The sequence below is a fragment of the Pseudomonas sp. S2_A05 genome, from assembly GCF_054668485.1.
In genome coordinates this window covers 4,239,830-4,296,994 of the sequence record NZ_CP162775.1, presented here as the reverse complement: position 1 = coordinate 4,296,994, position 57,165 = coordinate 4,239,830, and the positions used below count along the sequence as shown (strand labels likewise).

Below are 57,165 nucleotides of genomic sequence, written 5' to 3'. Positions count from 1 at the left end.
CAGGGTGCCGGGCTGCACCCGCTCGAACAGTTTGAGCGGCGAGCAGTGGAAGAACGTGTCGGTGTCGATCAACAGCGCCGTTTCATGCTCTTCAAGTACCGAGCGCAAAGCGACATGTTTGATGCGGAAATGATAACCGTGGGGCTCGCTCCATTTCTGGCGCGTTTCGGCGTCCAGCGGGCGAACGCGTACGGGGAGATGTGCATAGGGTTGCGGATTGTCGCTGAAGACCTGGATATCGATCGGGGCATCCGGTGTCTCGCGCAACCACGCCAGAGCACTGGCGATGCTGAAAACAGCTTCCTGATGGTAAGTCTCGGCACCGAAAACCAGATAGACCAGTTGAGGGCGTGTTTTTGTTTGCGCGCAGATCATCGACGACAATATTCCATTTGTGCTTTTCAGTGAAAAGGCCCGGTGAGGGCCTTTTTTATCGCATGGAAAACCTTCAGCGCGGCAGCTTGAGGTTGTTCCAGATGGCCAGGCTAGGTTCGGCCTGGTTCATCGAGTAGAAGTGCAGCCCCGGTGCGCCGCCCTGCAACAGGCGTTCGCACATTTCGCTGACGACTTGTTCGCCAAAGCTTTGAATGCTTCGCGTGTCATCGCCGTAGGCTTCCAGCTGCTTGCGGATCCAGCGCGGGATTTCCGCACCGCAGGCATCGGAGAAGCGCGCGAGTTTGCTGTAGTTGGTGATCGGCATGATCCCCGGCACGATCGGCAGATCCACGCCCAGCGCCTGCAAACGGTCGACGAAGTAGAAGTAGCTGTCGGCGTTGAAGAAGTACTGGGTGATCGCGCTGTCGGCACCGGCCTTTGCCTTGCGCACGAAGTTGGCGAGATCGTCTTCGTAGTTGCGTGCTTGCGGATGCATCTCCGGGTAAGCCGCGACTTCGATATGGAAATGATCGGCGGTTTCTTCACGAATGAATTCCACCAGTTCATTGGCGTGACGCAGCTCACCGCTGGTCATGCCCATGCCGGACGGCAGGTCGCCACGCAGGGCAACGATGCGCTTGATGCCGGCAGCCTTGTATTCGTTCAGCAGGCCGCGCAGGTCGTCCTTGCTGTCACCGACGCACGACAGGTGCGGTGCGGCGGGTACTTTGACTTCGCTTTCCAGCTGCAACACGGTGTTGAGCGTGCGATCACGGGTCGAACCGCCAGCGCCGTAGGTGCAGGAAAAGAAATCAGGATTGTAGGTGGCCAACTGACGGGCAGTGGCGAGCAGCTTTTCTTGCCCGGCATCGGTCTTGGTCGGGAAAAACTCGAAGCTGTAGCGACGGTCTTGGGACATGGTCATACCCTTGGAAACAAGTACCTTCGAGGCGCTGCAATCCGGTGTGGTAGCGAGCCTGCTCGCGGAAGAGCTGGGTCAGACAACACGGATGTTGAATGATAAGCCGCCTTCGCGAGCAAGCTCGCTCCCACAGGGAGAGCGAGCATTCAGCGCCTGTTAGTAACGGTAGGCGTGCGGCTTGAACGGGCCTTCGACGGTGACGCCGATGTAGTCAGCCTGTTGCTTGGTCAGTTGGGTGACCACGCCGCCGAAGCCGCGAACCATTTCCAGGGCTACTTCTTCGTCGAGTTTCTTCGGCAGCACTTCAACGGTCAGACGCTCGGCTTTCTGCGCTGGCGACAGGTCGGCGTACTTCTGGCCGAACAGGAAGATCTGTGCCAGTACCTGGTTGGCGAACGAACCGTCCATGATGCGGCTCGGGTGACCGGTGGCGTTGCCCAGGTTCACCAGACGGCCTTCGGCCAGCAGGATCAGGTAGTCGTCGTTCTGTGGATCGAAGCTGCCGGCACCGGTGCGGTGAACCTTGTGCACCTGTGGCTTCACTTCTTCCCATGCCCAGTTCTTGCGCATGAACGCGGTGTCGATTTCGTTGTCGAAGTGACCGATGTTGCAGACCACGGCGCGCTTCTTCAGCGCTTTGAGCATGTTCGCGTCGCAAACATTGACGTTACCGGTGGTGGTCACGATCAGGTCGATCTTGCCCAGCAGCGCTTTGTCGATGCTCGCTTCGGAACCGTCGTTGATACCGTCGATGAACGGCGACACCAGTTCGAAACCGTCCATGCACGCTTGCATGGCGCAGATCGGGTCAACTTCGGAGACTTTAACGATCATGCCTTCCTGACGCAGGGACTGGGCCGAGCCCTTGCCCACGTCACCGTAACCGATGACCAGCGCTTGCTTGCCGGACAGCAGGTGGTCGGTGCCGCGCTTGATCGCATCGTTCAGGCTGTGACGGCAGCCGTACTTGTTGTCGTTCTTGGACTTGGTCACCGAGTCGTTGACGTTGATCGCCGGGATCTTCAGCTCGCCCTTGGCCAGCATGTCCAGCAGACGGTGTACGCCAGTGGTGGTTTCTTCGGTCACGCCGTGAACGCGATCGAGCACTTGCGGGTATTTCTTGTGCAGCAGCTCGGTCAGGTCGCCGCCGTCGTCGAGGATCATGTTGGCGTCCCATGGCTGGCCATCCTTGAGGATGGTCTGCTCCAGGCACCACTCGTACTCTTCTTCAGTCTCGCCTTTCCAGGCGAACACCGGGATACCGGCGGCAGCGATAGCGGCAGCGGCCTGATCCTGAGTGGAGAAAATGTTGCAGGACGACCAGCGCACTTCGGCACCCAGGGCAACCAGGGTTTCGATCAGCACGGCAGTCTGAATGGTCATGTGGATGCAGCCGAGGATTTTCGCGCCCTTGAGCGGCTGTTCGGCAGCGTATTTGCGGCGCAGACCCATCAGGGCAGGCATTTCCGATTCGGCGATGATGGTTTCGCGACGGCCCCAGGCAGCCAGGGACATGTCGGCAACTTTGTAATCGGTAAAATCGGCAGGCGTGTTGACAGCGCTCATGAAGAGCCTCCATTCGTAATGTATGCGAATGGGCGCCGTTGTGCGTTTAGTGTCCGGCGTGAGCCGGTCAACGCCCCATCCGAGCCTGACAGGTCGAACCTGCTGCAGCGCCCCTCGGACAGGTGGCGGGAAAACGGTAGCCAATGAACGTTACCGTTTTTTGAAACGGGGGCGATTATAGCCGCCCGGGCTGATCTTCCAAAGGGTTTCTGTCGGCCAGATGAAGATCGCCAATGGCGACCATAGTCGCAGCTGCCCGGAGCCTGACTGATCAGTCTGCCAAGATGGGCGCATCTTTCGGCAAGCGCTCAGGAGTGAACATGAATTTCCACACCCGCAAATGGGTTAAACCCGAAGACCTCAACCCCAACGGCACCCTGTTCGGCGGCAGCCTGCTGCGCTGGATCGACGAAGAAGCGGCGATCTACGCCATTGTGCAACTGGGCAACCAGCGTGTGGTGACCAAGTACATCTCGGAAATCAACTTCGTCAGCGCCTCGCGCCAGGGCGACATCATCGAACTGGGCATCACCGCCACCGAATTCGGCCGCACCTCGATCACCCTGACCTGCGAAGTGCGCAACAAGATCACCCGCAAGAGCATCCTGACCGTCGAGAAGATGGTGTTCGTCAACCTCGGCGAAGACGGCCTGCCGGCGCCGCACGGGCGGACCGAGATCAAATACGTGAAAGACCAGTTCAAGGATGACGAAGCCGTTCAATAAGATCGGCGGCGCATTCTTCGCGAGCAGGCTCGCTCCCACAGGTACAGCGTGATCCTTGTGGGAGCGAGCCTGCTCGCGAAAGCGGTTGCCAATTCAGCGGAGATTCGCCTGCCCACTGAACAGCCATGAAGCGCAACGGTCGTAGCTACATCCCCCCCACCGGTTGCCACGCCATGACCACCCCCACCAGCGAAAAGACCCCCGACCTCTCGGCCAAGGAGCAGCACGAAGTCGAGAAGAGCCAGCCGCCGCGCGCGGCCGTTCTGCATGAAATCATCCGCACCCAGGGCGACCAGGAACTGGAGCGCAGCATTGCCGCGCTGTGGTGGTCTGCGCTGGCGGCAGGATTGACCATGGGCCTGTCCCTGATGGGCATGGGCCTGCTCAATTCGCGCCTGCCCGACGGCGACGAATTCAAGGTAATCGCCAGTTTCGGCTACTGCGCCGGTTTCCTCGCGGTGATCCTTGCCCGCCAGCAGCTGTTCACCGAAAACACCCTGACCGCCGTGCTGCCGGTGATGACCAAGCCGACGCTGAAGAATTTTCTGCGACTGATCCGTCTGTGGACAGTGGTACTGGTCGGCAACCTCTGCGGGACGATTCTGGTCGCCTACGTGATGCTGGAACTGCCGATTTTCGACAGCAAGACCGACGTCGCCTTCCTCGAGATCGGCCGCAAGGTCATGGAGCACAGCGCCAGTCAGATGTTCGCCAAGGGCATCGTCTCCGGCTGGATGATCGCCACCATGGTCTGGATGATCCCCTCCATGGAGAGCGCGAAGATGTGGATCATCATCCTCATCACCTACTTCATGGCGCTGGGCGACTTCACCCATATCGTCGTCGGATCGGCGGAAGTGTCCTATCTGGTGTTTGCCGGCGAGTTGCCGTGGAGTGATTTCTGGGCGGTGTTCGCCGCGCCGACGCTGGCGGGAAATATCATCGGCGGCAGCTTTATCTTCGCGCTGATCAGCCATGCGCAGATTCGCAGCGAAAGCGGTGCGCCGAAGGAACCTGCGGATCAGGCTGTTAAGCCCGATCCGCAGTCGATCAAGAAATGATCAATGGTGAGCTGGCTCAGCCACGCTCGCCGGCTCGTTGCGCGTCGCGTGCTTGACCAGTTTGCCGATGGTCAGGCCCTGCAGCAGGATCGACGACAGCACGACGATGTAGGTGATGCTCAGCAGCAGATCGCGCTCCGGGCCCAGCGGCAGCGCCAGCGCCAGTGCCACCGAAACACCGCCGCGCAAACCGCCCCAAGTGAGGATGCGGATGGTGCCGGCCGGCACTGAGCGCCAGCGCCGCAGCAGCAGGATCGCCGGCGCCACGGTAAGCAGGCGCGACAACAGAATCGCCACCGCCAGCAGACCTGCGGCGGCCATGTGCAGCCAGTTGAACGGCAGCAGCAACAACTCCATGCCGATCAGCGCAAACAGCAGCGCGTTGAGCATGTCATCGAGCAATTCCCAGAAGCCGTCCAGATAACGGCGGGTCATGTCGTTCATCGCCAGATTGCGCCCGAGGTTGCCGATGATCAGACCGGCCACCACCATCGCAATCGGCGCCGAGACGTGCAACTCGGTGGACATCGCCGAGCCACCGATCACCAGGGCCAGGGTCAGCATCACGGTGATCTGATGCTGCTCGACGCTTTTGATCATCCGATAGACCAGATAACCGATCAGTCCGCCGAACAACACACCACCGATCGCCTCATGGACGAAGAGCATGGCCGTGGCGCTGACGGTCGGGGTTTCGCCCAGTTGCGCGATGCCCAGCAGCACGGTGAAGACCACCACCGCCGTGCCGTCGTTGAACAGTGATTCGCCGACGATGGTGGTTTTCAGTGGCTTCGAAGCGTTGGCGGTACGCAACACGCCGAGTACCGCAATCGGGTCGGTCGGTGAGATCAGCGCGCCGAACAACAGGCAGTAGAGGAAACTCACGTGCCAGCCGAACAGGGCAAAAATGTAGAAGGCCAGGCTGCCGATCACCACGGTGGCGATCAACACGCCGAAGGTCGCCAGCAGGCCGATCGGCCAGCGGTAGCTACGCAAATCATTGAGGTTGACGTGCAGGGCGCCGGCGAACAGCAGGAACGAGAGCATCCAGTTCATCAGCAGATCGCCGAAATCGATCTGGCCGATCAGTTGCTGCACGCGATCTTCGAGGCCGGGAAAGCCGAGGACGCTGAGGCCTTGCAGGAGCAATGAGAACAGCAGGGCGGTAACCATCACGCCGATGGTCGGCGGCAGGCCGATAAAGCGGAAATTGACGAAGGTCAGGAGAGTGGTGAGGCAGATGAAAGCGGCGACAAGTTCAAGCATCCGGGGTCCTTTGGATGAAGGGTGAATGGAGCGCGACCGGAGGTTGGACGCAGGGGTTTGATGGGGCGGGGTTGGCTGAGGGCACATTCGAATGGCGCGTCATGCTCAACAACAACCCCCTCACCCCAGCCCTCTCCCGAGGGAGAGGGGAGCTGACCGAGGTGTCTGGCGAGGTACATCGACCTGGACGATCGGGTCGATTATGGATTCAGCAATGCACGTTCAAGTCGGCGTGGGTATCGAGCATCCCCCGATCAGTCCCCTCTCCCTTCGGGAGAGGGCTAGGGTGAGGGCTCTATCTGACACACCACGATCAGCCAGTCACATTGACCGCACTCGCCTGCCGACGTTGCAGGTAAATGAACAACAGCGCCGTCAGCACCGTCAGCACGCCGACCAGCGCCCCGGTCCACGGCAGATCCGCCAGATCCGCGCCGCTGGCCACCACCAGCCCGCCAATCCAGGCACCTGCTGCGTTGCCCAGATTGAACGCGCTCTGGTTCAGCGTCGAACCGAGGTTCGGCGCTTCATGCGCCTGATCGATGATCAGCAGCTGCAGAATCGGGCACAGCGCAAAGGCGAAAATCCCCCATAGCACCAGGGTGATCGCCGCCGGAATCACCGCACGGCTGGTCTGGCTGAACGCCGCCAGAATCACCACAACTGCCAGTGCCACGCCGACCAGTGACGGCAGCAAGCGGCTATCGGCCAGACGCCCGCCGAGCATGCTGCCCGCTGTCAGGCCGACGCCGAACAACAGCAGCATCACCGTCACGCCGTGGGGGCTGACGCCAGTGATGTCTTGCAGGATCGGTGCGATATACGTGAACACGCTGAACAGGCTGGTCGAGGCCAGCACGCTCATGCCCAGCGCCAACAAGACGTTGGCCTTGCCCAGCACTTTGAATTCGCTGGCGAGATTGGCCTTGTCCATCGCGATGTGTTTGGGCAACCACAACCATTGCGCCAACGCCGCCACAATGCCAATCACCGACACCGCCCAGAAGGTCGAGCGCCAGCCAGCGTATTGGCCCAGCGCTGTGCCGAGTGGCACGCCGAGCACGTTGGCCAGGGTCAGGCCGGTGAACATCATGGCAATGGCTTGCGCGCGTTTGTTCGGCGCAACCAGGCCGGCCGCAACCACCGAGCCAATGCCGAAAAACGCGCCATGACACAGCGCCGTGACCACGCGCGCCGCCATCAGCGTCGCGTAGTTCGGCGCGAGCGCGCAGAGCACGTTGCCGAGGATGAACATCAGCGTCATGCCCAGCAGTGTCGCTTTGCGCGGCATATTGGCGGTGCCGATCGCCAGGATCGGTGCGCCGAACACCACGCCCAGGGCGTAACCGGTGATCAGCAGCCCGGCATGAGGAATGCTCACCGCCAGATCGCGGGCAACGTCGGGCAGCAGGCCCATGATGACGAATTCGGTGGTGCCGATGCCGAATGCGGCAACGGCGAGTGCAAGTAAAGCGAGGGGCATGCGCAAGGTCTCTGTCGGTAGTCTTGACGCTTTGATCAGGCATACGCGTGCCAGCGACCGTTTTCGAGGAAAGCGGAGCAGGCAGCTTTTATTGGAGTTTTTTGGTGTGCAGCTGAGTACGGCGTGGTGGGTTGCAGTATAAACAGCTGCTGACACATGGCGAATCAATAATCTGACTAATCGACGGCTCACTGGAATTGCCGTGTTATATCCAGCTGAAAGAACCTTTCGGCCGGGCGCTGCTCTTAGCCTGTGGGCAGGTGCTGATCGGCATGCTGGTGATGAAGTTCTGACCGCTCGCCAATTTCTCCAATCGAAAAAAGGACGACGTTATGACAGTGGCTCTGTGGTGTGTGTTGATCGCGATTTTCCTGCCGTACGTGTGCACGATCGTGGCGAAGGCCACCGGCGGTTTCCGCCTCAAGGACAATTACGATCCACGGAACTTTCTCGACAGCGTCGATGGCGTCGCCCGTCGCGCCCACGCCGCGCAACTGAACAGCTTTGAAGTAACGCCCGCGTTTGCCGCTGCGGTGATCGTTGCGCATCTGGTCGGCACTGCGGAGCTGGTGACGGTCAATGTGCTGGCCGTGCTGTTTATCACCAGCCGCCTGCTGTACATCATTTGCTATCTGGCTGACTGGGCTGCACTGCGTTCGGTGGTGTGGTTTATCGGGATGGGGCTGATTGCTTCGTTTTTCTTTGTGTCCATCTGAAAGCAGGCTCAAAAGATCGCAGCCTGCGGCAGCTCCTACAGAGGAATGCATACTCCTGTAGGAGCTGCCGAAGGCTGCGATCTTTTGCCTTTAGGGTTTGTCAGCCACCTGCGGCACTTGCGGCAACTCTTTTCCTTTAGGCCAGAGCATCCAGATCTGCCCCTGCTGTTTCATGTCCCCGGCCAGTTGCCCGGCCGCATCACCCGTGCCCCAGAACAGATCCGCGCGCACCTCGCCGGCAATCGCGCCGCCGGTGTCCTGCGCCGCGACCGGGCGCACCAGTGGGGTGCCATCCGGTTTGGTGGTCGACAGCCATAACAGACTGCCCAACGGAATCACCTTGCGATCCACCGCCGCGCTGTAGCCGGCGGTCAGCGGCACGTTCAGCGAGCCGCGTGGGCCTTCGTTGCTGTCCGGGTTGCGGGTGAAGAACACGTAGCTCGGGTTGCTGGCCAGCAGTTCCGGAATGCGCATCGGGTTGGCCTTGGCCCAGTTGCTGATCGCGGTCATGGTCACGTCTTCTTTCTTCAGCTCGCCTTGCTCGACCAGCCAGCGACCGATCGGCCGGTACGGGTGGCCGTTCTGATCGGCGTAGGCGATGCGCAACTGTTTGCCGTCCTCGGTCTGGATCCGGCCCGAGCCCCGGATCTGCAGAAATTGCAGATTCATCGGATCAGTCAGATACGCGACCACTGGCGCTTTCACGCCTTTGGATTCAATGGTCGCCGCGTCGTCGTAAGGCTTGAGCACGCGACCTTCGAGGCGGCCGCGCAGGCGCTTGCCTTTCAATTCCGGGTAGATGCTGTCGAGCGAGACGATGATCATGTCTTCCGGCACGCCGTACACCGGCACGTTCGCCGTTGCGGTGGGCGTCAGGCTGCCGGGGTACACCGGTTCGTAGTAGCCAGTGATCAGACCGTTGGGGTTGTCGTTCTCGGCGCGCAGGCCGTAGACATCGAGATTCTGCTTGAGGAATGCACGAATCTCGGCGGCGCTTTGCGGCACATTCACCGCCGCAGCGCAGGTCGGCCCCCAGACTGCGTCGGCTTTGAGTCGGGTGCACGCGCTGCGCCGGGAACCGAAACCGGCGACCAGATCGCTGTCGGAGACAGCGGGCAAGGCTTCCCAGGTCGCGCTGGAATAGGTGGCCAGCGCATGGGTTTTTGGTTTGGCGCTGTCGCCGCCTGTGCAACCGGCGAGGATGGCGAGCAGTGGAAGGGTGACGATAAGCGGGTGACGCCAGGCCGTGAAGCGGCTGTTCATGGAGTGATTCCTGTGCCGATTGGCCGAGAGCTCCATGCGCTCGACCAACCCGTATTTTTAATAGGGCTATTGGTGTTTGGCGGTGAGCCGAGGATACTGGCCGCCGATTTCCGCGACCTGAAGCCATCATGACTCTGAAACCAATTGCTGTTGTATTGCTGGCCTGTCTGACCTTGTCCGCCTGTGGCGGCGTCGACCCGAATTCGCCGCTGGGCCAGCGCAAGGCCATCTTCAAGCAGATGCTCAAGACCAGCGAAGACCTCGGCGGCATGTTGCGCGGGCGCATTGCCTTCGACGGACCGAAATTTGCCGAGGGCGCGGTCAGACTTGATGCGTTGGCCCATGAACCGTGGAAGCATTTTCCGCAGGTGCGCGAGGAAGATCACACCAGCGCCAAGGACGATGTCTGGCAGAAACAGGCGCGTTTTCAGCAACTGGCCCGCGCCCTCGAAGCGGCAACCGGTGAACTGGTGGTCGCCAGTCAGGTTCAGCCGTACAAGGCCAGCAATCTCGGACCGGCAGTGCAGAAAGTCGAGGATGCCTGCAGTGCTTGCCATAAAGAGTTTCGCGATCATTGATTCCTGAGGCTGCTGAGTACCTTGTGGCGAGGGGATTTATCCCCGATGGGCTGCGAAGCAGCCCCAAAACCATATAACCGAGTTTTTTCAGTCGGACCCGATCAGTCGAATTTGCGACGGCTTCGCCGCCGGACGGGGATAAATCCCCTCACCACAGGGCTTGGGTTACTTATCGATCTCGTCCAGCGCTTCCTGCAGTTCCTTGCGCGACTCGGCGAGCTTTTCCTTGCGCTTGTTGATCTTCTCCGGATCGCCCTTCTTCATGGCCTTGTCGAGGTCCGCCTGACGCTGGCTGACTTCATGCTTGGCCTCAAGCACCTTGTTCTCACGCTCTTTCTTCAGCCCGGCGTCGGTGCAATGTTCGTTCACTTCACGCAGTGCGGTTTCCAGGCCTGCCTGCTGCTCCATGTTGCCGCGCGACTTGGCCTGTTCGATCTGATTGATGATGCCCTGCTTCTTGGCAGCGCAACCGGTCAGGCCCGGGCCGTCTTCTTCGGCCATGACCGGGGCGGCCATGACGCCGCAAAGAGTAAGCAGGGCGAGCGGTGCGAGAAATTTCATAAAAGCTCCATGTGCAAAGGCAATCGGGGTGGGAGGGCACTGCGCTGTTGGAGCGTCTGGCCGGCCGTTGGGTTCCCGCCGGGCGGGGATTGCAGGTTCAGAAGCCGTCGATTCCGGCGGCTTTCAGGGTGTCACTCAAAGCCAGTACCTGCGGGTCGCGAAAGAATGCGCTCAGTTGCGCCGCGCGTCCCGGGCCGATACCGGCTTCTGCCTGCCATTGTTCAGTGTCGCGTTGTGCCAGGGCCTGCCACGAATCGTCCAGTTGTGCCTGTCCGGTCGGCGGCATGCCCAGCGCTTTCAACCATCGAGCGAACGGCTGTTGCTGCGCGCCCTGAAAACTGTCGATCAGCCGTGCGCTGCTGCGCTCGCCGAGGCCGGCAATGTTAGCAAGCTCTGACGCATCGAGGGTCAGCCAATCCAGCAGGTGTTTCAGACGGCCTGTTTCCAAAAGTTTCTCCCAAGTGCCGCGACCGACATGCTGCATGGCCAGGCCCTGCTTGCCACTGAGCCAGGTCAGACGCGCGAGAAACTGGCTTTCACACCCCGGCGTCGGTTGCCAGCAGCTCAGGGCGTGGTAGTCGCCAGCATCGGGGATGTTGATGTCCGCCCGTTCGCTCCTGCGCAGCACGACACTGTCGAGGCGCGGAATGGTCAGCCCGGCCAGACTGATTGCCACCTGATCGCCGGGACGGATGTCGAGGGTTTGCCAGCGCTTGAGTGAGCTGACACTGACCCGTTTGATTTCGCGGTCATCGAGTCTGACCGGCAGCAGTTCCAGCACCGGCGTGATCCGCCCGGTGCGGCCGATCTTGAAATTGACCTTGCGCACTTCGGCCAATGCCTGGGCGAAAGGGTATTTCCAGGCGATCGCCCAATACGGCGCGCGAGCCTGCCAGCGTTCGGCGGGTGGCCGTTGGCTCTGGCGCAGCACCACGCCGTCGCTGGCAAAGGGCAGTGGCGAGCGATACCAGTGCTCGCGCCATTTTTGCGCGTCTTCGAATCGGGTGACGGGCTGGGTATAGGGCTCGGTTGTGGCGAACCCCAATGTCTGAAGTTCGGACAATCTTTCCGGCAGCCGCACAGGACCTTGCGGCCAGTCCCAGACAAACAGGCCGATCCCGGCGGCCTGTTCAACATCGAGTGTTTTACGTCCCATCAGCCCGGCGACGGTGGCGCGGGCATTGACGCTGCCGGACTGTGATTGAACATGCGCGCTCAGGCGCCAATAGAGTTCGCCCTGTACCAGCAGATCCCGTGGCTGCCTCAACCGTTGCGGAATGGCTGCAATCCTGCGCGCGGAGGCGGTCCAGTCCTGGCCGTTGACCCCGTCACCGCGACTGATGGCCTGCTGCAATATCCCCTGGCGGTAGATCAGCGTGACAGCCACGCCGTCGACCTTGGGCTGCACCCAGACGTTCTGGCGATCACGCAACCAGTGGGCGACGTCTTCGGCTTTGTGCAGCTTGTCCAGACCGGTGTGGGCGATGGGGTGGGTGACCGGGCCGGACGCGGTGTGCAACGGCTGCGGGGATGAGGGTTGGTTGAAACAGGCTTGCCATTCTTTCAGCCGCAGTCGGGACTGGTCATAGAGTTCGTCGCTGATCAATGAACGGCCTTCGCGGTGATAGGCGTCGTCCCATTGGTCGATCCGGTTTTGCAGGGTGGTGATTTCGCGTTGGGCTTGGGAACGATCCCAGTTCGGACAGTTGGCTTGGCTGACAAGGGTGATGAGTGCCAGCAGGAAGGCCAGCAACAGGCGCAGTGTGAAGAGCATCGTTGAGCGTCCTTGCTCGGGGGTAATATTTGAAGGGTAGGTGAGGATTCGAAATGCGTTACCGGGGGTGTTTTTCGAGGTGTTTCCGGATTCTGAATTGACGTTGCATGAGCGGGCGCCTTCGCGAGCAGGCTCGCTCCCGCAGGGATCTCAAAAATCTGTCAGGCATGAAAAAGCCCCGCACGGCGCGAACCGTGCGGGGCTTTCTTGCAGCCAGGGTATTACAGGCCAGCGGCGGAACGCAGGGCGTCGGCGCGGTCGGTTTTTTCCCAGGTGAACGTGGTGAAGCTGTCTTCGCCAACGGTCTTGGTCTGCGGCGCGCGACCGAAGTGGCCGTAGGCTGCGGTTTCCTGGTACATCGGGTGCAGCAGGTCGAGCATGGTGGTGATCGCGTATGGACGCAGGTCGAACACTTCACGCACCAGTTTGATGATCTTGTCATCGCTGATCTTGCCGGTGCCGAAGGTGTTCAACGAGATCGACGTAGGCTGGGCCACACCGATCGCGTAGGACACCTGAATCTCGCAACGCTCGGCAAGGCCGGCCGCAACGATGTTCTTGGCCACGTAACGGCCTGCGTAGGCAGCCGAACGGTCAACCTTCGATGGATCCTTGCCGGAGAACGCGCCGCCGCCGTGACGGGCCATGCCGCCGTAGCTGTCGACGATGATCTTGCGACCGGTCAGACCGCAGTCACCTACCGGGCCGCCAATGATGAACTGGCCGGTCGGGTTGATGTGGAACTGGGTGTCCTTGCTCAGCAGTTCGGCAGGCAGTACGTGCTTGACGATCAGCTCCATTACGCCTTCGCGCAGGTCTTTGTACGACACTTCCGGGTTGTGCTGGGTCGACAGAACCACAGCGTCGATGCCGACAACCTTGCCGCCTTCGTAACGGCAGGTCACTTGCGACTTGGCATCCGGACGCAGCCAAGGCAGCAGGCCCGACTTGCGTGCTTCAGCCTGACGCTGCACCAGCTGGTGCGAGAAGGTGATCGGCGCTGGCATCAAAACGTCGGTTTCGTTGCTGGCGTAGCCGAACATCAGGCCCTGGTCGCCGGCGCCCTGATCTTCAGGCTTGGCGCGGTCAACACCCTGGTTGATGTCAGGGGACTGCTTGCCGATGATGTTCATCACGCCGCAGGTCGCGCCGTCGAAGCCGACTTCGGAGCTGGTGTAGCCGATGTCGCAAATCACGTCACGAACGATCTGCTCCAGGTCGACCCAGGCGCTGGTGGTCACTTCACCGGCAACGATGGCTACGCCGGTCTTGACCAGGGTTTCCACAGCCACGCGAGCGTGTTTGTCCTGGGCAATAATGGCGTCCAGCACCGCATCGGAAATCTGGTCGGCGATTTTGTCCGGATGTCCTTCAGACACGGACTCGGAGGTGAAGAGGGAGTATTCGCTCATCTCGATGTTTTCCTGAATTTACCGATGGTGAGTGTCGCCAGCCGGTCGCTGAAAGTGGCGAACCTGGATCTGGAAACCATTACGTAAGCCTACATAGAGGCTTTCCCCGGGAACGAGTCCCGCAGCGGTGGCCCAACGGGCCAGATCGTCCTGTTCAAACCCCAACCAGAGATCACCGCAGGCCTCCCTGGCCCAACTCTGGTTGTGGCTACATAACTCTGTCACGAGCAGGCTACCGCCCGGTTGCAGCAAATCGGCCATGTGCCTGAGCGCATCGGCCGGAGCGGCGAAATGGTGCAGGACCATGTTCAGCACCACGCAATGGGCCTTGAGGCTTGTGCCGTTCAATGCATCGGCCAATTGCAGGCTGACGTTAGCCAACTGTTCACGTTCACACACCTGACGCGCCAGTTCGAGCATCGCCGGGCTGTTGTCCAGCGCGGTTACGGTGCCGAAACGACGGGCCAGTTCCGGCAGAAAAGCACCATCGCCGGGGCCGACTTCAATGGCCGTGGCTGCACCATCGAAGTTCAGTTTGTCGAGCAGGGCCAGCACGCTGTCACGGTACTGCGGCAGGCCTGCGATCAAATCTTGCTGGGCACGGAATTTCTCCGCGACCCGGGCGAAAAAGTCCCGGCTGGCGGCGGCACGCTGACCATGAACCTGCTCGATGCGTGCTTGCACTTCATCAGGCAGATCCAGATTGTCGACTTCTTCCAGCAATGCCGCGTGCAGCTTGCCGCCGAGCAATTCGCTGTGGGGCAGGGCACGACGATAGAAAATCGCGTTGCCCTCACGGCGTGTCGCCACCAGGTCGGCTTGCGCCAGCACCTTGAGGTGATGGCTCATGCCCGACTGGCCGATGCCGAAAATCTGCGCCAGCTCCAGCACGCCAAACGAATCGTTGGCCAGCGCGCGCAATACATTCAGCCGCAGCGGATCGCCGCCGGCCTTGCACAGGGCCGCCAGCTCGTCGCAATCGTCATGGCGAATGGAAGGCACGCGTAAGTTCATAGGGCTGGCAGTCTAGAGACGGGGGCAAGGCACCGCAAGGTCAATATCAAAAAGTTTTGATATTGCTCGATAAATGGCACTTCTCGGCGGACGGCAGTCTCTACAAACGAATAGCGGAAAGGTTTCACCAAGCGAAACCTGTGCTATCGATTGGAAAAACGCCTGCCGATGACTATCTGTCATTGCCCCGAGGCGCATGGGTGAGGGAAAATGCCCTCCTTTTTCCGTTTCAGTCTATTCACACCCAGGAGATCAGCGATGCCTAGCCGTCGTGAGCGTGCCAACGCCATTCGTGCCCTCAGCATGGATGCCGTGCAAAAAGCCAACAGCGGCCATCCCGGTGCCCCTATGGGTATGGCAGATATTGCCGAAGTGCTGTGGCGCGACTACCTCAAGCACAACCCGAGCAACCCGTCGTTCGCCGACCGTGACCGCTTCGTGCTGTCCAACGGCCACGGCTCGATGTTGATCTACTCGCTGCTGCACCTGACCGGCTACGACCTGTCGATCGACGACCTCAAGCAGTTCCGTCAACTGCACAGCCGCACTCCAGGCCACCCGGAATTCGGTTACACCCCGGGCGTCGAAACCACCACCGGCCCGCTGGGTCAGGGTCTGGCCAACGCCGTCGGTTTCGCTCTGGCTGAAAAAGTCATGGGCGCGCAGTTCAACCGTCCCGGCCACAACATCGTTGATCACCACACCTACGTGTTCCTCGGTGATGGCTGCATGATGGAAGGCATTTCCCACGAGGTCGCCTCCCTGGCCGGCACGCTGGGCCTGGGCAAGCTGATTGCCTTCTACGATGACAACGGCATTTCCATCGACGGTGAAGTCGAAGGCTGGTTCACCGATGACACGCCGAAGCGTTTCGAAGCCTACAACTGGCAGGTGATCCGCAACGTCGACGGCCATGATCCGGAAGAGATCAAGACCGCCATCGAAACCGCACGCAAGAGCGCTCAACCGACGCTGATCTGCTGCAAGACCACCATCGGTTTCGGTTCGCCGAACAAGCAGGGCAAGGAAGATTGCCACGGCGCCCCACTGGGTGACGCGGAAATCGCCCTGACCCGTCAGGCGCTGAACTGGAACTACGGCCCGTTCGAAATCCCGGCCGACATCTATGCCGAGTGGGATGCCAAAGAAGCTGGCCGCGCGGTCGAAGCCGAGTGGGATCAGCGTTTCGCCGCTTACTCCGCTGCATTCCCGACTGAAGCCAACGAGCTGATTCGTCGTCTGAGCGGCGAACTGCCGGCCGACTTCTCGGAAAAAGCCTCGGCTTACATCGCCGAAGTCGCCGCCAAGGGCGAAACCATCGCCAGCCGCAAAGCCAGCCAGAACACCCTCAACGCTTTCGGCCCGCTGCTGCCGGAAATGCTCGGCGGTTCGGCTGACCTCGCCGGCTCCAACCTGACCCTGTGGAAAGGCTGCAAAGGCGTCAGCGCTGAAGACGCCAGCGGCAACTACATGTACTACGGCGTGCGCGAGTTCGGCATGACCGCGATCATGAACGGCGTCGCCCTGCACGGCGGTCTGGTGCCTTACGGCGCGACCTTCCTGATGTTCATGGAATACGCACGCAACGCGGTACGTATGTCGGCTTTGATGAAGAAGCGCGTGATTCACGTGTACACCCACGACTCTATCGGTCTGGGCGAAGACGGCCCGACGCACCAGCCGATCGAGCAATTGACCAGCCTGCGCAGCACGCCGAACCTCGACACCTGGCGTCCAGCCGATGCCGTGGAATCGGCAGTGGCCTGGAAAAACGCGCTGGAGCGCAAGGACGGCCCGTCGGCGCTGATCTTCTCGCGGCAGAACCTGCAGCACCAGGAACGCGACGCTGGCCAGATTGCCAACATCAGCCGTGGTGGTTATGTGCTCAAGGACTGCGCAGGCGAGCCTGAGCTGATCCTGATCGCCACCGGTTCGGAAGTCGGTCTGGCCGTGCAAGCCTTCGACAAACTGACCGAGCAGGGCCGCAAGGTTCGCGTGGTCTCGATGCCTTGCACCAGTGCGTTCGATGCTCAGGATGCGGAGTACAAGCAGTCGGTTCTGCCGTTGCAGGTCAGCGCGCGTATCGCCATCGAAGCGGCCCACGCCGATTTCTGGTTCAAGTACGTGGGTCTGGAAGGTCGTGTGATCGGCATGACCACCTACGGTGAGTCGGCGCCGGCTTCGGCATTGTTCGAAGAGTTCGGTTTTACCCTGGAAAACATCCTCGGTCAGGCTGAAGAGCTGCTGGAAGACTAAGCAGTACGAATGCGGTGGCCCTGGCCGCCGCGTTCCCCTGTAGGAGCTGCCGAAGGCTGCGATCTTTTGATCTTGATCTTAAAAACAAGATCAAAAGATCGCAGCCTCGTTTCACTCGTCAGCTCCTACATGGGGTTGTGTTGTTAGCGAATCTATCGAGAACCCCATGCCTCAACCGCGTCCCTACAAAGTTGCACTCAACGGCTACGGCCGCATTGGTCGTTGCGTCTTGCGGGCGTTGTTCGAGCGCGGCGCTAAGGCCGGGTTTGAAATTGTCGCGATCAACGATCTGGCCGACATGGCCAGCATCGAATACCTGACACGCTTCGACTCCACCCACGGCCGCTTTCCCGGCGAAGTGCGGGTTGAAGGCGATTGTCTGCATATCAATGGCGACTGCGTGAAGGTCCTGCGCAGTGCCACCCCTGAAGGCATCGATTGGGCGTCGCTGGGCGTCGATCTGGTGCTTGAGTGCTCCGGCGCTTACCACACCCGTGCCGATGGCCAGCGTTTTCTCGACGCCGGCGCACCGCGTGTGCTGTTCTCGCAGCCGATGGCCAGCGAAGCGGATGTCGACGCCACCATCGTCTACGGCGTCAATCAGGACTGCCTGACCGGCGACGAACTGCTGGTGTCCAATGCCTCCTGCACGACAAATTGCGGCGTGCCGCTGCTGCGCCTGCTCGATCAGGCGATCGGCCTCGATTACGTGTCGATCACCACGATTCACTCGGCGATGAACGATCAGCCAGTGATCGACGCCTATCACCACGAAGACCTGCGCCGCACGCGTTCGGCGTTCCAGTCGGTGATCCCGGTGTCCACTGGTCTGGCGCGCGGTATCGAGCGCCTGCTGCCGGAACTTGCCGGGCGAATTCAGGCCAAAGCCGTGCGCGTGCCGACAGTCAACGTGTCCTGCCTCGACATCACGATGCAGACCGCCACGGCGACTGACGCCAATGAGGTCAACCGGATCCTGCGCGAAGCCGCCACCAGCGGCCCGCTCAAAGGCCTTCTGGCCTATACCGAGTTGCCGCACGCCAGCTGTGATTTCAACCATGACCCACATTCGGCCATCGTCGATGCCAGCCAGACCCGAGTTTCCGGCCCCAAACTGGTGAACATCCTGGCCTGGTTCGACAACGAGTGGGGTTTTGCCAACCGAATGCTGGACGTTGCAGATCACTATCTGCAAACAGCAACTTCAAAAAAACCGTAGGAAGTGCGACCCATGACCGTGTTGAAGATGTCCGACCTCGATCTGCAAGGTAAGCGCGTATTGATCCGCGAAGACCTCAACGTCCCCGTCAAGGACGGTGTTGTCACTAGCGACGCGCGCATCCTGGCTTCGCTGCCGACCATCAAGCTGGCCCTGGAAAAAGGCGCGGCGGTGATGGTCTGCTCGCACCTGGGCCGTCCGACCGAAGGCGAGTTCTCCGCCGAAAACAGCCTGAAACCTGTCGCCGACTACCTGAGCAAAGCGCTGGGCCGCGAAGTGCCGCTGGTGGCTGACTACCTCGGTGGCGTGGAGGTCAAGGCTGGCGACATCGTGCTGTTCGAAAACGTACGCTTCAACAAGGGCGAGAAGAAGAACGCCGACGACCTGGCCCAGCAATACGCAGCCCTGTGCGATGTGTTCGTGATGGATGCTTTCGGTACTGCTCACCGCGCCGAGGGTTCGACCCATGGTGTAGCCAAGTTCGCCAAAGTCGCTGCCGCCGGCCCGTTGCTGGCCGCTGAGCTGGATGCACTGGGCAAAGCCCTCGGCGCGCCGGCCAAGCCAATGGCAGCCATCGTTGCCGGCTCCAAGGTGTCGACCAAACTCGACGTGCTGAACAGCCTGAGCCAGATCTGCGATCAACTGATCGTCGGCGGCGGCATCGCCAACACCTTCCTCGCGGCGGCTGGTCACCCGGTCGGCAAGTCGCTGTACGAACCGGACCTGCTCGACACCGCCCGTGAAATCGCTGCCAAAGTCAGCGTACCGTTGCCGGTTGACGTTGTGGTCGCCAAGGAATTTGCCGAAAGCGCTGAAGCGACCGTCAAGCTGATCGCTGACGTGGCGGCTGACGACATGATTCTCGACATCGGTCCGCAAACTGCAGCCAATTTCGCCGAGCTGCTGAAATCGTCGAAAACCATTCTGTGGAACGGCCCGGTTGGCGTGTTCGAGTTCGATCAGTTCGGCAACGGCACCAAAGTGCTGGCCCAGGCTATCGCCGAAAGCTCGGCATTCTCCATCGCGGGCGGTGGCGACACCCTGGCGGCGATCGATAAATATGGCGTGGCTGAGCAGATCTCCTACATTTCCACCGGTGGTGGCGCGTTCCTCGAATTCGTCGAGGGCAAGGTGCTGCCTGCCGTTGAAGTCCTGGAAAGCCGGGCCAAGGCCTGAGGCCGCCCGTTTGGCCAGGCAAAGGAGTGTTCACATGGTCAAGTCGTTAGCGCTGTTGTTGCTGACCGGTACGCTGGCGGCCTGCGGGAGCACCCCGAAGGCTGACGCGACGCCAGCACCGAGCGAGCCGCAGAAGGGCTGTTATCAGGCCGACTGGCAGGCCGAAACCAACCCGGTGCTGAACAAGCGCTCGGGGCCGGACGGCCTGGACAAATACGAGACGCAAACCCCGGTCAAGGAACATGGTTGTCCTTGACGGGTCTGACTCTTTAACTCAGGGCTGGCGGCATGCGTCGTCAGCCGAGGAACACGGATGAAAGGCTTGATCGCCGTTGCGGCGTTGGCATTGTTGGGTGGTTGCGCGCAGTTGAACCTGTTTCAGTCGTCGGCCCCGGCAGACAACTGGACGACCTGGACCTGCGACAGTCAGGCCAAGGTGTTTTGGCGTTACGCCGATGCCGGCCAGAAGGAAGTCGACGTTCGCCTCGGCGGCGGTGATCAGGTCTATCGCCTGAAAGAAGAGCCGGGCGCCTCGGGCACGCTGTACAGCGACGGCATGCTGGCGTTTCACGTCAAGGGTGACGAAGGCCTGGTGTACTGGGTCGCCACCAATGACCTGATTGGCCGTGGTTGCAAGGCGCAGTAATTGACACACCACAGTTCTACTGTGGGAGCGAGCCTGCTCGCGAAAGCGGCCTGGCAGGCACTGCATCAGCGACTGCAAGATTGCTTTCGCGAGCAGGCTCGCTCCCACAGGGGATCTGTGTAGTTCTTGGAATTTGCTTTACCGAATCACCAGGTCGGGCCTCAACCCCCGATCTGCATTAACTTGAATAGCCGCCGCCGCTCCGGCAGGCTGGCACGATCAACGACCCTCAACCGGGAGAGACACACACAATGGCACTTATCAGCATGCGCCAGATGCTGGACCACGCAGCCGAGTTCGGCTACGGCGTTCCAGCCTTCAACGTCAACAACCTTGAGCAGATGCGCGCCATCATGGAAGCCGCTGACAAGACTGACTCCCCGGTGATCGTCCAGGCTTCGGCCGGCGCCCGCAAATACGCCGGCGCACCGTTCCTGCGTCACTTGATCCTGGCCGCGATCGAAGAATTTCCGCACATCCCGGTGTGCATGCACCAGGACCACGGCACCAGCCCTGACGTCTGCCAGCGTTCGATTCAACTGGGCTTCAGCTCGGTAATGATGGACGGCTCGCTGGGCGAAGACGGCAAGACCCCGACCGACTACGACTACAACGTCCGCGTTACCCAACAAACCGTGGCCATGGCTCACGCCTGCGGCGTTTCGGTAGAGGGCGAGCTGGGTTGCCTGGGTTCGCTGGAAACCGGCATGGCCGGTGAAGAAGACGGCATCGGCGCTGAAGGCGTTCTGGATCACAGCCAGATGCTGACCGACCCGGAAGAAGCCGCTGACTTCGTCAAGCGCACCCAGGTCGACGCCCTGGCCATCGCCATCGGCACCAGCCACGGCGCCTACAAGTTCACCAAGCCACCCACCGGCGACGTGCTGGCGATCGACCGCATCAAGGAAATCCACAAGCGCATCCCGAATACCCACCTGGTGATGCACGGTTCGTCTTCGGTTCCGCAAGAGTGGCTGGCGATCATCAACCAGTACGGCGGCGACATCAAAGAAACCTACGGCGTCCCGGTTGAAGAGATCGTCGAAGGCATCAAGCACGGCGTGCGCAAGGTCAACATCGACACCGACCTGCGCCTGGCCTCCACTGGCGCCATGCGTCGCCTGATGGCCACCAACCCGAGCGAATTCGACCCACGTAAATTCTTCGGCGCAACCGTGACTGCAATGCGCGATGTATGTATCGCTCGTTATGAAGCGTTCGGTACTGCCGGTAATGCCTCGAAGATCAAACCGATCTCGCTGGAAGCGATGTACCAGCGTTATCTGAAGGGTGAGTTGAACGCCAAGGTCAACTGAGCCTGAGGGTTGAGCTGATTAAAAAGAAACCCGCCGAGAGGCGGGTTTTTTGTGGGCAACTATTACGCCTGACGAAGTGATTTAAAGTAAGAGCAATTTATAATGCTTCGAAGATTCAGCAGATCTCGCTGGAGGCGATCTATCCGCGTCATCGGAAGGATGAGATAAACGTTGAGGTTAACTGATTTATCCAGTTTTATCGGTAATAAAAAAGTCAGCTTCTTGTGAATTTGATTCCGTATGTCTGGCCGACATTCGGCCCACCTGATTCAACTTTAACTGTACCTTCCAAGTAGCTGTCGGTCCCGTCAGACGATTTCATCTTGATCGAGAGAGAGCTTGGGCCATGGTTAAGCTCATCTCTTTTCGTGGCATCTGATTTCGCTTGAAGATTAAAAGACCTGGTGGGTTTTGTATAGGTGCCAGTGACGATGAAATCTAGTCCGCAATAGTCCATGTAGCCTTTGCTTATATTGCCGTTTTGCTGGCCTAGATCGTCAAATTTAAGTGTGGCGGCATGTTGCTCACTAGCGTTGAATACGAAGCCATTGTAAGTTTTCATGATGTTCACCTTCTGCATTCGAGTATTAAAGTCAAATAGGATGTCTCCTATTGCGTTCATGAGATTAGGCAAGAAAGGCTTGCAGGTAACCTGATATAAATGACAGTTATTTATAATATTTAGCTATGGATGATGCGTGCGGACTTAATTTTTTGATCTGTGGGATGAGCCAGTGAAATAGTCTGCGGGGTTACTGGAGGAGTTCGATGTATCGGCGTGTCCCCTTTATCGGTCCCTTTGTCGATGAAGGTCATAGATGCTATTTAACATTATTCAATAGGTCTGGTGCATGCTGAGCCGTTGGACACCATAGAAAACGTAAAAGCAAAAATTCAAGATAAAGAGGGTATTTCACCCGATCAGCAACGCCTGATTTTTGCTGGCAAACAGCTCGACGATGGTCGAGCATTGTCTGACTACAAGAAAAAAGGAGCAGTTTTTGACTTGGTCCTTAGATGGTAGAACGGTAATCACGGCTTCCGCTGTATTGTTTTTTGTGACCGCCGAGCTGTAGATCCGGTTATTGAACGTCCGGTGATGCGGAAAGGATTTTGAAGATCAATCCGATCTCGCTGAGGTGCGATCTTTCGATTTGTCTTTTCAGCATCCAAAACAATCAAAAGATCGTAGCCCGCAGTGGCTCTTACAGGAGGACGTAAGCTACTTGTCGTGATCAATATCCAGTTTGGTAAACGTCACCTGTCCACCCTCACTGGTATAGCCGGTGTTGTCCTGCACATACACGCCGGCCTTGAAGTACAGCGGCTTGTCGCGCCAGGTCGCGCTGATCTGGGAGTCCCACTGATAGCCCGCCGCACTCACGCCCAGGGCACCGCCGGGGCTCAAGTGGATGAGGTAGTTGAATTCGCGATCAAGCTTGACGCCGGTGGCGAGGGTGATGACGCGGCTTTCGGCGTCGTCCGGGCGCATGCGCACTTTGATCACCAGATTGCCGGTCTGGGTTTTTTCCTTGTACTGGTATTCGAGCTTGACCATCGGCCGCTGGCTTTCGTACGCGTGAATCTGGCCGATGACGATCTTGCCCGAGCTCGGCACCTTGTTCACTGCGAGGGTGGCGCGCAGCAGGTTGTCGGCGTCCGGGTAGTACCAGTTGCGCAGGGTGCCGTTGCTGTAGGTTTCGCGCAGTTCGGTACGCGGGTAGATGGCGTTTTCGGTTTTCGAGCCAGTCACCGGGGACCAGAAGAACAGGGTGCCGGTATCGGAATGGAAGTACTGATCCTTGAAGCCATCCACCAGTTTCGAGGTTTCAACGGTGTACGGCGGGCTGCCAACAGGAACGCTGAGGTTCCAGGTTGCGAGGTCGATCATGACGGTTCTTCCAATCAATTCATCCGGAACGTCGGTGCCAGAAGCTCTAGCCCGCGCGTTTTCGGGCGTCTTTATAAGCGTAGCGGCAATTTTTGTTAATGCCCGTCCGGCGATTACTTGACGTCAAAGTCCTGTCGAAATGCCATCCCGCCCGGTTTTCGGGGGCTGTAGCGGTGACCGTTAGTCGGCTGGGTTGAGCATTGTTTAAATGATGGCGGGATGACAGCTTCTGCTTTCACTGATCCGCGTCTAGAGTGAAGGCTCAGTACGTCTATGGTTTTGCCGGCAACCGGTCCCGATAAGAGAAGCAGCATGGAATGCGCGCAACCCCAGCCAGGTGAAGGCAGCTCGGTCCTTTTGATCGTCGATGATTACCCCGAAAATCTGATCAGCATGCGCGCGTTGCTGCAGCGTCAGGATTGGCACGTGATGACCGCCGCCTCGGGTTTCGAGGCGCTGAACCTTTTGCTCGAACACGACATCGACCTGGTCCTGCTCGATGTGCAGATGCCCGGCATGGACGGTTTCGAGGTCGCGCGCTTGATGCGCGGCAGCCAGCGTACGCGGCTGACACCGATCATTTTCCTCACCGCCAACGAGCAATCCCAGGATGCCGTGATCAAGGGCTATGCCAGTGGCGCGGTGGATTACCTGTTCAAGCCGTTCGATCCGCAAATTCTCAAGCCCAAAGTCCAGGCGCTACTCGAGCACCAGCGCAATCGCCGTGCCCTGCAACGCCTGAGTCATGACCTGGAAGTGGCGCGCGCTTTCAATGCCTCGGTGCTGGACAACGCCGCCGAAGGCATTCTGGTGTTGAGCGAGGACGGCGTGATCCGCTTCGCCAACCCGGCGATTTCGCGACTGCTCAATGCGCCGGTGAAGGATCTGGAAGGCAAGGAGTTTCTCGATTTCCTGCAGAAGCCACATATTCCCCTGTGGGCCGATTCCGAGTTCTACGCCGGCTACCAACGCGGGGAAACCCTGCGCCTGCATGATGCGTTGTTGCGCACCGCGCCTGGGCAGCAAGTGCCGGTGGCCTTGTCCTGCGCACCGCTGCCCTCGGAACAGCATGCGATGGTGGTGACGGTGCTGGACATGTCGGTGGTGCGTCACTTGCACCAGCAACTGGAATTCCAGGCGGTAACCGATCCGCTGACCGGGCTGCTCAACCGGCGCGGGTTCTACCAGACCGTCGAAAACCTGCTGTTGCGCGGCGAGCGCAGCGACAGCAGCTGGGTGCTGCTCTACCTCGATCTCGATGGCTTCAAGCGGGTCAATGATTCTCTCGGTCACGATGCCGGCGACCGCGTGTTGCGCTGGGTTTCCGAGCAATTGAAAGCGTGCCTGCGGCCGTTCGATATTCTCGCGCGCATGGGCGGCGATGAATTCACCGCGCTGCTGGATCTGGAATTCCCCGAGCAAGCGGCGAAGATTGCCGAAAAACTCATCGAACGGGTATCGGTGTGTCAGCAGATCGAAGGTCTGGATATCGTTCTTGGCGCCAGTATCGGCATCGCCACCTATCCTGACTGCGGGCGCAATCTGGACGGCTTGCTGCGCGCCTCGGACATCGCTATGTACGAGGCCAAGCGCGCCGGGCGTCAGCAATATCGTTTCTATGACCCTGAAATGAACGGCCGCGCACGCTCGCGTCTGATGCTGGAAGACAGCGTGCGTGAGGCCATCGAGAATCGCGATTTCAATCTGGTCTATCAACCGCAGGTGGCGATCGGCAGCGGACAGATCCGTGGGTTCGAGGCGTTGCTGCGCTGGCAGCATCCGAGCGTCGGCGATGTGCCGCCGGGGTTGTTTCTGCCTTTGCTGGAAGAGGCGCGCTTGATCAGTCGCCTCGGCAGCTGGATCTATCACCGTGGCGCCGGTCAGCGTAAAGCCTGGGAAACCTTGTTCGCTGAAGATCTGGTGCTCGGCGTGAGCCTGAGCAATACCCAGTTCGGCCTGCCGAATCTGGTCACTGAATTGCGTCAAGTCATGGAACGCCATGCGCTGCAACCGCGGCAACTGGAAGTCGAAGTCACCGAAGAAGCGTTGATGCAAGACCCGGACGAAACCCGCAAGCAACTGCGGCTGCTGCGTCATCTCGGGGTGCGCGTGGCGCTGGATGATTTTGGTTCGGGGCCGTGTTCGCTGGCGCATCTGCGCGATCTGGAGCTGGACACGCTGAAGCTCGACCGCCACTTGATCGCGCGCCTGCCGGACTCGCCTCGTGATGCGGCGCTGGTGCGCATGGTCATCGACCTGTGCAAGCAATACGGTCTGCTGGTGATCGCCGAAGGAGTGGAAACCCTCGAGCAATATCAGTGGCTGCAAGCCCATGGCTGCGAATACGTGCAGGGCTTCCTCGTCGCGCGGCCGTTGATCGCCGAAGACGCGGTCAGCTTCGTCGAACCGTTTGACTGGAGCGCGCTGCCCGGTTGAATTCGCTACACTGGCGGACCTTTTTCGAACCGCGTCGCTTGTCCATGACTGTGTTGAAGTACCTCCAGGCCTACCCCGCGCAATTGCAGGATCAGGTGCGCCAACTGATAGCCGAAGGGCGTCTGGGTGAATACCTGAATCAGCGCTATTCAGGGCGACACGACGTGCAGAGCGACAAGGCCTTGTACAGCTACGCGCTGGATCTCAAGCAGCAGTACATGCGCAATGCGCCGGCCATCGACAAAGTGCTGTTCGACAACCGCCTCGACCTGACCCACCGCGCGCTCGGTCTGCACACCACGGTGTCACGGGTGCAGGGCGGCAAGCTCAAGGCCAACAAGGAAATCCGCATCGCCGCGCTGTTCAAGGACGCCGCGCCGGATTTTCTGAAGATGATCGTGGTGCACGAGCTGGCGCACTTCAAGGAATCGGATCACAACAAGGCGTTCTATAAACTGTGCGAGCACATGCTGCCGGGGTATCACCAGATCGAGTTCGATCTGCGTGTGTACCTGACGTGGCGGGATATGCAGGCTTGACCAATCAGGAAGGTGTGGATGGACGTCAGCAAGACCAAAAGCAGTTTCTATCGCCGTTTGTACGTGGCTTATCTCATCGATAGCGGCCTGGCGCCGAGTGTGCCGACGCTGACCGAAGTCACTGGCATGCCGCGACGCACGGCGCAGGACACGATTGCCGCGCTGGCCGATCTGGACATCATCTGCGAGTTCGAACAGGAAGAGGGCGCACGCAATCATGCCGGGCGCTATCGGATTCGTGAGTGGGGAGCGATTGATCGCGGATGGATCGAGCGCAATTTGCGGCAGATAAAAGCGGTGCTGGAATACCCCTGAATCCAGCCGCGCCTGAACTGACGCAATCGCTGGCAGCTCCCACAGGGATCTCCAGCGAACACGGTTTTCGTGAACGAGCGATGAACCTGTGGGAGCTGGCTTGCCAGCGATGAGGCCCTCAAGAACGACGCATGCCGATATGTGGAATGTCATCCTCAAGATATTCCTCACCCACCACGACAAACCCGTACCTGCCGTAATACCCCTGCAGATGCGCCTGCGCCGACAAATAGATCGGCACCTGCGGCCAGTGCTTTTCGGCCTGCTTCAGCGCCTGTTCCATCATCGCGTGGCCCAGCCCTTTGCCACGGCCGGCGGGCGCGGTCACCACGCGGCCAATCACCACGTCGCCGCCCTGTGATTCCGGGTCCAGCAGGCGCAGATAAGCCATCAACTGATCATCCTCCCAGCCCATCAGGTGATGGGTATCGCCCTCCAGATCCTGGCCGTCGAGATCCGGGTAGGCGCATTTCTGTTCGACCACGAATACATCAGAGCGCAGCTTCAACAATGCGTACAACTGCTCTTTGCCCAGATCACGATGATGTTTGCAGATCCACTCGATTGTCATTTTTCGATTCCTTGACCATGTCGCCCGATACTAAGCGCAGCTGCGCCATATGTCTGTATGGCGCAACAGTCTGTGATAAAGGTCAAAATGCCACCATTCCTTTCTCGCGGCCGCCGAGACTTTGTGTAATCTGCTCAAGAGCACTGCGCACTGGTTCCCATGAGCTAATGTTCAATGCTTGGGTTTTGCCGGTAAGGGGCCTTTGGTTTTGACGTGAAACCACGTCGGGCGGTTGCCCGCTGAGGATGTTCAAGCATGCTGCGATTGCTTCAAGCCGTTGCTTTGATCGGACTGCTGGTGCTGGGCCAGGATGCTGCGGCGCAGAAGCTGCGGCTGGCGTTCGATAATTGGCCGCCGTTTACCGACGATGCACTGGTCAACGGTGGACTGGCCACCGACATTGTCAGCACCGCACTGGCTCGCGCCGGTTATGCCAGCGGTTACGAACAAGTGCCGTGGGCGCGAGCATTGCTGGGGATTGGCGAGGGGCGTTACGACGTACTGGTCAATGCCTGGTACAACGACGAACGCACACAGATCGGTCAGTTTTCCGGTGAGTACCTGATCAACCGCATCCGCTTCCTCAAGCGCAAAGACGCACCCATCGACTACAGCAATCTCGAGCAACTGCACACTTACCCGATTGCCGTGGTGCGCGGGTATGCCTATTCCGCCCCTTTCGATGCGGATACGGCGATGCAGAAAGTCCCTGTGCACAACTTCGCCATGGGCGTGCGCATGCTCGCGGCGGATCGGGTCAAGCTGACGCTTGAAGATGAGTACGTAGCGAAGTATTACCTGGCGCGGGAATCGGCCAAGGTACGCAATTCGGTGGAGTTTTTACCCAAGCCGTTGAGTGAGAACAGCCTGCATATTCTGGTCAGCCTGAAGAATCCGCAGCATGAGCAGATCGTCGCCGGGTTTGATCGAGCGATCGAGGCGATGAAGGCTGACGGGACTTATGAGAAGTTATTGCGGCGGCATGGAATGTGAAGGGTGATCCGGCAATTTCTTTGTGGCTGATGACCTCTTCTCGAGCAGGCTCGCTCCCACAATTTGAAATGCATACCCTGTGGGAGCGAGCCTGCTCGCGAACGCGTCGTCTCAGGCGCCGCTGATTTCGGCAGTGTCCTTGATCAAATGCGCCGCTAACGTCCGAAGCGGCCCCAACTGCCGGCAAATCAGCGCCAATTGTGTCTGCACCAGTCGCTGCCCCTCATCAATCTCGTCCGGCATCTGCTCCAGCTCATTGGCCAGCGCTTCCTCGTCATCACTCTGAATCGCAATCGGCTGCTTGCTCGCCAGGCCTTGGGCGATTTCGTCGATGCTGGTCGCCAGTTTCACCCCGGCGCCTTCGATCAAATGCTCGCGCACCTCCGCTGGCAACTGTGTTTCACGGTGCGCGCCGAGCCCTGACAAATAGCTGAGCAACGTGTGCGATAGCACCAGGAAGCGGAAGCCGACATCCGCCTCCTTACGGAAATGCCCCGGCTCCATGAGCATGTTCGCCAGTGTCGTCGACAGCGCCGCGTCAGCGTTATGGGCGTTGCGTCGGGCCAGGCGATAAGCGAGGTCATCGCTTTTGCCGGCGGCGTATTGCTGCATGATCTGGCGCAGGTAGATGCTGTTGCAGGTCAGGGTGTTGGCCAGCACTTTGTTCAGGCGCCGACCCTGCCAGTCCGGCAGGAACAGGAACACCGCCAGACCTGCGATCAGGCTGCCCAGCAGGGTATCGAACAGCCGTGGCAGGAACAGCCCGTAGCCATCGCCGACCTGATTGAAGCAGAACAGCACCATGATCGTGATCGCCGCCGTTGCCAGGGTGTAGCGGGTGGTGCGGTTGGTAAAGAACACCACACCGGCAGCGATGGCGAAGCACGATTGCACCACCGGGTTGGGGAACAGATCGAACAGCGCCCAGGCCACCGTCAGGCCAATGGCCGTGCCGATGATCCGCTGGCCGAGTTTGCGCCGGGTCGCGCCGTAGTTCGGCTGGCAGACGAACAGCGTGGTGAGGATGATCCAGTAGCCTTGCGACGGGTGGATCAGGTGCACCATGCCGTAGCCGATGCTCAGTGCCAGCGGTAGGCGCAGGGCATGGCGGAACAGCAGCGAGGTCGGCGTCAGTTGCGTACGCAGGCGAATCCACACGTCCTTGAGATTACGCGGTGAGCGGTCGAGCAGGCTGCTGTCGGTGGCGTCCGCCAGGGCATCGGGGTTGCTGGCATCGCTGAGCAGTCGGTCGAGGGTGCCGAGGTTGGCCGCCAAGGCGCGCAGCGAGCGCAGCAGGCCGCGCCATGCCGGGTTGCTCTGGATGCGTAAATGTTCGAGGGAGGCATGCAGGTCGTTCAGGGCTTCGGCGAAACTGGCGTCATAGATGAACGGCTGGCGCATCTGGATCGATTCGGCCAACGCCCGGCAGGCCTTGCCTTGCTGGCGCAGCAGGCGCTGGCAGCGGAACAGCACGTCGCTGTGGAAGAACGCCTCGGCCAGCGCGTTGTAAGGATAGTGCGAAGAGCTGGCGCGTTCGTGAATGTCCTGCGCGAGGAAATACAGCTTCAGATAACGGCTGACTTTCGAGCCGGGTCGACCGTTGCCGACCCGATGCAGGATGATTTCCTTGGCCGTGTTCAGGGCGGCGACCACCCGGCCATTCTGCTGCGCCAGTTCGAGCCGCCGGGCTTCGACATCCATCTGCCGGATCGGCTCGAACAGCGAAGATTTCAGCTTCAGATAAAGGCCCAGCTCGCGGAACAGCCGCGCCAGGCTCTGCTGCACCGGTTGATTGGAAAACAGCGCCTGCCACAGCACCGAGAGCAGGCCGTACCACGCCGCACCAGCGACCAGCAGCATCGGTTCGTGCCAGAAATCAGTGACCGCGCCGCCGCGCTGATCAACGCCGATCATTGTGTACACCGACAGAATCAGCGTCGCCGAGGCGATCGCACCGTAGCGCTCGCCCAGCGCACCGAGCATGGTCAGGCCGAAACTGGCCAGTGCCAGGGCCACGGCGAAAATGATCGGGTAGGGAAACAGCAATTCCACCGACAGCGCGGCGATGCTGAAACACACCAGTGTCACCGCGAGGGCGTTGAGACGACCCTGCCAACTGTCGTCGGTCTCGGCCAGGGCGCTGGCGATGATGCCGAGGAACAACGGGATCAGCAGGCCCATTTCATCCTGATACCAGCACAGCGCCATGCTGCCGGTCAGGGCGATGAATACCCGCACGCTGTAGCTGAATTTATCCAGCGCCCACAGGCGCCGCAAAGACTGACGAAACGAGGTCGAGGACATGAAGTGCGAAGGCCTTCCGAGGCGATGCCGCTAAATTGAGCCAGTAATGACGCCGACGCAATGGCGCCGAGCACATCTGACAGCAAAAAGTGTTCCTTTTACTTACACCACAAACCATTGTGGGAGCGAGCCTGCTCGCGAAAGCGGAGTGTCATTCAACATTGATGTCGACTGGTACACCGCATTCGCGAGCAGGCTCGCTCCCACAGGGTTTTGTATTTGGCCTTGAGTTAAGCGTACTGCGCGGCGGCGTAACCGGAGGCCCAGGCCCACTGGAAATTGAAGCCGCCCAGATGCCCAGTGACGTCGAGCACTTCCCCAATAAAGTACAGGCCCGGGCTTTTCAGCGATTCCATGGTCTTGGACGACACCTCGCGGGTGTCGACGCCGCCCAGGGTCACCTCAGCCGTGCGATAGCCTTCAGTCCCCGCCGGCACGACTTTCCAGCTGCCAAGCTTCTCGGCAATCTCCGCCAGTTCGGCGTGGGTGTACTGCTTCATCGGTTTGGAGACAAACCAGTTGTCCGCCAGCAGATTGGCCATCTTCTTGGTGAAGATTTCGCCAAGCAAAGTTTTCAACTCGCTGTTCGGACGCTCGGCGACTTGCTGTTGCAGCCAGCTCGCGGCGTCGTGATCCGGCAGCAGGTTGATCTCCACCGTGTCGCCGGGCTCCCAGAACGAACTGATCTGCAAGATCGCCGGGCCACTGAGGCCACGATGGGTGAACAGGATGTTCTCGCGAAAGCTCTGCTCGTTGCAGCCGACCAGACAATCCACCGAGGTGCCGGACAGCTCTGTGCACAACTCCTTCAGCTGGTCGGTGATGGTGAACGGCACCAGCCCGGCGCGGGTCGGCAGCAGTTCATGGCCGAACTGTTTGGCGACCTGGTAACCGAAACCGGTAGCGCCCAGGGTCGGAATCGACAGGCCGCCGGTGGCGATCACCAGCGATTGGCACTGGACCTGACCGAGGGTGGTGTCGAGCAGGTAGCCGCTGTCGGTTTTTTCGATGGTCTGGATCGAGGTGTCCAGGTGCAGCTCGACGCCGGCCTGATCGCATTCATCAAGGAGCAGGCCGAGGATGTCGCTGGACTTGTTATCGCAGAACAGCTGGCCGAGTTTCTTCTCGTGGTACGGCACACCGTGCTTGTCCACCAGACCGATGAAATCCCACTGGGTGTAACGCGCCAGCGCCGATTTGCAGAAATGCGGATTCTGCGAGAGGAAATTGCTCGGTTCGGTGTACATGTTGGTGAAATTGCAGCGACCGCCGCCGGACATGAGGATTTTCTTGCCGGCCTTGTTCGCGTGGTCGAGCAGCAACACCTGACGCCCGCGCCCGGCGGCGGTCAGGGCACACATCAAGCCGGCCGCGCCAGCGCCAATGATCACGACTTCGGTAGAGCGCAAAACGGTGTCCTCTTGGTGGGTCGCTACAAAACAAACTGTGGGAGCGAGCCTGCTCGCGAAAGCGTTGTGTCATTCAACAATGATGTCGACTGACAGATTGCATTCGCGAGCAGGCTCGCTCCCACAGGGGATCTCCTATGGATGGAAGATCGCTTACAGAATGCGTACGCGCAACGAGCGGCCCTTGATCTTGCCGTCGTTCAGGCGCTGCAAGGCCTGCATGGCCACGGTGCGCTCAACAGCGACGTAGGCCTGGAAATCGAAGATCGCGATCTTGCCGACCTGCGCACCGGGAATGCCCGCTTCGCCGGTCAGTGCGCCAAGAATGTCGCCCGGGCGCACTTTGTCTTTGCGGCCAGCGCCGATGCACAGGGTGGTCATCGGCGGTTGCAGCGGCGCCAGGCCCTGGGACTTGAGGTTGTCGATCTGATCCCAGTTCAGCGGCGCTTTCTGCAGTTGTTCGATGGCTTGCGCACGATGCGCTTCGGACGGCGCGACCAGGCTGATGGCGATGCCTTTCTCGCCCGCGCGACCGGTACGGCCGACGCGGTGGATGTGGATTTCCGAATCGCGCGCCAGCTCGACGTTGATCACCATGTCCAGCGCATCGATATCCAGACCACGGGCTGCGACGTCGGTGGCGACCAGCACCGAGGTGCTGCGGTTGGCGAACATCGCCAGTACTTGATCGCGGTCACGCTGTTCCAGATCGCCGTGCAGGCCAACAGCGGAAATGCCTTTGGCGGTCAGGTGATCGACGGTTTCCTGCACTTGCTGCTTGGTGAAGCAGAACGCCACGCAGGACGCCGGACGGAAGTGGTGCAGGACTTTGGTCACCGCGCTCATGCGCTCTTCCGGGGAAATCTCGTAGAAGCGCTGCTCGATCTGCGTGTCGTCGTGGAAGGCTTCAGCCTTGACGGTCTGCGGATCGCGCATGAATTTCGAGGCCAGTTGCTTGATGCCCACCGGGTAGGTCGCGGAGAACAGCAGAGTCTGCCGGCGCTCCGGGGTCTTGATGATGATGTCTTCGATCGCGTCGTAGAAGCCCATGTCGAGCATGCGGTCGGCTTCGTCGAGGATCAGCGTGTTCAGGCCATCGAGCACCAGCGAACCCTTGCGCAAATGCTGCTGAATGCGCCCCGGGGTGCCGACGATGATGTGCGCGCCGTGCTCCAGCGAAGCGATCTGCGGGCCGAACGAGACGCCGCCGCACAAGGTCAGGACCTTGATGTTGTCTTCGGCGCGGGCCAGACGGCGGACTTCCTTGGCCACCTGGTCGGCCAGCTCACGGGTCGGGCAGATCACCAGCGCCTGGCACCCGAAGTAGCGCGGGTTGATCGGGTTGAGCAGGCCGATGCCGAACGCGGCGGTCTTGCCGCTGCCGGTCTTGGCCTGGGCGATCAGGTCCATCCCCTTGAGGATCACCGGCAAGCTCTGCGCCTGGATCGGCGTCATCTGGGCATAACCGAGTGATTCGAGGTTAGCCAGCATGGCGGCGGACAGCGGCAGAGTATTAAAAGCGGTGGCGATGGTGGTCACGGGACTGGCCTGCAAAACAAAATGTCGCGCAGTGTAGCAGCCCCGTGCCGGTTTCCTCGACAGTTCTGGACGAACAGCGATTGAACCCGAGGCAGGGATTACCTGTGGCGAGGGGATTTATCTGTGGCGAGGGGATTTATCCCCGATGGGGTGCGCAGCACCCCCAATACCTGCCACCTCGATTCATCAGGCTGACCGCATCCAACCTTTTTGGGGCTGCTGCGCAACCCAGCGGGGATAAATCCCCTCGCCACAGAAGTCAAAGAACTCCTTCAGCAGAATCAGTGTTCGATGTGTTCTTGTGGACGTTTCGCCCGGCGCCCGTCTTCCTTCGACAGTTGCGAGAAGATCGTCGCCGCCAGCATCGCCATCACGCCGACCGTGACGAAGGTCAGCTGGAACGCACCGAGTACGGTTTCCACGCCATCGTTGCCGACCTTCGCAGTGAAGCCGCCGAGCAGCGCGCCGGCGCAGGCCACGCCGAGGCTCAGCGACAATTGCGCGACCACCGACAGCAGACTGTTGCCGCTGCTGGCGCTGGCATCGTCGAGGTCGATCAGCGTCACCGTATTCATCGCGGTGAATTGCAGCGAGTTGATTGCCCCCAGCACCGCCAGCAGGCATAGCAGCAGCCAGTACGGCGTCTGCTCGCTGACCAGGCCCATGCTCGCCAGCATGATCCCCAACGCCAGGGTGTTGCCGGTGAGCACGATGCGATAGCCGAGGCGTTCGATCAGCGGCCGCGCGACCCACTTGGCGACCATCGCCGCAGCGGCCAGCGGCAACATGCTCATCCCGGCTTGCGACGGCGAATAGCCCAACGCCACTTGCAACAGCAGCGGAACCAGAAATGGCAGAGCACCGCTGCCCAGTCGCGCGAACAGGTTGCCGAGAATGCCCACGGCGAACGTGCGGGTCTTGAACAGCGAAGGCGCAAACAGCGGATTCTCGATATGCCCGGCGCGCAGCCAGTACGCCGCGAGACAGGCCATGCCGGCGAACAGCAGCAGCATCACCCGCAGGTGCGGCAGGTGCAGTTCGCCAAGACCTTCCATGGCGATGGTGATGAGGATCATCGCTGCGCCGAACAGCAGAAAGCCGAGGCTATCGAAGCGGGTGCGCTCCGTGCCGCGCAGGTCGGGGATGAATTTCCACACCGCGTAGCAACCGATCACCCCGACCGGCAGATTGATCAGGAAGATCCAGTGCCACGTCACGTATTCCACCATCCAGCCGCCCATGGTCGGGCCGATCAGCGGGCCGAGCAGGCCGGGAATGGTGATGAAACCCATGATTCGCACCAGTTCCGAGCGCGGGTACGCACGCAGCACCACCAGCCGCCCGACCGGCAACATCAGCGCACCGCCGAGGCCCTGAATCACCCGCGCACCGATGAGCATGCTCAGGCTGCTGGATAACGCGCATAGCAACGAGCCCAAGCTGAACAGCAGAATCGCGCCGAAGAAGATTTTCTTGGTGCCGAAGCGGTCGGCGATCCAGCCGGAGGCCGGGATCAGCAGGGCCACGGTAAGCATGTAGGCGATGATCACGCCCTGCATGCGCAACGGGTCTTCGGCCAGATCGCTGGCCATGGCCGGCAGCGCGGTATTGAGGATGGTCCCGTCGAGGGACTGCATGAAGAACGCAATGGCGACGACCCACGGCAACCAGCGTGCGGTGATGGCGTCGAGAGGCGGGCGGTTGGGCATGGAACCTCTTGTGGTCTGTTTGATGATCGTTCCCACGCTCTGCGTGGGAATGCCTCAACGGACGCTTTGCGTCCGCTTTTGGCTGGGACGCGGAGCGTCCCGGGCTGCATTCCCACGCGGAGCGTGGGAACGATCGCCGTCAGAGGGTCAGGGTCAACCGGCTGACCAGCGCCCCCGGCAACAGCGATGACGAGGTATTGCGCTGGCTGTACGTACTCGCCGAGAGCAGCAGCTCACGCTCGGTGGTCAACGCTTCCAACTGCGAACCGAGCAGGTTGTAGGCGCTGTCGTCGAAGCGCATGGTGCTGACCGGCGCCTGGATTTCGCCGTTCTCGACCCAGAAGGTCGCGAAACGGGTCATGCCGGTCATGCGCGCCGCCGGTTGATCCGAGTAGTTCAGATACCACAGGTTGCTGATGTACAGCCCGGTGCCCAACTGCTTGAGGATCTCTTGCTGCGACAGATCACCGGCGGCCATGTTCAACGCACTGGGCATCTCGCCGCCGCCCGCACCGTTCGCCGCCAGACCATATTCGGCGGCGCTGCGCGAGCCCACCAGTTGATCGCCGGCCTTGCCCTCGATGATCAGACGCAGATCGCTGCGCGGATAACCCTCGGCGGAAAACGCCGGGCTCAGGGACTCGCTGACTTTTTCATCCAGCGACAGCAACGGGCTGAATGCCTGATCGCCGACGTAGAGCTTCTGTAACGGGCTGCTCTTGCTGGCGATCGATTGCGCCGAGAACCCGCCCCAACTGAGCATGCCCATGATTTCTTCCAGTGCCGCCGGTGCCAGATAGGCGCGGTACTGCCCCGGTGCCAGGGTGCGTAACGGTCGGCCGAGAAACTCCAGCTGTTCGCGTGCCTGGGCGAAACGCCGGGCAAACCCTTCGTCGCTCCAGTCATGCCCGGCGTAGCTGGCCTTCACCGCTTCACCGTTTTCGTGGAACAGGCTGAAGTCGAAATTGAAGCTGTTGGCTTCATGCCAGCCGAACGCGCCAGCGGAACTGGCGAAACCGCGGCTGATCGGACCGGCAGCATAAAAACCGACCAGATCGAGACCTTCAGCGGCGGCGCAGATTTGCCCGACGACATCTTCGGTGTCCGGCAGCGGATGCGCTTGTACGTGCGTGCTCTGCCAGCTGTTGTGATTGAGCAGCAAGTACGGGTCCTGCGGCAGCAGCGGCAAGGTTTCGCGCAATTGTTGCAGGCCTTCGGCGAGCCGTTGCAGATCGGCTTCCTGATCCCCGGACAAGGTGATCTGCAGGTCGGCGTGGCGACCGTCGTTGATCAGTTTCAGGCCGACGTTGGCCTGCTGCACTTGCCCGGCCTGGCGCACCTTGGCGTGATTGAAGCGCACGAACGCCGAGGCTTCGGCGGCGTAGCTGAGCGTGAACTGTTCCGGCTCGCGCACGCTGTCGCGCAGCCAGTTGACCATGACCTTGAAGGCGTCGGACTGACGCTTCGAAATGCTCATCAGGCGTCTCCCCCAAACACATCAATGTTGCTGAATACGCAGGCCGGCGAAGCATGGCCGACGCGAATCACCTGGTTCGGTTCGCCCTTGCCGCAGTTCGGCGTGCCCAGCACCTTGACGGTGCTGGCATCGCCGACGGCGCGCAGGCTCTTCCAGAAGTGCGCGGAAATCGCCCGGTAGTTGGGGTTTTTTACCACGCCTTTCAGTTCACCATGCTCGATCAACTGGCCCCATTCGCAGCCGAACTGGAATTTGTTGCGCGCATCGTCGATCGACCACGAACGGTTGGTGCTCATCAGAATGCCGTGCTCGATACCGCCGATCATCTGCTCCAGCGTTTGATCACCCGGTTCGATGTTGAGGTTGGCCATGCGGTCGATCGGCGGCCGGTTCCAACCGCAGGCGCGGCTGTTGGCAACGCCATCGAGGCCGGCGCGATATTGCGACAGCGCTCCGCCCAGCGGCCGCAGCAAAAGGCCGTCGCGAATCAGGAATTGTTTGCTCGCCGCGGTGCCGTCGTCGTCATGGCCGTAGCTGGCGAGTTCTTCCGGGATGCCGGGATCGAAAGTCACGTTGAGCAAATTCGAGCCGTATTGCAGGCTGCCGAAATCGCTGGTCTTGACGAAACTGGTGCCGGCGTAATTGCGCTCATCGCCGAGGATGCGGTCGAGCTCCAGCGGATGACCGATGGACTCGTGGATCTGCAGCATCATCTGATCGGGCATCAGCAGCAGGTCGCGCCGGCCTTGCGGGGTGTTCGGCGCGAGCAGCAATTGCAGGGCCTGTTCGGCGACTTGCGGACCGGCACCGACCAGGCCGCAACGGCTGATGACGTCGGCGCCACCCTGCTGGCCGAAGTTCTCGCGGCCGAGGCTGCGGGTCTGGCTGTCGTTGCCGTCGTAGGCGGTGACGTCGAGGCTCGGATAGACAAAGCGCTGGGCCTGACGCAATTCGGCGCCGGCGCTGCTCAGGTAGATCTGCTCGACGTTAGTGATGCCGATGCTCACCTGCCAATTGACCAGGCGTTCATCCTTGGGCACCGAGGCGGACTCCGCACCGAGCAGATCGAAGCATTCGCTCAGGGATGGGAAGGGCTGTTCGAGATTGGGTGAAAAATAATCAGCGCGATCGCTGGAAAGCGGCTGCTCGCGCAGATCGAGCAAGGCGTGCGGCTTGAGCCGGCGGGCCTGTTGCTCGGCGCGCTCGAGAGCGGCTTGCAGGCCTTGTTGCGAGAGGTCATTGGTCGCCGCGTAGGCTTCGACGCCATTCACGCGCACGGTGAGCATCGCCCCTTCATCGCGGCTCAAACTCGGCGGTTCGGCGACGTTCTTGCGCACCGACAGAAACTGCCCGGACTCGCGCACATACCGCAGGGAAAAAAATTCAGCGCCCGTGCGCAAGGCAGCAAAGCGCTGCTTGAGCTGGGGGTGGAAATCGAACATTCGGGAACCTCCTTGTAATGGAGTAGCGGCATGGCGACAGCGGGGAGGGGTGAAACGGTTGCGCGAGGTCTAGAGTAGGCCTGCGTGGGGGTAGGATCAAGTGAAGAGGGGGTGTAGGGGGATTTACTGTGCAGCGGGGAAGTGTGTGTTGCTGTGAGGGCCTCTTCGCGAGCAGGCTCGCTCCCACAGGGGATTTGTGAATGCCACAGATCCAGTGTGGGAGCGAGCCTGCTCGCGAAGGCGGCGCCTCGGTACTACGACTTACTGCGTAACCGGGGTGATATCCCGCATCGGCTTGCCTTTGACCGGCGCGCCGTTCGCGACGTAATAAGCAGCGGTGCTGCGCGGCAGCGGCTTGCGGCCACGGATCTTATCGGCGATTTTCTCGGCCATCATGATCGTCGGCGCGTTGAGGTTGCCGGTGGTGATGATCGGCATGATCGAGGCATCGACCACGCGCAGGCTCTGCATGCCGTGCACACGACCTTCGCCATCGACCACGGCCATCTCGTCGGTGCCCATCTTGCACGAGCAGGACGGGTGGAACGCGGTTTCGGCGTGCTCGCGGATGAACTTGTCGAGCTGCTCATCGGTTTGCACGTCGATGCCCGGGCTGATTTCACGACCACGGTATTGATCGAGTGCCGGTTGCTGCATGATTTCGCGGGTCAGGCGGATGCCGTCGCGAAATTCCTGCCAGTCCTGCTCGGTGGCCATGTAGTTGAAGAGGATGCTCGGGTGCTGGCGCGGGTCCTTGGATTTGACCTGGATGCGACCACGGCTCGGCGAACGCATGGAACCCATGTGCGCTTGGAAACCGTGCTCTTTCACACCGTTGCTGCCGTTGTAGTTAATCGCCACCGGCAGGAAGTGGTACTGGATGTTCGGCCATTCGAATTCCGGACGCGAACGAATGAAACCGCCGGCCTCGAACTGGTTGCTGGCGCCGATGCCGGTGCCGTTGAACAGCCACTCGGCACCGATCGCCGGCTGGTTGTACCAGAGCAGCGACGGGTACAGCGAGACCGGTTGGGTGCAGGCGTATTGCAGGTACAGCTCAAGGTGATCCTGCAGGTTTTCACCGACGCCCGGCAGATCGTGGACCACCGGGATGTCGAGGCTTTCCAGCAGTTTCGCCGGGCCGACACCGGAGCGCTGCAGAATCTGCGGCGAAGCGATGGCGCCGGAGCACAGCAGGACTTCCTTGCGCGCCTTGGCTTCAACACGTTCTTCAGCGTCGCCGATCAGGTAACGCACGCCGACCGCACGCTTGCCTTCAAAGAGAATCTTGTCGGTCAGGGCGTGGGTGACGATGGTCAGGGTCGAACGTTTTTTGGCGATGTCGAGGTAGCCACGGGCGGTGGAAGCACGGCGGCCGTTCGGCGTCACGGTGCGGTCCATCGGGCCGAAGCCTTCCTGCTGGTAACCGTTGAGGTCTTCGGTACGCGGGTAACCGGCCTGCACGCCAGCTTCAACCATGGCGTGGAACAGCGGGTTGTTGCCGGCTTTCGGCGTGGTCACGCTGACCGGGCCGTCGCCACCGTGGTAATCGTTCGGGCCGATGTCGCGGGTTTCGGCTTTGCGGAAGTACGGCAGGCAATCGAGGTACGACCAGTCTTCCAGGCCCGGCAGTTTCGCCCAACCGTCGTAGTCCATCGCGTTGCCACGGATGTAGCACATGCCGTTGATCAGCGAAGAGCCGCCAAGGCCCTTGCCGCGACCGCATTCCATCCGGCGACCGTCCATGTGTGGCTCTGGATCGGTTTCGTAAGCCCAGTTGTAGCGACGCCCCTGCAGCGGGAACGCCAGCGCGGCGGGCATCTGGGTACGGAAGTCGAGGCGGTAGTCCGGCCCCCCGGCTTCGAGCAGCAGAACGGTGACGCCTTCGTCTTCAGTCAGACGGGTCGCCAGGGTGTTACCGGCCGAGCCGGCACCGATGATGATGTAGTCGAATTCTTGGGACATTGAATGCACCCTCTTTGATAGTGGTCAGGTCGGACCTTGGCGAGTGCTGTGCACTCGAATCGCTGGCAAGCCAGCTCCCTCAGGGATTGGGGGCTGCCACAAATTGGGTGGACGACTCCAAACCTGTGGGAGCGGGCTTGCCCGCGAAGAGGCCTTCGCGAGCAATGCAAATCTCGGGTCTTAGAACACCGAAACGTAATCGCCCAGCTCGACCTGTACCGATTTGATGCGCGTGAAGTTGTTCAGCGAGCTGATCCCGTTCTCACGGCCCACACCCGACTGCTTGTAGCCGCCGACCGGCATTTTTGCGTCGGACTCGCCCCAGGCGTTGATCCAGCAGATACCGGCTTCCAGTTGATGAATCACGCGGTGGGCGCGGTTCAGGTCTTTGGTGACGATACCGGCAGCCAGGCCGAAGTCGGTGTCGTTGGCGCGGCGGATCACTTCTTCTTCGGTTTCGTAGGAGAGGATCGCCATCACCGGGCCGAAGATTTCTTCGCGGACGATGGTCATGTCGTCGGTGCAGTCGGTGAACACGGTTGGCGCAACGAATGCGCCTTTGGCGAATTCGCCGTCGGTCAGGCGACCACCGCCGCACAGGACGCGGGCACCTTGTTCCTTACCTTTTTCGATGTAGGCCAGCACGCTTTCCATGTGGGCGAAGCTGACCAGCGGGCCGAAATTGGTGTTTTCGTCTTCCGGGTTGCCGACGCGGATGCGCGCAACGCGCTCAACGATCTTGGCCTCGAACGCGGCTTTCAGATGCGCCGGTACGAATACGCGAGTGCCGTTGGTGCAGACCTGACCGGAGCTGTAGAAGTTGGCCATCATCGCCGTGTCGGCGGCGCGATCGAGGTCGGCGTCGTCGCAGATGATCAGCGGCGACTTGCCGCCCAGTTCCATGGTCACGTCCTTGAGCGACGAAGCCGAAGCGCTGGCCATGACTTTCTTGCCAGTGTCGGTGCCGCCAGTGAAGGAGATTTTCTCGATGCGCGGGTGCTCGGTCAGCCAGGTGCCGACTTCGCGGCCGCTGCCGGTCAGCACGTTGAACACGCCGTTCGGCACGCCGGCTTCGGTGTAGATCTCAGCCAGTTTCAGGGTGGTCAGCGAGGTGACTTCGCTTGGCTTGAAGATCATCGCGTTGCCGGCCGCCAGGGCTGGAGCGGATTTCCACAGCGCGATCTGGATCGGGTAGTTCCACGCGCCGATACCGGCGACCACGCCCAGCGGCTCGCGACGGGTGTAAACGAAAGAGGTGTCACGCAGAGGAATCTGCTCGCCTTCGATGGCGGGCACCAGGCCTGCGTAGTATTCCAGCACGTCAGCGCCGGTGACGATGTCGACGTACTTGGTTTCGGAGAAGGATTTGCCGGTGTCCAGGGTTTCCAGCGCAGCCAGCTCATCGTTGCGCTCGCGCAGGATGTCAACGGCACGACGCAGGATGCGCGAACGCTCCATGGCGGTCATCGCGGCCCAGATTTTCTGGCCCTTTTCGGCGCTGACCACGGCGCGCTCGACGTCGTCTTTGGTCGCACGTTGCACCAGTGCGAGGACTTCACCGTTCGCCGGGTTGATGGCTTCGAAGGTGGCGTCGCTGCCGGCGTCGGTGTACGCGCCATCGATGTAGAGTTTTTGCAGTTCGAAACGGGCCATAGTGTCCTCGCAAGTGCATTGGTGGTTGGCGTTGACCACCGCGATGACGCTGCGGTGGAGTTCAGGGGCCGAGCATTTTCTGTGTGCTCTAGCTCACCTTCTTGGCCAATTGGAAATCCATGTATTCGTAAGCGATCTGTTGCGCCTGCGCCGTGTCGAAAGCGTCTCCCGACAGCGCGCCGCGCAACCACAAGCCGTCAATCAACGCTGCCAGACCCCGGGCGGCGCTGCGCGCATCTTCGAGCGGCAGCACACGGCGGAACTGGCAGCACAGGTTGGAATACAGACGGTGATCGTTGATCCGCTGCAACCTGTGCAAAGACGGCTGGTGCATGCTGGTGGCCCAGAAGGCCAGCCAGGTTTTCATTGCCGGGCCATTGACCTGGCTGGCGTCGAAGTTGCCTTCGATGATCACCTGCAGATGCGCCCGTGGGCTGTCATCTGCCAGCGCCTGACGGCGCGCGGTGACGCTCTCGCTGAGGGCGGTCATCAGGTACCGCATCGTGGCGGCGATCAGGCCGTTCTTGTCCTGAAAGTAATGACTGATGATGCCATTCGAGACACCGGCCAAACGGGCGATCAGCGCAATGCTGGCGTCCCCCATTCCGACCTGATCGACCGCTTGCAAAGTGGCTTCGATCAATTGTTGGCGGCGGATGGGTTGCATACCGACCTTGGGCATCTTGCACATCTCCTTAGGCCTTCCGAGAGGCGAATGACGCCGATCGGATTGAGGGCCAGTCTATTTTGTTTTGATTGAACGTTCAATCAACAAAGAATAAGATCTGCGACAATTCGTCGCTGCCTACAGAAAATTCCTACGTGTAATGACGATAAAAACCGACACCTGAAACGGCTCGAAACCTGCGTGGGGCATGGCGCGGTTCGCGATTCGAAGGACGTGTTGAAAGGGCAAGACGCTCGGGGTCAGGTTTCGGATGAACGTCCGGCACCTTTGGCCACGAAAGCGAATACGCAGCGCCATTTCGGCAGGTTCGGGCTTTTTTCGGAGTGTCTTTATATCACCCGCCGGTCGGCTGCCAACTAACCGATTGGTCGGGTTCCGTGATGCCTTGTGTTCTTCTCTCGCACTGCCTGGAGCATTTGTGCCATGAGTTCTGCCTCGCTAATAAAGACCCCGCCCGAGAAGGTGACGGTCAACGGTTGGGTGTTCTACACCTCGACCGCGCTGATTCTGTTGTTGACCGCCATTCTGATCATCGCCCCGCAAGAGGCCGGCAGAATGTTGGGCATGGCCCAGGCCTGGTTGTCGCGCAGCTTCGGCTGGTACTACATGGTGGTGATCGCCGCCTACCTGGTGTTCGTGGTCGGTCTGGCGTTTTCCTCGTACGGCAAACTCAAACTGGGCAGCAAGGACGACACCCCGGATTTCAGTTACGGCGCCTGGGCGGGGATGCTGTTCTCGTCGGGCATCGGCATTTCGCTGTTGTACTTCGGCGCGTCCGAGCCGCTGGATCACTACTTCAATCCGCCGGAAGGCACCTCGGCCAGCAATCTGGCCGCGCGTCAGGCAGTGCAACTGACCTTCCTGCACTGGGGCCTGCACGGCTGGGCGATCTACGCTTTGGTCGGCCTGGCCGTGGCGTATTTTGCCTATCGACATAACCAGCCGCTGGCGCTGCGTTCGGCGCTGTATCCGCTGGTCGGCGAGCGTTGGGTCAAAGGCGCCGCCGGGCACGCGGTTGATGGCTTCGGCATGTTCGTGACCCTGCTGGGTCTGGTGACCAACCTGGGGATTGGCTCGCTGCAAGTGTCGTCCGGGCTGGAAAACCTGTTCGGCATGGAGCACAGCAACACCAACCTGCTGATCGTCATCATCGTCATGAGCACAGTAGCGACCATCGCTGCCGTGTCAGGTGTTGAAAACGGCATCCGTCGTCTGTCCAACCTGAACATCGTGCTGTTCAGCGGCCTGCTGATTTTCGTCCTGCTGTTCGGCCCGACCCTGCACCTGCTCAACGGCTTCGTGCAGAACATTGGCGACTATCTCAACGGCGTGGTGCTGAAGACCTTCGACCTTTACGTCTATGAAGGCGACAGCGCCAAGTCCGACCGCTGGCTGGGCCTGTGGACGCTGTTCTACTGGGCCTGGTGGATTTCCTGGGCGCCATTCGTGGGCATGTTCATTGCGCGGATTTCCCGTGGCCGCAGCGTGCGTGAACTGGTCGCTGGCGTGCTGCTGATTCCGCTGGGCTTCACCTTGGCGTGGCTGTCGATCTTCGGCAACTCGGCGCTGGATCTGGTGATGAATCAGGGCGCGGTGGAGCTGGGCAAGACGGCGCTGGAACAGCCGTCGATGGCGATCTATCAGTTGCTTGAGCATTATCCGGCGTCGAAAGTCGTGATTGGTGTGTCGATCTTTGTCGGCTTCGTGCTGTTCCTGACCCCGGCCGACTCCGGCGCGGTGATGATGGCGAATCTTTCCTGCAAGGGCGGTAACGTCGATGAAGACGCGCCGCACTGGCTGCGGATCTTCTGGTCGGTGGTGATCACGCTGGTGACCATCGGCCTGCTGTTCGCCGGCAACTTCGAAGCCATGCAGACCATGGTCGTGTTGGCCGGCCTGCCGTTCTCGGTGGTGCTGATCTGCTTCATGTTCGGCCTGCACAAGGCGATGCGCCAGGACGTGCAGATCGAACAGGAGCAAGCGCAACTGGCCGAGCGCGGACGCCGTGGTTTCAGCGAGCGCCTGACGCAACTGGATCTGCAACCGAGCCAATCGGTGGTGCAGCGCTTCATGGACAAGCACGTCACTCCGGCGCTGGAAGATGCAGCGGCGCAATTGCGCAATCAGGGCATTGAAGTGCAGACGCTGCTGGGCAAGGCCAAGCGTTGCATGGGCGTGCGGGTCGAGATGGAAGAGGGCAACCCTTTCGTTTACGAAGTGAGCCTGGATGGTTATCTGGCGACCCCGACCGAATCGGCGCAGTCGGATGAAGCGCGTCAGCGTTATTACCGCGCTGAGGTGTATCTGCACAATGGCAGTCAGGACTATGACTTGATGGGCTTCACACCGGAGCAGATTACGCGGGATGTGTTGGATCAGTTCGAAAGCCATCGGCAGTTGTTGGGGCGGGTTTATAGCTAAAGTCAAAAGCTGACCCTCACCCCAGCCCTCCCGAAACGTCGGACCGTCCGTAGGGAGAGGGAGCCGACTGAGGTGTCTGGCGTTGTACATTGACCTGAAAGATCGAGTCGATTATGGATTCGGTAAAGCAAGATCAGGTCGGTGCAGATCTGCAGCATCCCCCGATCGGTCCCCTCTCCCTCTGGGAGAGGGCTAGGGTGAGGGGCTATTCCTGACCCAACAAAAAGGGATCGCTCACCGCGATCCCTTTTTTTATCCCACCTGGCGCATTACCCCAGATTCTTGCCCAGCAACGCGTGATACAACTCGCTGTCGCCGAGAATCCCCACCACATGATTGTTATCGTGCAGCACCAGCTTGTTGCCGGTCTGATAACGGATCTGCAGCGCGTCACGCATGCCGATGTTCGAGTCCACCAGTGTTGGCTTGCGCTCCAGGCCTTCCACCGCTTGCCCCGGTGCCCAGTTCTGCAGGTTCAGCACCGAGCCGTTCTGCCGCGCGCCTTTGATGGTGTTGCCTTCGGCCAGGTCCAGCCACGAGTCGCCGCCCGGATCGAGGCACACCGAGCCGTTGATGCGTTTGCACTTGTCCAGCGTGCGCATCAGGCTGCGGCCGCAGAGCACGTTGAGCGGATTGGTGTGGGCGACGAAGGTGCGCACATAGTCGTCCGCCGGGTTGAGGACGATTTCCTCCGGCACGCTGTACTGGATGATCCGACCGTCCTTCATGATCGCGATGCGGCTACCCAATTTGAGTGCTTCATCGAGGTCGTGGCTCACAAACACGATGGTCTTGCTCAGCTTGCGTTGCAGTTCCAGCAGTTCATCCTGCAGACCCTGGCGGATCAACGGGTCGAGGGCCGAGAACGGTTCGTCCATCAGCAGAATGTCGGCGTCCATCGCCAGCGCGCGGGCGAGGCCGACGCGCTGCTGCATGCCGCCGGATAGCTCATCAGGCTTCTTGTTGCGCCATTGGGTCAGGCCGACCAGTTCGAGTTTCTCATCGACCAGTTTCTTGCGTTCCTTCTCCGGTCGGCCCTGCATCTCCAGACCGAAACTGATGTTCTCGCGCACCGTCAGCCACGGCATCAGAGCGAATTTCTGAAAGACCATGGCAATGCGCTTGGTGCGCATCATTTTCAGCTCGGCGGGCGTGCAGGAGGCGATGTCGATCTGGCGGTTTTCATGCTCGACGAACAGCTTGCCACGGCTCACGGTGTTGAGGCCGTTGATGCAGCGCAGCAGGCTCGACTTGCCCGAGCCGGACAGGCCCATCAGCACGCAGATCTCGCCCTTGTTGATGTCCAGCGTGGCTTTTTCCACGCCGACGATCTGCCCGGTTTTCTTCAGGATCTCGTTGCGGGTCATGCCCTGATCGAGCAGCTTGAGTGCCTCGCGCGGGTCCTTGGAGAAGATTACGTCGACGTCTTCGAAGCGAATTATGCTCATGCGTCACCCCCTACTTTGGCGTCGGGTTGTTTGCAGATACGGTCGAGCATGATCGCCAGCAGTACGATTGCCAGGCCTGCTTCGAAGCCCAGCGCAATATCAGCAGTGTTCAGTGCGTTGACCACCGGTTTGCCGAGTCCGTCGGCGCCGACCAGTGCCGCGATCACCACCATCGACAGCGACAGCATGATGCACTGGGTGATGCCGGCCGCGATGCTCGGCATGGCGTGCGGCAATTCGATCCTTGAGAGCAATTGGCGACGCGAGCAGCCGAAGGCCTTGCCGGCGTCCATCAGTTCTTGCGGGACATCGCGGATGCCCAGGTAGGTCAGGCGGATCGGCGCCGCGATGGCGAAGACCACCGTGGAGATCAGGCCCGGTACCACACCCAGCCCGAAGAGGGTCAGGGTAGGAATGAGGTAAACGAAGGTCGGCACGGTCTGCATCAGATCGAGCACCGGCCGCATCATGGTGTAGAACATCGGTTTGTGCGCGGCGACGATGCCCAGCGGCACGCCGATCAACACGCAGACCAGGGTGGCGAACAGCACCTGGGCGAGGGTTTCCATGGTTTCCTGCCAGTACCCCAGGTTGAGGATCAGCAGGAACGAGGCAACCACGAACGCGGTCAGGCCCCACTTGCGTTGAATCAGATGGGCAATGATGGCAATCAGGCCAATCAGCACCAGTGGGTTGAACCAGGTCAGCGCAAACGTCACGCCGTGGATCATCGTTTCCAGTGTCACGGCGATTGCGTCGAAGGTGTTGGCGCCGTGTTGCGTCAACCATTCGACGAAGCCCGCGATGTACTGGCCTAAAGGTATTTTCTGATCAATCAGCATGGTAGTGAACGTCCGCATGCAAGGAAATTAACAGCCCGGGCAGGCACGCCTGCCCGGCATAAGCGGTGCCTTTCAAATCAAGGCGCGAGCTTGGCTTTCACGGCCTCCAGGCCTGGTTTACCGTCAATGGTGGTCACGCCAGCGAGCCAGGTTTCGAGAACCTGTGGATTCTTTTTCAGCCAGGCCTTGGCGGCCGCGTCAGGCTTCATCTTGTCGTCGAGAATGTTGCCCATCAGTTCACTTTCCATGTCGACGGTGAACTCCAGGTTTTTCAACAGCTGACCGACGTTGCTGCATTCTTCGGCGTAACCCTTGCGGGTGTTGGTTGCCACGGTGGCTGCGCCGAAATCGGGGCCGAAGAAGTCGTCGCCGCCGGTCAGGTATTGAATCTTGAAGCGCTTGTTCATCGGGTGCGGTGCCCAGCCGAGGAAGACCACGGCGGTGTCGCGCTTCTGCGCTCGGTCAACTTGCGAGAGCATGCCGGCCTCGGAAGATTCGACGATCTTGAAGCCAGCGGTTTTCAGGCCGAAGGCATCCTTGTCGATCATGCTCTGGATCAGCCGGTTGCCGTCGTTGCCCGGCTCGATGCCGTAGATCTTGCCGTCGAGCTCTTTCTTGAATTTGGCGATGTCGGCGAAGTCATGCAGGCCTTTGTCGTACAAGGCTTGCGGCACGGCGAGGGTGTATTTGGCACCCTTTAGATTGGTGCGCACAGTGTCGACGGTGCCGGCATCGCGATACGGCTTGATGTCGTTCTCCATGGTCGGCATCCAGTTACCGAGAAACACGTCCATGTTCTTGCCGTCGGCCAGCGACTTGTAGGTCACGGGCACGGAGATCATGGTGGTTTTGGTCTTGTAGCCGAGGGCGTTGAGAACAACGGAAGTGGTAGCGGTGGTGGCGGTGATGTCGGTCCAGCCGACATCGGAGAAGTTAACGAGGCTGCACTGTGCCGGTTCTGCGGCTTGCGCCAGTAACGGCAGACTCAGCAGGGCGGCCAACAACAACGACGGGGAACCTTTCATGGATGGACTCCTTGGTGTTTTTTTTGGCAGTGTTCCGACTGTGGACCACCGCACTTATGGGTTGCGGTTGGTGGCGTTCTGACGACAGCTCTACCGCAGCGCCTTGCAATCGAGTCATCCCGATCATGTACCAGTGAAAATCTGACGCCTACAGGGAGGGTCGTATCCAGTACAGGGATGGTCGCTTCCAGTGTCGGTGACGTCGCTTACAGCTTTTTTCCGCCCCCGATGACCTGCTCGACTGCATAAAAACGGCGTATTTGCGGGGCGAAAACGTGACGACGCTGCTGGACATGACTGCGTCGGTGTCAGACGCCGTGCGCGCCGACAAAAGCCCGATGATGCCGGCATTCGGCGGATCGCAGCTTGAGCGTAGCAGCTCCGCCAGCGGGCGCTTTTGCAGCCCGGACCGGTATTCTCAGGAGCTTCGCAGCAATGGCTATCAGCGTTTTCGACCTGTTCAAAATCGGCATCGGCCCTTCCAGTTCCCACACCGTCGGCCCGATGCGCGCCGCCGCACTGTTTGTCGAGTCGCTGCGCGGCAAGCATCAACTGGAGCAGGTGCGGCGCATCGAGGTGCAGTTGTTCGGATCGCTGTCGGCCACCGGCATCGGTCACGGCAGCGACAACGCGGTGATCATGGGCCTGATGGGCGAGTGGCCGGACGCAATCGACCCGGCGCAGATCGGCCCGCGCATTCAGGCGCTGCGCGAAACCCATACGCTTTTATTGGATGGTCGCCTGTCGGTGCCGTTTGTCTGGGCGCGGGACATGCGCCTGATCGACGAAAACCTGCCATTCCATCCCAACGCCATGACCCTGGTGGCCGAAGGCGAATTCGGTGAGCTGCACCGTGACACCTACTATTCGGTCGGCGGCGGCTTCGTCGTTGATGAGGCGCAAGCGGCCAGCGGTGTGGTCGATCTGGATCGCACCGAATTGCCCTACGACTTCTCCAGTGCGGTCGAGCTGCTGCAGTTGTGCAAAAAACACAACCTGCGCGTCGCCGAGCTGATGATGGCCAATGAAAAGGTCTGGCGCAGCGAAGAAGAGATCCGCGCCGGGCTGATGAAACTGTGGCGGGCGATGCAGGATTGCGTCGAGCAGGGCCTCAAGCACGAAGGCATTCTGCCCGGCGGCTTGAACGTGCGGCGGCGTGCGGCGAAGTTGCACCGCAGCCTGCAAGAGCTGAACAAACCGAACGTCATCGGCTCGACCCTGAGCGCCATGGAGTGGGTCAACCTGTTCGCCCTGGCCGTCAATGAAGAGAATGCCGCTGGCGGGCGTATGGTCACTGCACCGACCAACGGCGCGGCGGGGATCATCCCGGCGGTGCTGCACTACTTCATGAAATTCAGCGAAGCGGTCACCGACGCCAACGTCGTCGACTATTTCCTCGGCGCGGCGGCGGTGGGCATTCTTTGCAAAAAGAATGCGTCGATCTCTGGGGCCGAGGTCGGTTGCCAGGGCGAGGTCGGTTCGGCCTGCGCCATGGCGGCGGCAGGGCTGGCGGAGATTCTCGGCGCCACCCCTGAGCAACTGTGCAACGCGGCGGAAATCGGCCTGGAACACAATCTGGGCCTGACCTGCGACCCGGTCGGTGGCCTGGTGCAAGTGCCGTGCATCGAGCGCAATGCGATTGCCGCAGTGAAAGCCATCAACGCGGCGCAAATGGCCCTGCGTGGCGACGGTCAGCACTTTATCTCGCTGGACCGGGTGATCCGCACCATGCGTGATACCGGCGCCGATATGCATGACAAATATAAGGAAACTTCGCGCGGTGGCTTGGCGGTCAGTGCGGTTGAGTGCTGAGCCAGCCACACCGAGGTGGATTCTTCGCGAGCAGGCTCGCTCCCACAATAGATCTCCAGGAACACAATATTTGTGAACCCCAGATTCCAGTGTGGGAGCGAGCCTGCTCGCGAAGACGCCAGACCAGTCAAAACTGCTCAACAAAAGAACATCCCGATCCAGTCACGCTACCTTTTGGCGCGTCGCAATCAGACAAGCGTCATTGTCAGTCGTGACTTGTCAGTCGTTAATCGACCGTCCGTCGTCCGTGCTTGCGGTGACACTCTGTGCAAATCCTCTGCAGGCCAGTTCCCACAAGTGCTACCGATCTGCTCACGGGCTGCGCGGCAGGGCGCTCGCGGCATCTGATGGCACTTCGAAATGGCGTGTTCCGAGGTCTCGTATAGACGCGTCGCGAGGTCGTTTTCAGGAGTTATTGAATGGCCGTCCAATTTCAGGCACGGCAATTGCTCTGTCATAACAAAGCCTGCTTTCTCTGTGAGACGCGGGCAATAACAAGAGCCTCCGCCTGAGGCCGCCACCCGCTTTGTGTGAGGAGATACCGCGATGACGTCGTTCAACTCCGGGGCCCAACCCCAGAACCGTGCGCCTCAATCCATCGGCTTTCTGCTGCTGGACAATTTCACGCTGATTTCCCTGGCGTCCGCCGTTGAGCCGCTGCGCATGGCCAACCAGTTGTCCGGTCGCGAGCTGTATCGCTGGAGCACCCTCACCGTCGATGGCGGCCAGGTCTGGGCCAGTGACGGTCTGCAGATCACTCCCGACGCCTCCATGCACAAAGCCCCGCCCCTGGACACTGTAATTGTCTGCGGCGGCATCGGCATTCAACGCACCGTGACCCGTGAACACGTCTCTTGGCTGCAAAGTCAGGCGCGCCAGTCCAAGCGCCTGGGCGCGGTGTGCACCGGCAGTTGGGCGCTGGCCTGCGCCGGTCTGCTCGACGGCTTCGATTGCAGCGTGCACTGGGAATGTCTGGCGGCGATGCAGGAAGCTTTCCCGCGCGTGGCCATGAGCACACGCCTGTTCACCCTCGACCGTAACCGCTTCACCAGTTCCGGCGGTACCGCGCCGCTGGACATGATGCTGCACCTGATCAGCCGCGATCACGGTCGTGAACTGTCGGCAGCGATCTCGGAAATGTTCGTCTACGAGCGCATCCGCAACGAACAGGATCATCAGCGTGTGCCGCTCAAGCACATGCTCGGCACCAATCAGCCGAAGCTGCAGGAAATCGTCGCGTTGATGGAGGCCAATCTGGAAGAGCCGATCGACCTTGATGAGCTGGCAGTGTATGTCGCGGTGTCGCGTCGACAACTGGAGCGGTTGTTCCAGAAATACCTGCACTGCTCGCCGTCACGCTATTACCTGAAGTTGCGCCTGATCCGCGCCCGGCAACTGCTCAAGCAGACGCCGATGTCGATCATCGAGGTGGCGTCGGTGTGTGGGTTCGTCTCCACGCCGCACTTCTCCAAGTGCTATCGCGAGTACTTCGGCATTCCGCCACGTGACGAGCGCGTGGGCTCCAACACCACCCAGCAGGTAGCCATGCTGCCGCTGCCGCAGGCCATCGTGATGTCGCCGCTGTCGGGGCCGATGTCAGCGCTGAGTCAGGCGCGCAATGAGTCGACGTTTGCCAGCGTAAGGCTGTAGACCGAGTCTGATCGTTCCCACGCAGAGCGTGGGAACGATCAGGTGGGGGCGAGCCTGCTCGCGAAGGGGTTTCTCAGGCGCTGTGGGACTGCTGGTAATCCGCAAGGGCCGGCAACAACTGTTTGTCGATCGCCTGACGCACCGCCGGCTGAATGCTGGCGCCGCTGGTGTACATGTCCTTGACCATCTTGCGCAGTTCGAATGCGCGAACATTATCCAGGCCACGCACCGCGCACTCACAGGCCTGCTCGGCGGTGGTACCGCTCGGCACCTGAATACCCAAGGCCTTGAGCTGGCCCAACAGATCTTCCTGGTCAATCAAATCGGCGTACATCATTACGCAAATCCTTCTGTGGCAACGGAGGTCTTGGCTCGATTCTGGTGGCCCCGACCGGACGCGGCAAGGGCGTTTTGTCGCGGTGGCCGGGACGACTATGAACAGGTCGTTTTCGGCTAACCGACTGGATTGTCGACTAGGCACACTGGCGCCAGCTCGCTTCACGAAGGTTTGGTCACCCTCGCCTGGCAGCTCCTCAACAGTACCCTCCTCAGCTCCGATCCTGTCACGGCTTGATCGGAGTTTTTTTTGCCTGTGAATCAGCCAGAGATTTGTTGTTCCCGCTGGCGCTTTCGCGAGCAGGCTCGCTCCCACTTTGGAATGCGTACCCCTGTGGGAGCGAGCCTGCTCGCGAAGAACGATGACTCGGTTCAACGTTGCAACACCAGAATCCGCGACAACAACTCATCCCGGTCGACATAGCAGCCCTGAAAATGCCGCGCCCCGGTGGCTGGATCAAAAGCATTGCGCGCATGCAGCGTGCGGCGGTTGTCAAAGCACCACAATTCGCCCGGCTTGAGCCGTTGCATCAGCCGGAATCGCGGCTCGCGGGTCATCGCAATAAAGCGCCGATAGGCTCGATACAGCAGCGGCATCTGTGCCACCGACGTATCGAACGCCCCGCGCAGAAAGTTGGCCATGCGAATCTCCGCCACCCGGCCCAGCGCATCCAAAGCAATGACCGGTGCCAGGCAGCGATAGTCGCTGTGCCGGTCCTTGTTGCGGAACTCCACGGGTATTTCACACAGGGCCTCAAACAGCTGCGGATCCTCCAGACGCAAGGCGTCGGCGATCGCAAAACCATCGACGAAAATGCTCTCGCCACCCTCGGCATCATTCACCAGGCAATGCAGAAATTGCAGTCCCGGTTGCAGCTCGCGAGTCGGCAAATCCGTGTGCAATGGCAGGTTGAAGGCGGTGTAGGCGTTGCTGTCGGCGTCGGCTTTGGATTGCACATTGAACAGCACGCCGAAGTTGCTTTCGCGGATGAAGGAAATCCGCTGCGCGATGAGCTTCAGCGAGCCCGGCTCGGTGGGCACGCCGCGCACTTGGGTCAGGCCGATGTCGCGCACGGCGAGCAACCATTGCAGCAGCGCGGCGTTGTCGTTCATCAGCGCGGTGTAGTCGAACACCGGCAACTGCAGATCGCTGTGCCACAAATGGGGCTGCGGTTTGCCGGCCAGGCGTTCGGCGCGGGACTCATCGTCATAGGCATGTGCGCGCAGCCAGCCCGGATCGAAGCGGCTCAGGTGACCATCCTGCCAGTCGATGCGCAGGCAACCATCGGTGTCGATGCGCGTGGCCAGCGGTTGCAAATCCTCGGCGGCATCGACGCTTTCAAAGACTTGCTCGCGAGTGACGCTGTAGACGCATTGATCACATGGGCAATTGTCGCGCAGCCATACCTGGTGAAACGGGCTGACACGTCCGTCAGCCCATTCGATGACAACGCGATCCGCCAGACCCTGCACGCCACCGAGCGCGCTGATCAACGGATAAGTACGAAAATCGGCAACAGCGACGGCGGTGTTCATGGCGGCTCCTTGGCGATGGGGGGGATTTACCGAGCGGGTGGCAGCGCGATCACACGGCCGATGTAAGCGGGAGCGGGCAGGTCGGTCTGATCCGCGACGATGGCCTGCAAGCGATGCAACGTGTCGGGGCTGAACGGCGCCGAGCGCGGGCCGGCGAGGTCGACGTGCAAAAGCATCTGTTCATTGCCGGCCAACTCTTGCTCATCGCCGACCTTGTGCAGGCTGTGATAGAGGTGCAGGCGCTTGCTGTCATGGCCGATGATTTGCGTGCGCACTTCCACCTCGGTGTCGAGTTTCACTTCGTGCAGATAATTGAGGTGCAGTTCGAGGGTGAACAGCGAGTGGCCGCTGGCCTCGCGGTTGCTGCTGTCCATGCCGAGGCGGTCCATCAGCGCGTCGGTGGCGTAGCTGAAGATCAGCAGGTAGAAGGCATCGCGCAGGTGGCCGTTGTAGTCGACCCAGTCGGGGATGATGGTGGTTTGGTAGGTGGTGAGGTGGGGCATGGTTTCGGTTCCAACATTGATGATGACTGGACTGCCGTCTTCGCGAGCAGGCTCGCTCCCACATTGAAATGCGTTTACCTGTGGGAGCGAGCCTGCTCGCGAAGGGGCCGGAAGCGCTTTGCAAGGTCTATTCGCTGAAACTCATTCCGTGCTTCTCTTTGGTGGTCTTCACCGCTTCAAGCACCGCCAGCAAACAATCATCACGATAGCGCTCCAGCGCCGAAATGCTGTGCCGACCGAGCTGATCAGTGGTGCCATCGACCACATCATCGATCAGCTTGTCGGTCAGCTCCGGTGCCGGCAGATACGTCCACGGCAACTGCAACGCCGGACCGAATTGCGACATGAAGTGGCGCATGCCGGCATCGCCGCCGGCCAGGGTGTAGGTCAGGAACGTGCCCATGAACGACCAGCGCAGACCAGCGCCAAAACGGATTGCATCGTCGATCTCGCCGGTCGTCGCGACACCGTCGTTGACCAGGTGCAACGCCTCACGCCACAGCGCTTCAAGCAAGCGATCGGCGATGAAACCCGGCACTTCCTTGCGCACATGCAACGGGCGCATGCCGAGGGATTGGTAGACTTGCATCGCCGCTTGCACCGCCTCGGGCGCGGTGTTTTTGCCGCCGACCACTTCCACCAGCGGCAACAGATACACCGGGTTGAACGGATGCCCGACCACGCAGCGTTCAGGGTGCGTCGAACTCTCGTAGAACTCGCTGGGCAACAGGCCTGAAGTGCTGGAGCCGATCAGCGCATCGGGCTTGGCCGCGGCGCTGATTTTGCTGTGCAGATTGAGCTTCAGTTCCAGCCGCTCCGGGGCGCTTTCCTGGATGAAGTCGGCGTCACGCACGCATTCCTCGATGGTCGCGACAAAACGCAGACGATCCTGCGAGGCACCCGGCGCCAGACCGTTCTTCTCCAGCGCGCCCCAGGCATTGGCCACGCGTTGGCGCAACGCCGCCTCAGCGCCGGGCGCCGGGTCCCAAGCCACCACGTCGAGGCCGTGTGCGAGGGCACGGGCGACCCAGCCACTGCCGATGACACCGCTACCGAGAGCGGCGAAGGTTTTGATTTCGGTGATAAAGCGCATGGTGATGTCCTGAAGAGTTCGAAGAGCCCTGTAGGAGCTGCCGAAGGCTGCGATCTTTTGATCTTGCTTCTAAAAAATCAAAGTCAAAAGATCGCAGCCTTCGGCAGCTCCTACAGGTGAAATGGGTGATGGATCAGCCGCGCTGGGTCAGGCCCATTTTCTTCCGGCCTTCTGCCGGCGTGAGCACCCGGGCACCGAGGCGGCTGAGGATCTCCGTGGCGCGCTCAACCAATTGGCCATTTGTCGCCAGCACACCTTTGTCCAGCCACAAATTGTCTTCCAGGCCGACCCGCACGTTGCCGCCGAGCAGCACCGCTTGCGCCGCCATCGGCATCTGCATGCGGCCGATGCCGAAGCCGGCCCACACCGCGTCGGCGGGCAGGTTGTCGACCATGGCTTTCATCGTGGTGGTGTCGGCCGGTGCGCCCCACGGGATGCCCAGACACAGCTGGAACAACGGGTTGTCGAGCAAGCCTTCCTTGATCATCTGCTTGGCGAACCACAGATGCCCGGTGTCGAAAATCTCCAGTTCGGCCTTCACCCCCAGTTCGGTGATGCGCTTGGCGCCGGCGCGCAGTTGCGCCGGAGTGGAGACGTAAATGGTGTCGCCGTCGCCGAAGTTCAGCGTGCCGCAATCGAGGGTGCAGATTTCCGGCAGCAGTTCTTCAACGTGGGCGAGACGGGTCAGCGGGCCGACCAGGTCGGTGTTCGGGCCGAACTCCATCGGCTTCTCGCCGGGGCCGATTTCCAGGTCGCCGCCCATCCCGGCGGTGAGGTTGACGATGATGTCGACGTCCGCCTCGCGGATGCGCTCCATCACTTCGCGGTACAGCGCCACGTCACGGCTGAACTTGCCGGTCTGCGGATCACGGACATGGCAGTGCACCACGGTGGCGCCAGCCTTGGCCGCTTCCACCGCTGCAGCGGCAATCTGTTTCGGGGTGATCGGCACGTGTGGACTTTTGGCGGTCGTGTCGCCAGCACCGGTGAGTGCGCAGGTGATGATGACGTCGTGGTTCATGGTGCGTTTCCTTCAGGCGTGATGGGTCTGTCCGCAGCCCGTTGCGGGGCTGCGAAGCGTCGTCAAATTCCCCTCTCCCTTGGGGAGAGGGTCAGGGTGAGGGGCTCTTCAATCGAGGGGTTATTTGCTGGTCAGTTGCAGATTTTCAGCAGCCGGTTTGCCATCGAAAGTCGTCACACCTTCAAGCCAGCGCTGTTTGTCTTCGGGGTGATCCTTGAGCCACTGCTTCGCCGACTCGAAGGCATCCTTGTGATCGAGCAGCGGCTGCATCATCCGGCTCTCGGATTCGGCGGTGAAAGTCAGGTTGGCCAGCAGGCGGCCGATGTTCGGGCATTGCTCGGCGTATTTCGGCGCGGTGACCGTCCACACCGTGGCCATGCCTTCGTTCGGGCCGAGGGCGTCTTCGCTGCCGGTCAGATAGGTCATCTGGATGTTGACGTTCATCGGGTGCGGCGCCCAGCCGAAGAACACCACGGCTTCCTTGCGGCGCACGGCGCGATCGACGGCGGCGAGCATGCCGGCCTCGCTTGATTCGACGAGCTGGAACTTACCGAGGCCAAACTGGTTCTTGGCGATCATCGCTTTGATCTGCGTGTTGGCGCCCGAGCCTGGCTCGATGCCGTAGATCTTGCCGCCCAATTCCTTCTCGAATTTGGCGATGTCGGCGAAAGTTTTCAGGCCCTTGTCGGCCAGATAAGTCGGCACGGCGAGGGTGGCGCGGGCATCTTTCAGGCTCGGTGCTTCGAGCACTTTCACCTGATTGGCCTCGACGAACGGCGTGATGGTTTGCGTCATCAGCGGGTTCCAGTAGCCGAGGAACAGGTCCAGACGCTGATCGCGGATCCCGGCGAAGATGATTTGCTGCGAGGCGCTGGTCTGTTTGGTGCTGTAGCCGAGGCCGTCGAGCAGGACCTGGGTCATGGCACTGGTGGCGATCACGTCAGTCCAGTTGACCACGCCCATGCGTACGTTCTTGCAGGAGGCCGGTTCGGCCGCCATTACGCCGGTGCTGAAAAAAGCGGTACCGCTGAGTGCAAGAACGCAGCTGCTGATCAGTCGTTTCATGTCGGGTTCCTCGGCAGTTCGATTATTGTGGTTCCCGGCATCTGCGCGCCGGTGAGGCCAAGTTACGCAGCTATGCACCCGTGAAAGCGCACTGCGGCGACTGGCATTTGCACTGTAGCGACCTGCACGCTTGAACGCCGCCGATAATCGGCG

The 57,165-nt window shown here is 60.6% G+C and carries 49 protein-coding genes and 1 riboswitch (1 of these 50 running past the window's edge); of the genes, 18 read left to right on the top strand and 31 right to left on the bottom strand.

Translation table 11 applies throughout. The annotated features are described in order from the left end of the window. The 3 genes from AB4O12_RS19585 to ahcY all read right to left on the bottom strand — a co-directional run. On the bottom strand, positions 1-375 hold the beginning of the coding sequence (locus tag AB4O12_RS19585; RefSeq protein ID WP_460059564.1) for a hypothetical protein. The gene continues 708 nt to the left of window position 1, outside the view; 375 of the gene's 1,083 nt are visible here — the first part of the coding sequence; it begins with the start codon at positions 373-375; the stop codon falls past the left edge of the window. Positions 376-448: 73 nt separating this feature from the next. Further along, complete coding sequence (gene metF / locus AB4O12_RS19580; protein ID WP_056786871.1) at positions 449-1,294, bottom strand: methylenetetrahydrofolate reductase [NAD(P)H]; 846 nt, start codon at positions 1,292-1,294, stop codon at positions 449-451. 159 nt (positions 1,295-1,453) lie between these two features. Continuing rightward, complete coding sequence (gene ahcY, locus AB4O12_RS19575; RefSeq protein WP_016772771.1) at positions 1,454-2,863, bottom strand: adenosylhomocysteinase; 1,410 nt, start codon at positions 2,861-2,863, stop codon at positions 1,454-1,456. 23 nt (positions 2,864-2,886) lie between these two features. Beyond that, positions 2,887-2,985: riboswitch (S-adenosyl-L-homocysteine riboswitch) on the bottom strand. A 198-nt stretch (positions 2,986-3,183) separates the two neighbouring features. Between ahcY and AB4O12_RS19570 the strand changes: the two genes are divergently transcribed. Both AB4O12_RS19570 and AB4O12_RS19565 read left to right on the top strand, forming a co-directional pair. Continuing rightward, the gene (locus tag AB4O12_RS19570; protein WP_016772772.1) at positions 3,184-3,588 is read left to right on the top strand and encodes an acyl-CoA thioesterase; all 405 of its coding nucleotides are present in this window, start codon (positions 3,184-3,186) and stop codon (positions 3,586-3,588) included. Positions 3,589-3,761: 173 nt separating this feature from the next. Beyond that, positions 3,762-4,649 carry a formate/nitrite transporter family protein gene (locus AB4O12_RS19565; RefSeq protein WP_056786455.1) on the top strand — a complete coding sequence of 296 codons (888 nt, stop codon included), beginning with the start codon at positions 3,762-3,764 and terminating at the stop codon, positions 4,647-4,649. Here AB4O12_RS19565 and AB4O12_RS19560 read toward each other — a convergent pair whose 3' ends face one another. Beyond that, entirely contained in the window at positions 4,650-5,915 is a 1,266-nt protein-coding gene (locus AB4O12_RS19560; RefSeq protein ID WP_024014630.1) for a cation:proton antiporter, read from the bottom strand. It abuts the gene before it with no gap. A 313-nt stretch (positions 5,916-6,228) separates the two neighbouring features. Continuing rightward, entirely contained in the window at positions 6,229-7,398 is a 1,170-nt protein-coding gene (locus AB4O12_RS19555) for an MFS transporter (RefSeq protein ID WP_150743445.1), read from the bottom strand. A 332-nt stretch (positions 7,399-7,730) separates the two neighbouring features. Here AB4O12_RS19555 and AB4O12_RS19550 point away from each other — a divergent pair, with 332 nt between their 5' ends. Beyond that, complete coding sequence (locus AB4O12_RS19550) at positions 7,731-8,114, top strand: MAPEG family protein (protein WP_460059560.1); 384 nt, start codon at positions 7,731-7,733, stop codon at positions 8,112-8,114. A 90-nt stretch (positions 8,115-8,204) separates the two neighbouring features. Here the strand turns inward: AB4O12_RS19550 and mltA are convergent, their stop codons facing one another. After that, positions 8,205-9,377, bottom strand: a complete 1,173-nt coding sequence (gene mltA / locus AB4O12_RS19545; RefSeq protein ID WP_460059558.1) for a murein transglycosylase A — start codon at positions 9,375-9,377, stop codon at positions 8,205-8,207. Between the two features lie 128 nt (positions 9,378-9,505). Between mltA and AB4O12_RS19540 the strand changes: the two genes are divergently transcribed. Continuing rightward, positions 9,506-9,955, top strand: a complete 450-nt coding sequence (locus AB4O12_RS19540) for a c-type cytochrome (RefSeq protein ID WP_095181353.1) — start codon at positions 9,506-9,508, stop codon at positions 9,953-9,955. 165 nt (positions 9,956-10,120) lie between these two features. On the opposite strand, the gene AB4O12_RS19535 is transcribed toward AB4O12_RS19540, so the two are convergent. The 4 genes from AB4O12_RS19535 to AB4O12_RS19520 all read right to left on the bottom strand — a co-directional run bounded on the left by AB4O12_RS19535 (position 10,121) and on the right by AB4O12_RS19520 (position 14,716). Next, complete coding sequence (locus tag AB4O12_RS19535; protein WP_016772779.1) at positions 10,121-10,516, bottom strand: DUF1090 domain-containing protein; 396 nt, start codon at positions 10,514-10,516, stop codon at positions 10,121-10,123. A gap of 97 nt (positions 10,517-10,613) precedes the next feature. Then, positions 10,614-12,290 (bottom strand): NAD-dependent DNA ligase LigB, encoded by a 1,677-nt coding sequence (ligB, locus tag AB4O12_RS19530; RefSeq protein ID WP_460059555.1) that lies wholly within the window; start codon positions 12,288-12,290, stop codon positions 10,614-10,616. A gap of 221 nt (positions 12,291-12,511) precedes the next feature. Next, a complete protein-coding gene (metK, locus tag AB4O12_RS19525) occupies positions 12,512-13,702 on the bottom strand; it encodes a methionine adenosyltransferase (protein ID WP_024014624.1) in 1,191 nt (396 codons plus the stop codon). Positions 13,703-13,720: 18 nt separating this feature from the next. Further along, positions 13,721-14,716, bottom strand: coding sequence for an ArsR/SmtB family transcription factor (locus AB4O12_RS19520; RefSeq protein WP_056786470.1), 996 nt, complete (start codon positions 14,714-14,716; stop codon positions 13,721-13,723). Positions 14,717-14,974: 258 nt separating this feature from the next. On the opposite strand from AB4O12_RS19520, the gene tkt reads away from it, so the two are divergent. The 6 genes from tkt (at position 14,975) to fba (ending at position 21,329) form a co-directional block, all read left to right on the top strand. Then, positions 14,975-16,972, top strand: a complete 1,998-nt coding sequence (gene tkt / locus AB4O12_RS19515; protein ID WP_150636886.1) for a transketolase — start codon at positions 14,975-14,977, stop codon at positions 16,970-16,972. A 166-nt stretch (positions 16,973-17,138) separates the two neighbouring features. Continuing rightward, on the top strand, positions 17,139-18,191 hold the full coding sequence (gene epd, locus AB4O12_RS19510; protein WP_042606605.1) for an erythrose-4-phosphate dehydrogenase: 1,053 nt from the start codon (positions 17,139-17,141) through the stop codon (positions 18,189-18,191). Between the two features lie 12 nt (positions 18,192-18,203). Next, positions 18,204-19,367, top strand: a complete 1,164-nt coding sequence (locus AB4O12_RS19505; RefSeq protein ID WP_016772785.1) for a phosphoglycerate kinase — start codon at positions 18,204-18,206, stop codon at positions 19,365-19,367. 34 nt (positions 19,368-19,401) lie between these two features. Continuing rightward, positions 19,402-19,623 carry a hypothetical protein gene (locus tag AB4O12_RS19500; protein ID WP_016772786.1) on the top strand — a complete coding sequence of 74 codons (222 nt, stop codon included), beginning with the start codon at positions 19,402-19,404 and terminating at the stop codon, positions 19,621-19,623. Between the two features lie 57 nt (positions 19,624-19,680). Further along, complete coding sequence (locus AB4O12_RS19495) at positions 19,681-20,013, top strand: MliC family protein (protein WP_310218927.1); 333 nt, start codon at positions 19,681-19,683, stop codon at positions 20,011-20,013. Between the two features lie 251 nt (positions 20,014-20,264). Then, positions 20,265-21,329, top strand: a complete 1,065-nt coding sequence (fba, locus tag AB4O12_RS19490; RefSeq protein ID WP_008081027.1) for a class II fructose-bisphosphate aldolase — start codon at positions 20,265-20,267, stop codon at positions 21,327-21,329. A gap of 214 nt (positions 21,330-21,543) precedes the next feature. On the opposite strand, the gene AB4O12_RS19485 is transcribed toward fba, so the two are convergent. After that, entirely contained in the window at positions 21,544-21,891 is a 348-nt protein-coding gene (locus AB4O12_RS19485; protein WP_137214280.1) for a hypothetical protein, read from the bottom strand. Between the two features lie 285 nt (positions 21,892-22,176). On the opposite strand from AB4O12_RS19485, the gene AB4O12_RS19480 reads away from it, so the two are divergent. Further along, positions 22,177-22,353, top strand: coding sequence for a ubiquitin-like protein (locus tag AB4O12_RS19480; protein WP_460059549.1), 177 nt, complete (start codon positions 22,177-22,179; stop codon positions 22,351-22,353). Between the two features lie 198 nt (positions 22,354-22,551). On the opposite strand, the gene AB4O12_RS19475 is transcribed toward AB4O12_RS19480, so the two are convergent. Next, entirely contained in the window at positions 22,552-23,220 is a 669-nt protein-coding gene (locus AB4O12_RS19475) for a polysaccharide lyase family 7 protein (RefSeq protein ID WP_016772792.1), read from the bottom strand. A gap of 312 nt (positions 23,221-23,532) precedes the next feature. On the opposite strand from AB4O12_RS19475, the gene AB4O12_RS19470 reads away from it, so the two are divergent. Genes AB4O12_RS19470 through AB4O12_RS19460 form a run of 3 tightly spaced genes read left to right on the top strand, consistent with a single transcriptional unit; the run spans position 23,533 to position 26,510 of the window. Further along, positions 23,533-25,656, top strand: a complete 2,124-nt coding sequence (locus AB4O12_RS19470) for a putative bifunctional diguanylate cyclase/phosphodiesterase (RefSeq protein ID WP_041476777.1) — start codon at positions 23,533-23,535, stop codon at positions 25,654-25,656. A 44-nt stretch (positions 25,657-25,700) separates the two neighbouring features. After that, a complete protein-coding gene (locus AB4O12_RS19465; RefSeq protein ID WP_038861199.1) occupies positions 25,701-26,195 on the top strand; it encodes a YgjP-like metallopeptidase domain-containing protein in 495 nt (164 codons plus the stop codon). A gap of 18 nt (positions 26,196-26,213) precedes the next feature. Then, positions 26,214-26,510 carry a winged helix-turn-helix domain-containing protein gene (locus tag AB4O12_RS19460; protein WP_016772794.1) on the top strand — a complete coding sequence of 99 codons (297 nt, stop codon included), beginning with the start codon at positions 26,214-26,216 and terminating at the stop codon, positions 26,508-26,510. A 118-nt stretch (positions 26,511-26,628) separates the two neighbouring features. Here AB4O12_RS19460 and AB4O12_RS19455 read toward each other — a convergent pair whose 3' ends face one another. Continuing rightward, positions 26,629-27,081, bottom strand: coding sequence for a GNAT family N-acetyltransferase (locus AB4O12_RS19455; protein ID WP_252868404.1), 453 nt, complete (start codon positions 27,079-27,081; stop codon positions 26,629-26,631). A gap of 255 nt (positions 27,082-27,336) precedes the next feature. Between AB4O12_RS19455 and AB4O12_RS19450 the strand changes: the two genes are divergently transcribed. Then, positions 27,337-28,074 carry a substrate-binding periplasmic protein gene (locus tag AB4O12_RS19450; RefSeq protein ID WP_041476775.1) on the top strand — a complete coding sequence of 246 codons (738 nt, stop codon included), beginning with the start codon at positions 27,337-27,339 and terminating at the stop codon, positions 28,072-28,074. Positions 28,075-28,185: 111 nt separating this feature from the next. Here the strand turns inward: AB4O12_RS19450 and yccS are convergent, their stop codons facing one another. The 9 genes from yccS to betI form a co-directional block, all read right to left on the bottom strand. Continuing rightward, positions 28,186-30,378, bottom strand: a complete 2,193-nt coding sequence (gene yccS / locus AB4O12_RS19445; RefSeq protein WP_252868403.1) for a YccS family putative transporter — start codon at positions 30,376-30,378, stop codon at positions 28,186-28,188. 230 nt (positions 30,379-30,608) lie between these two features. Further along, positions 30,609-31,787 carry a BaiN/RdsA family NAD(P)/FAD-dependent oxidoreductase gene (locus tag AB4O12_RS19440; RefSeq protein WP_460059544.1) on the bottom strand — a complete coding sequence of 393 codons (1,179 nt, stop codon included), beginning with the start codon at positions 31,785-31,787 and terminating at the stop codon, positions 30,609-30,611. A gap of 153 nt (positions 31,788-31,940) precedes the next feature. Beyond that, positions 31,941-33,326 (bottom strand): ATP-dependent RNA helicase DbpA, encoded by a 1,386-nt coding sequence (dbpA, locus tag AB4O12_RS19435; RefSeq protein ID WP_024014613.1) that lies wholly within the window; start codon positions 33,324-33,326, stop codon positions 31,941-31,943. 281 nt (positions 33,327-33,607) lie between these two features. Continuing rightward, positions 33,608-35,035, bottom strand: coding sequence for a multidrug transporter subunit MdtD (mdtD, locus tag AB4O12_RS19430; RefSeq protein ID WP_041476772.1), 1,428 nt, complete (start codon positions 35,033-35,035; stop codon positions 33,608-33,610). A 139-nt stretch (positions 35,036-35,174) separates the two neighbouring features. After that, positions 35,175-36,512: a TldD/PmbA family protein gene (locus AB4O12_RS19425; RefSeq protein ID WP_056786510.1), complete on the bottom strand. Its 1,338-nt coding sequence runs from the start codon at positions 36,510-36,512 to the stop codon at positions 35,175-35,177. Continuing rightward, entirely contained in the window at positions 36,512-37,954 is a 1,443-nt protein-coding gene (locus AB4O12_RS19420; protein WP_460059541.1) for a TldD/PmbA family protein, read from the bottom strand. The genes AB4O12_RS19425 and AB4O12_RS19420 overlap by 1 nt, the downstream gene beginning before the upstream one ends. Positions 37,955-38,215: 261 nt before the next feature. Next, a complete protein-coding gene (gene betA / locus AB4O12_RS19415; RefSeq protein ID WP_056786513.1) occupies positions 38,216-39,919 on the bottom strand; it encodes a choline dehydrogenase in 1,704 nt (567 codons plus the stop codon). Positions 39,920-40,099: 180 nt separating this feature from the next. Continuing rightward, positions 40,100-41,572: a betaine-aldehyde dehydrogenase gene (gene betB / locus AB4O12_RS19410; RefSeq protein ID WP_039757620.1), complete on the bottom strand. Its 1,473-nt coding sequence runs from the start codon at positions 41,570-41,572 to the stop codon at positions 40,100-40,102. An 88-nt stretch (positions 41,573-41,660) separates the two neighbouring features. Continuing rightward, entirely contained in the window at positions 41,661-42,254 is a 594-nt protein-coding gene (gene betI, locus AB4O12_RS19405) for a transcriptional regulator BetI (protein WP_008085771.1), read from the bottom strand. Between the two features lie 486 nt (positions 42,255-42,740). On the opposite strand from betI, the gene AB4O12_RS19400 reads away from it, so the two are divergent. Beyond that, entirely contained in the window at positions 42,741-44,681 is a 1,941-nt protein-coding gene (locus tag AB4O12_RS19400) for a BCCT family transporter (RefSeq protein WP_223259140.1), read from the top strand. A 269-nt stretch (positions 44,682-44,950) separates the two neighbouring features. On the opposite strand, the gene choV is transcribed toward AB4O12_RS19400, so the two are convergent. The 3 genes from choV to AB4O12_RS19385 form a co-directional block, all read right to left on the bottom strand. Next, positions 44,951-46,129 carry a choline ABC transporter ATP-binding protein gene (choV, locus tag AB4O12_RS19395; RefSeq protein WP_016772804.1) on the bottom strand — a complete coding sequence of 393 codons (1,179 nt, stop codon included), beginning with the start codon at positions 46,127-46,129 and terminating at the stop codon, positions 44,951-44,953. Then, a complete protein-coding gene (gene choW, locus AB4O12_RS19390; protein WP_016772805.1) occupies positions 46,126-46,971 on the bottom strand; it encodes a choline ABC transporter permease subunit in 846 nt (281 codons plus the stop codon). The genes choV and choW overlap by 4 nt, the downstream gene beginning before the upstream one ends. A gap of 77 nt (positions 46,972-47,048) precedes the next feature. Beyond that, positions 47,049-47,996 (bottom strand): choline ABC transporter substrate-binding protein, encoded by a 948-nt coding sequence (locus AB4O12_RS19385; protein WP_095181365.1) that lies wholly within the window; start codon positions 47,994-47,996, stop codon positions 47,049-47,051. 435 nt (positions 47,997-48,431) lie between these two features. On the opposite strand from AB4O12_RS19385, the gene AB4O12_RS19380 reads away from it, so the two are divergent. Together AB4O12_RS19380 and gbdR are read left to right on the top strand one after the other, a co-directional pair. Next, the gene (locus AB4O12_RS19380) at positions 48,432-49,808 is read left to right on the top strand and encodes an L-serine ammonia-lyase (RefSeq protein ID WP_236167688.1); all 1,377 of its coding nucleotides are present in this window, start codon (positions 48,432-48,434) and stop codon (positions 49,806-49,808) included. A gap of 546 nt (positions 49,809-50,354) precedes the next feature. After that, complete coding sequence (gene gbdR / locus AB4O12_RS19375) at positions 50,355-51,458, top strand: choline metabolism transcriptional regulator GbdR (protein ID WP_007949927.1); 1,104 nt, start codon at positions 50,355-50,357, stop codon at positions 51,456-51,458. A 73-nt stretch (positions 51,459-51,531) separates the two neighbouring features. Here the strand turns inward: gbdR and AB4O12_RS19370 are convergent, their stop codons facing one another. The 6 genes from AB4O12_RS19370 to AB4O12_RS19345 all read right to left on the bottom strand — a co-directional run bounded on the left by AB4O12_RS19370 (position 51,532) and on the right by AB4O12_RS19345 (position 57,012). After that, positions 51,532-51,795, bottom strand: coding sequence for a hypothetical protein (locus AB4O12_RS19370; protein WP_008083190.1), 264 nt, complete (start codon positions 51,793-51,795; stop codon positions 51,532-51,534). Positions 51,796-52,166: 371 nt separating this feature from the next. Further along, entirely contained in the window at positions 52,167-53,330 is a 1,164-nt protein-coding gene (locus AB4O12_RS19365) for a gamma-butyrobetaine dioxygenase (RefSeq protein ID WP_460059536.1), read from the bottom strand. Positions 53,331-53,356: 26 nt separating this feature from the next. Next, positions 53,357-53,833: a thioesterase family protein gene (locus AB4O12_RS19360; RefSeq protein ID WP_122699698.1), complete on the bottom strand. Its 477-nt coding sequence runs from the start codon at positions 53,831-53,833 to the stop codon at positions 53,357-53,359. Between the two features lie 127 nt (positions 53,834-53,960). After that, a complete protein-coding gene (locus tag AB4O12_RS19355; RefSeq protein ID WP_460059533.1) occupies positions 53,961-54,926 on the bottom strand; it encodes an L-carnitine dehydrogenase in 966 nt (321 codons plus the stop codon). Between the two features lie 133 nt (positions 54,927-55,059). Further along, positions 55,060-55,947: a beta-keto acid cleavage family enzyme gene (locus tag AB4O12_RS19350; protein WP_460059531.1), complete on the bottom strand. Its 888-nt coding sequence runs from the start codon at positions 55,945-55,947 to the stop codon at positions 55,060-55,062. 120 nt (positions 55,948-56,067) lie between these two features. Beyond that, the gene (locus AB4O12_RS19345; RefSeq protein ID WP_071173857.1) at positions 56,068-57,012 is read right to left on the bottom strand and encodes a choline ABC transporter substrate-binding protein; all 945 of its coding nucleotides are present in this window, start codon (positions 57,010-57,012) and stop codon (positions 56,068-56,070) included. Between the last annotated feature and the right edge of the window lie 153 nt (positions 57,013-57,165).

Excerpts from the sequence above, each read along its gene's own strand:
- metF (WP_056786871.1), bottom strand. The coding sequence starts at position 1,294 with ATGTCCCAAGACCGTCGCTACAGCTTCGAGTTTTTCCCGACCAAGACC.
- ahcY (WP_016772771.1), bottom strand. The coding sequence starts at position 2,863 with ATGAGCGCTGTCAACACGCCTGCCGATTTTACCGATTACAAAGTTGCC.
- AB4O12_RS19570 (WP_016772772.1), top strand. The coding sequence starts at position 3,184 with ATGAATTTCCACACCCGCAAATGGGTTAAACCCGAAGACCTCAACCCC.
- AB4O12_RS19565 (WP_056786455.1), top strand. The coding sequence starts at position 3,762 with ATGACCACCCCCACCAGCGAAAAGACCCCCGACCTCTCGGCCAAGGAG.
- AB4O12_RS19560 (WP_024014630.1), bottom strand. The coding sequence starts at position 5,915 with ATGCTTGAACTTGTCGCCGCTTTCATCTGCCTCACCACTCTCCTGACC.
- AB4O12_RS19555 (WP_150743445.1), bottom strand. The coding sequence starts at position 7,398 with ATGCCCCTCGCTTTACTTGCACTCGCCGTTGCCGCATTCGGCATCGGC.
- AB4O12_RS19550 (WP_460059560.1), top strand. The coding sequence starts at position 7,731 with ATGACAGTGGCTCTGTGGTGTGTGTTGATCGCGATTTTCCTGCCGTAC.
- mltA (WP_460059558.1), bottom strand. The coding sequence starts at position 9,377 with ATGAACAGCCGCTTCACGGCCTGGCGTCACCCGCTTATCGTCACCCTT.
- AB4O12_RS19540 (WP_095181353.1), top strand. The coding sequence starts at position 9,506 with ATGACTCTGAAACCAATTGCTGTTGTATTGCTGGCCTGTCTGACCTTG.
- AB4O12_RS19535 (WP_016772779.1), bottom strand. The coding sequence starts at position 10,516 with ATGAAATTTCTCGCACCGCTCGCCCTGCTTACTCTTTGCGGCGTCATG.
- ligB (WP_460059555.1), bottom strand. The coding sequence starts at position 12,290 with ATGCTCTTCACACTGCGCCTGTTGCTGGCCTTCCTGCTGGCACTCATC.
- metK (WP_024014624.1), bottom strand. The coding sequence starts at position 13,702 with ATGAGCGAATACTCCCTCTTCACCTCCGAGTCCGTGTCTGAAGGACAT.
- AB4O12_RS19520 (WP_056786470.1), bottom strand. The coding sequence starts at position 14,716 with ATGAACTTACGCGTGCCTTCCATTCGCCATGACGATTGCGACGAGCTG.
- tkt (WP_150636886.1), top strand. The coding sequence starts at position 14,975 with ATGCCTAGCCGTCGTGAGCGTGCCAACGCCATTCGTGCCCTCAGCATG.
- epd (WP_042606605.1), top strand. The coding sequence starts at position 17,139 with ATGCCTCAACCGCGTCCCTACAAAGTTGCACTCAACGGCTACGGCCGC.
- AB4O12_RS19505 (WP_016772785.1), top strand. The coding sequence starts at position 18,204 with ATGACCGTGTTGAAGATGTCCGACCTCGATCTGCAAGGTAAGCGCGTA.
- AB4O12_RS19500 (WP_016772786.1), top strand. The coding sequence starts at position 19,402 with ATGGTCAAGTCGTTAGCGCTGTTGTTGCTGACCGGTACGCTGGCGGCC.
- AB4O12_RS19495 (WP_310218927.1), top strand. The coding sequence starts at position 19,681 with ATGAAAGGCTTGATCGCCGTTGCGGCGTTGGCATTGTTGGGTGGTTGC.
- fba (WP_008081027.1), top strand. The coding sequence starts at position 20,265 with ATGGCACTTATCAGCATGCGCCAGATGCTGGACCACGCAGCCGAGTTC.
- AB4O12_RS19485 (WP_137214280.1), bottom strand. The coding sequence starts at position 21,891 with ATGAAAACTTACAATGGCTTCGTATTCAACGCTAGTGAGCAACATGCC.
- AB4O12_RS19475 (WP_016772792.1), bottom strand. The coding sequence starts at position 23,220 with ATGATCGACCTCGCAACCTGGAACCTCAGCGTTCCTGTTGGCAGCCCG.
- AB4O12_RS19470 (WP_041476777.1), top strand. The coding sequence starts at position 23,533 with ATGGAATGCGCGCAACCCCAGCCAGGTGAAGGCAGCTCGGTCCTTTTG.
- AB4O12_RS19465 (WP_038861199.1), top strand. The coding sequence starts at position 25,701 with ATGACTGTGTTGAAGTACCTCCAGGCCTACCCCGCGCAATTGCAGGAT.
- AB4O12_RS19460 (WP_016772794.1), top strand. The coding sequence starts at position 26,214 with ATGGACGTCAGCAAGACCAAAAGCAGTTTCTATCGCCGTTTGTACGTG.
- AB4O12_RS19455 (WP_252868404.1), bottom strand. The coding sequence starts at position 27,081 with ATGACAATCGAGTGGATCTGCAAACATCATCGTGATCTGGGCAAAGAG.
- AB4O12_RS19450 (WP_041476775.1), top strand. The coding sequence starts at position 27,337 with ATGCTGCGATTGCTTCAAGCCGTTGCTTTGATCGGACTGCTGGTGCTG.
- yccS (WP_252868403.1), bottom strand. The coding sequence starts at position 30,378 with ATGTCCTCGACCTCGTTTCGTCAGTCTTTGCGGCGCCTGTGGGCGCTG.
- mdtD (WP_041476772.1), bottom strand. The coding sequence starts at position 35,035 with ATGCCCAACCGCCCGCCTCTCGACGCCATCACCGCACGCTGGTTGCCG.
- AB4O12_RS19425 (WP_056786510.1), bottom strand. The coding sequence starts at position 36,512 with ATGAGCATTTCGAAGCGTCAGTCCGACGCCTTCAAGGTCATGGTCAAC.
- AB4O12_RS19420 (WP_460059541.1), bottom strand. The coding sequence starts at position 37,954 with ATGTTCGATTTCCACCCCCAGCTCAAGCAGCGCTTTGCTGCCTTGCGC.
- betA (WP_056786513.1), bottom strand. The coding sequence starts at position 39,919 with ATGTCCCAAGAATTCGACTACATCATCATCGGTGCCGGCTCGGCCGGT.
- betB (WP_039757620.1), bottom strand. The coding sequence starts at position 41,572 with ATGGCCCGTTTCGAACTGCAAAAACTCTACATCGATGGCGCGTACACC.
- betI (WP_008085771.1), bottom strand. The coding sequence starts at position 42,254 with ATGCCCAAGGTCGGTATGCAACCCATCCGCCGCCAACAATTGATCGAA.
- choV (WP_016772804.1), bottom strand. The coding sequence starts at position 46,129 with ATGAGCATAATTCGCTTCGAAGACGTCGACGTAATCTTCTCCAAGGAC.
- choW (WP_016772805.1), bottom strand. The coding sequence starts at position 46,971 with ATGCTGATTGATCAGAAAATACCTTTAGGCCAGTACATCGCGGGCTTC.
- AB4O12_RS19385 (WP_095181365.1), bottom strand. The coding sequence starts at position 47,996 with ATGAAAGGTTCCCCGTCGTTGTTGTTGGCCGCCCTGCTGAGTCTGCCG.
- AB4O12_RS19380 (WP_236167688.1), top strand. The coding sequence starts at position 48,432 with ATGGCTATCAGCGTTTTCGACCTGTTCAAAATCGGCATCGGCCCTTCC.
- gbdR (WP_007949927.1), top strand. The coding sequence starts at position 50,355 with ATGACGTCGTTCAACTCCGGGGCCCAACCCCAGAACCGTGCGCCTCAA.
- AB4O12_RS19370 (WP_008083190.1), bottom strand. The coding sequence starts at position 51,795 with ATGATGTACGCCGATTTGATTGACCAGGAAGATCTGTTGGGCCAGCTC.
- AB4O12_RS19365 (WP_460059536.1), bottom strand. The coding sequence starts at position 53,330 with ATGAACACCGCCGTCGCTGTTGCCGATTTTCGTACTTATCCGTTGATC.
- AB4O12_RS19360 (WP_122699698.1), bottom strand. The coding sequence starts at position 53,833 with ATGCCCCACCTCACCACCTACCAAACCACCATCATCCCCGACTGGGTC.
- AB4O12_RS19355 (WP_460059533.1), bottom strand. The coding sequence starts at position 54,926 with ATGCGCTTTATCACCGAAATCAAAACCTTCGCCGCTCTCGGTAGCGGT.
- AB4O12_RS19350 (WP_460059531.1), bottom strand. The coding sequence starts at position 55,947 with ATGAACCACGACGTCATCATCACCTGCGCACTCACCGGTGCTGGCGAC.
- AB4O12_RS19345 (WP_071173857.1), bottom strand. The coding sequence starts at position 57,012 with ATGAAACGACTGATCAGCAGCTGCGTTCTTGCACTCAGCGGTACCGCT.